We start from the raw sequence: 47,692 nt of genomic DNA, 5'->3' as shown, positions 1-47,692 counted from the left end.
GCAATAAAATCAACCATTATAAAAACCAGTGGAACTTACCCTGACACGGATTTCCACTGGTTGTTAGAGGTTTTATCAGATTAACTTCCACTTTAACAGACGGTGGAAGTTAGTTTGGGAATTTAGCTATTTAGCTTTATTTTATTGGTGGTTTTCTGAAAATAGCAGAGCATTTTCTTGACAATGGTTCTCATGCGAACTATAATAGTTTCTGTGAGAATTATATTTTATAAGAAAGGAGTACGAAAAAGCACGTCTGAACTTAATAGATAGTCAGGCATGGAAGTGATATTATGGGACATTTTATTTCTGATATTCGTAATGTACTTAACCAACTGGAGCAGGTTTGTGAAGATATTGCGAAGGAAAAAGGTATCGAACATTTAGCTGGTCCACAAGGATGGGCTCTGATTTATTTGCATCGTTGCAGCGATCAAGAAATATTTGTTAAAGATATTGAAAAAGAATTGAAAATCTCAAAATCTGTGGCCAGTAATTTAGTGAAAAGGATGGAAAAAAATGGATTTATTGAGATTATTCCCTCTAAAATAGATAAACGCTATAAACAAGTTGTCTTGACTGTACTTGGTAGAGATAAGGTTGGGCATTTAGGAGAATTTCATCAGGAATTGCACAACTCTTTATTTCAAAATATTGAAAGAGAAGATTTTAAAACAGTTTTGCAATGGGCTGAGCAATTAAAAGTTAATATTGAGAATTATAAAAACCAAAGGTAAAACAATCTATGGGGAGATGATTGCTTAATTAAAATTGAAAATAGGAGAGATTAGGAGAGATTAAATGATAAAAGAAGCACTTTTACGTTATAAATGGTATGCGTTGGGGTCGATTTTATTGGTAACGACTGTGGTGGTAACGACTTTGTTACAGCCGAGCTACCTCAAAGAAGTTTTGACGGCTGTCTTGATGAATGATCAGGCTGAGATTTTCCGTGTTGGGAAATGGCTCTTAGTGATTGCAGGAGTGGGGCTTTTAGCGGGAATGTGTAATACGATTGTTGCTGCTAAAATCGCACAAGGGGTTTCAGCTGATGTTCGTGAACAAACTTTCCGAAAAATACAGAGCTTTTCTTATGCCAATATTGAAGAGTTTAATGCGGGGAACTTGGTTGTTCGTATGACCAATGATGTCACTCAAATTCAAAACTTGATCATGATGAGTTTTACAGTCCTTTTGCGTGTGCCTTTACTTTTCATTGGTGCCTTTTTTATGGCAGTTAGAACGCTCCCTGAATTATGGTGGATGATTATTGTTATGGTTGTCGTGATTGCTAGTATTATGGCTATTGTGATGAAACATATGGGACCACGTTTTGGGAAATTCCAAGTTTTTATGGATAAAATGAATGGGATTGCCAAGGAAAATCTTCGGGGCATCCGTGTGGTAAAATCGTTTGTTCAAGAACGTGAGCAATATGCTAAATTTAAAGAGACGTCAAATGATTTGTTAGACCTTAACCTGTTTATTGGTTATGGTTTCTCAATCCTTCAACCGGTTATGATGTTTGTCTCATTCATGGCTATTTTTACGTCACTTTACTTGGTGTCTGGTATGGTGGAAGATAATCTTGAGGTTGTTGGAGGCTTCACTTCTTTCATGAGTTACTTGATGCAAATCATGTTTTCAATTATTATGACAAGTTTCATGGGAATGAATGCAGCTCGTGCGGCAATCTCTATTAAGCGTATCAATGAGATTTTGGAAACAGAGCCTGCCATGACCTTTGTGGATACCCCTGATGAGGACTTGGCTGGTAACATTGTGTTTGATAATGTTAGTTTTACCTATCCGCATGATACTGAGCCAACGCTCAAGAATATTTCATTTGAAATTGAATCCGGTCAGATGGTTGGTGTCGTCGGTGCAACAGGTGCTGGTAAGTCAACCTTAGCACAACTGATTCCGCGTTTGTTTGACCCTCAAGAAGGGACGGTTTCAATTGGCGGACGTGATTTGAAAGCAGTGAATCAAAAAACACTTCGTCAGACCGTGTCCATTGCACGTGGTGTCATTGGTAATCCGAAGGTCTTAGTATTGGACGATTCCACATCAGCCCTTGATGCTAAGTCTGAGAAATTGGTACAAGAAGCCTTGAACCATGACCTTAAAGGAACAACAACTGTCATCATTGCTCAAAAAATTTCATCTGTGGTGAAAGCAGATAAGATTTTGGTCTTGGATGAAGGTCGTCTGATTGGTGAGGGTACTCATGCTGAGTTAGTGGCAAACAATGCTGTTTACCGTGAGATTTATGAGACACAAAAAGGAAAGGAAGAGGACTAAAATGAAAACGGCACGATTTTTCTGGTTTTATTTTAAACGGTACAAATTATCCTTTGTCATCATTTTTGCAGCCATTATTGCAGCAACCTATTTACAAGTAAAAACCCCAGTCTTATTAGGAGATGCGATTGCTGAGCTAGGAAAAATTGGACAAGAATATCTCATCGCTAAGCAGATGGGACAAACAGGAGCGAACCCTGATGTTGCTGACTTTAATGGTGTGATGTCAAAACTTTTCATGGCCTATGTCGCAACGGTTGTAGCAAATTTGATTTATAGCTTACTGTTAACACGTATTGTGGCGCATTCGACAAACCGTATGCGTAAAGGGCTTTTTGGAAAATTAGAACGCTTGACCATTGCCTTTTTTGACCGCCACAAGGATGGTGACATCCTATCTCGTTTTACCAGTGACTTGGACAATATTCAAAACGCTTTTAACCAATCTATGGTGCAGATTTTGTCAAATGGGGCGCTCTACATTGGGATGGTGTGGATGATGTTCCGTCAAGATACACGTCTTGCCTGGGTGACGATTGCTTCAACACCAGTGGCTTTGTTGGCTCTAGTGATTATCATCCGTATGGCTCGTAAATACACTAACCTACAACAAGCAGCAGTTTCGAAACTCAATGCTTATATGGACGAGAAGATTTCGGGTCAAAAAGCGATTATCGTTCAAGGTGTCCAAGAAGAAACCATTGATGGCTTTGTAGAATTGAATGAAGAAGTGCGCCGCACTACCTTTAAAGGTCGTCTCTTTGGTGGAATCATGTTCCCATTTATGAACGGAATGAGCTTGGTAAATACAGCTATTGTCATTTTTGCGGGATCTAATATTGTTTTAAACGATAGCTCAATGGATACAGCGGTAGCACTTGGTCTTGTCGTAACCTTTGTTCAATATTCACAACAATATTACCAACCAATGATGCAGATTGCGTCAAGCTGGGCAGAGTTGCAGCTTGCCTTCACAGGTGCTCATCGTGTGCAAGAAATGTTTGATGAGCCTGAAGAAATCCGTCCACAAAATGCCCCTAAGTTTACTGAACTTAAAGAAGGTGTGGAAATCAAGAACATTGACTTTGGTTACCTACCTGGTCAAAAAGTCTTGGACAATGTGACTATCTCAGCACCAAAAGGTAAAATGATTGCGGTTGTTGGTCCAACAGGTTCTGGTAAAACCACCATCATGAACTTGATTAACCGTTTCTACGATGTCAACGCAGGTTCAATTACCTTTGATGGTCGTGATATTCGTGAGTATGATTTGGATAGCCTTCGTGAAAAAGTTGGGATTGTGTTGCAGGAGTCAGTTCTCTTCTCAGGTACTATTGCGGATAATATCCGTTTTGGTAATGAGGCGATTTCTCAAGAAATGGTGGAAACAGCTGCGCGTGCGACTCACATTCATGATTTTATCATGAGTTTGCCAGAAGGCTATGACACTTATGTTACAGATGATGAAAATGTCTTCTCGACAGGTCAGAAACAATTGATTTCGATTGCTCGTACCTTGTTGACTGATCCACAGGTCTTGATTTTGGATGAAGCAACGTCAAATGTGGATACGGTAACAGAAGCGAAAATTCAAAATGCCATGGAAGCCATTATTGCAGGGCGTACAAGCTTTGTCATTGCTCACCGTTTGAAAACTATCTTGAATGCGGATGAAATTATTGTCTTGAAAGATGGTAAGGTGCTTGAACAAGGAAACCACCACGAACTCCTCAAACAAAAAGGATTCTACTCTGAACTTTATCACAATCAATTTGTATTTGAATAAGAAAGTGTGTTGATATGTCTTACACTCTAAAAGAATTACTTTTTTTCAAAAAGAAATATCTCTTGGTTGAAGGTCTTGTTATTCTCATGATTTTCATGGTCATGTTTTTATCAGGTTTGACCAATGGTCTCCGTCGTTTTGTTAGTGCGGGTATTGAAAACATGCCAGCAACTCACTTTATCTTGACAGAGGAAGCAGAAGGGATTATTCCTTTCTCGCATCTCTCAGCCGATCAAATCACGGCTATTAAGGACAAGTCTTTTGATGATACGGAAGAATTGGCTATTCAACGTAGTCAAGTAACAACTGATAGTGATGAAAAGGTTGACGTGACCTACTTTGTCTTGGAAGATGGCAGTGAATTTGCTCCTGAAATCATTGAGGGGAAAGCCCTTGCCAAGGAGAATGAGATTGTCTTAGATCAGCGTTTTCAAGCTGATGATGTCAAAATTGGTGATGTTGTTCTTGATAAGAATGGGAAAACTAAGCTGACAGTTGTTGGATTTACTAAGGGAGCTATGTATGGTCATACAGGAATTGGTTACATTAGTCAAAAAACTTACGACAATTTGATAACTGTTGATAATCCTAAATTTGCTTGGGCTCCTCAGGCTTTTGTGACAAGTGATGAAGCAGCAGCTGATTTAGACTTGGACAAGGTTGATGTCTGGTCAAAAGAAGAGTTAATTGAAAAAATTCCAGGTTATGCAGCAGAGCAAGGAACGCTTAGCATGATTACTTGGGTCTTGGTAGTTGCCTCAGCTGCTATTCTAGCGGTTTTCTTCTATATCATCAGTCTTGATAAGCGCCAGCAATTTGGTGTATTAAAAGCACTTGGTATGGGTATGGGAAACTTGGCTGGTCAACAGTTATTCCAAGTTTTTATTCTAGCTTTGGTAGGTGTCCTTGTTGGAGATGCGCTAACCCTTGGTCTGGCTAGTGTTTTACCAGTAAAAATGCCATTTTATCTCAATGTATTAGATATGGGAATCTTGTCAGTTACCTTCATTGCTGTCACAGTAGTAGCAAGTCTCTTATCTGTCAGTCGTATTGCTAAGATTGACCCGATTGATATTATCAATGGAGGTGAAGCCTAATGACGAAACCACTTGTTTTAAAAAATATTACTAAAGCTTACCAAGATGGTAAGGAAAAACGTGTTATCTTAGACGGTGTTAATTTGGAGCTAGAAAAGGGAGAAATCATTGCGATTCTAGGTCCTTCTGGTTCTGGAAAAAGTACCTTGCTTTCTATTATCGGTTGCCTCTTGTCAGCTGATGGCGGTGAGCTCCACTTAGGAGGTGACTTAGTGACAGCTAAGAATGCTAAAGAGTGGACTAAACGCCGTCGGGATTACCTTGGTTTTATTTTCCAAAATCATCACCTTCTGCCTTACCTATCCATCATGGATCAGCTAAAAATGGTCGCTAAGATGACTAAATCGTCTGCCAGTGAATCTGATTTACTAGCCTTGCTGACAGAATTGGGCATTGCAGATTGTGCCAATAGCTATCCAAAAGATATGTCTGGTGGTCAGAAACAACGCGCAGCGATTGCCAGAGCTTTCGTGGGAAATCCCTCCCTTATCCTAGCTGATGAGCCAACAGCCAGTCTTGATGAAGAGCGTGGCCGTCAAATTGCTGAGCTTCTTAGAAAAGAAGTCAAAGTCAAACAAACCGCAGCTATCCTAGTCACCCATGACGAACGTATTTTGGATGTGGTGGATAACATTTACCGTCTGAAAAATGGTAAATTGGTGCTAGAAGAGTAATTTGAAAAAACGTCACGAAAGTGGCGTTTTTGCTTTTCAAAGACGAATATTTTATAATAGAAAGGCATTAATGATAGAAAAGAGAAAATATGAAGATTCGTGGATTTGAATTGATTTCAACAGAAACTAACCAAGATTTGTTGCCAAAACGTGAGACGGCTCATGCGGCTGGCTATGATTTGAAAGCGTCCGTGAGAACGGAGATTGCACCAGGTGAGATTGTCCTCGTACCAACAGGTGTCAAGGCCTACATGCAGCCGACAGAGGTGCTTTACCTCTATGACCGTTCGTCTAATCCTCGTAAAAAAGGGCTTGTACTGATTAACTCAGTAGGGGTCATTGATGGGGATTATTATGGCAATGAGGCTAATGAGGGGCATATTTTTGCTCAGATGAAAAACATTACTGATGAGACGGTGGTTGTTGAAGTGGGTGAACGCATTGTCCAAGGGGTCTTTGCTCCGTTTTTATTAGTAGATGGTGATGAAGCTACTGGTCAGCGTACCGGTGGTTTTGGTAGCACAGGGAAATAAGTATGGCTAAGAAAAAATCAAATTTTATCTGTCAGGAGTGTGGCTACCATTCTCCTAAATATTTAGGGCGCTGCCCGAATTGTTCCGCTTGGACCTCCTTTGTTGAAGAAGTGGAAGTGGCTGAGGTTAAAAATGCCCGCGTCAGCTTGACGGGTGAGAAAACCAAACCGACAAAACTCAAAGATGTTAGCTCTATCAACTACGCTCGTACCAAGACTGATATGGATGAGTTCAACCGTGTCCTTGGGGGCGGTGTCGTTCCTGGAAGTCTTGTCCTTATTGGTGGTGACCCTGGTATCGGGAAATCAACGCTTCTTCTCCAAGTTTCAACTCAGTTAGCCAATAAAGGGACGGTTTTATACGTTTCTGGGGAAGAATCGGCAGAGCAGATTAAGCTGCGAAGTGAACGTCTAGGGGATATCGACAATGAATTTTACCTCTATGCGGAGACCAATATGCAGAGCATCCGCGCGGAAATTGAAAAAATTCAGCCAGATTTTCTGATTATTGACTCCATTCAAACGATTATGAGTCCAGAGGTATCTAGCGTGCAAGGATCTGTGTCTCAGGTTCGAGAAGTAACTGCTGAACTCATGCAGTTGGCTAAAACCAATAATATTGCGACCTTTATCGTGGGTCATGTGACAAAGGAAGGTACTTTAGCTGGACCTCGTATGTTGGAACACATGGTGGATACGGTTCTTTATTTTGAAGGGGAGCGTCACCATACCTTCCGTATCTTGCGAGCGGTCAAAAATCGTTTTGGCTCAACCAATGAAATCGGTATTTTTGAAATGCAGTCAGGTGGGCTAGTTGAAGTCCTTAATCCTAGTCAGGTCTTCTTGGAAGAACGTTTAGATGGTGCGACAGGCTCTGCGATTGTCGTGACGATGGAGGGAACGCGTCCTATCTTGGCAGAGGTGCAAGCCCTCGTAACACCAACTGTTTTTGGAAATGCCAAGCGGACGACTACAGGTCTTGATTTTAATCGTGTTAGCCTAATTATGGCAGTTTTAGAAAAAAGAGCAGGGCTTCTTTTGCAAAATCAGGACGCTTACCTCAAGTCTGCTGGTGGGGTTAAATTGGATGAACCAGCCATCGACCTTGCAGTAGCGGTAGCCATTGCCTCTAGTTACAAAGAAAAACCAACCAATCCCCAAGATGCCTTTATCGGTGAGATTGGATTAACTGGGGAAATCCGCCGTGTCACGCGCATTGAGCAACGAATTAACGAGGCGGCAAAACTAGGGTTTACCAAGGTTTATGCTCCTAAAAATTCTTTGCAAGGCATTGAAGTACCAAACGGTATTGAGGTCATCGGTGTCATGACCGTCGGAGAAGTCTTGAAAAAAGTGTTTGGATAACCGTATGTCAGCCTCAGTTAAGGCTGATTTTTTGTTTTTCTTTGACAGTGATTTAAAAATATAATATAATTGTTCTAAACAAACGATACAAATAAATAGCTCTGCTATTTGCAAAAGGAAGAGGTTTGATATGGATAATCGGATGAAATTTACAATTGATAGCAATATGCAGTTTCCTTTAGTTGAAATTGCCTTGGAAGCTGGTGAATCTGCCTATATTCAACAAGGAAGCATGGTTTACCATACACCTAGTGTGTCATTGAACACTCGCTTAAATGGGCGTGGTTCAGGTCTGGGTAAATTGGTCGGAGCACTTGGACGATCAATGGTATCTGGTGAGTCAATGTTTATCACTCAGGCGGTATCTAATGGTGCTAACGGGAAATTGGCCCTTGCGCCATCAACTCCAGGTCAAGTGATTGCTTTGGAACTTGGTGCGAAACAATATCGTCTTAATGATGGTGCCTTTCTTGCTCTTGATGGCTCTGCCCATTATAAAATGGAACGCCAATCTGTTGGCCGTGCCTTATTTGGAGGTCAAGGTGGACTCTTTGTTATGACGACTGAAGGTGAAGGAACCCTCCTTGCTAATAGTTTTGGTTCTATTAAAAAGCTTGTTTTAAATGGAGAAAGTATCACGATTGACAATGCCCATGTCGTGGCTTGGAGCCGTGATCTTGATTATGATATTCACCTTGAAAATGGTTTTATGCAGTCTATCGGTACAGGTGAGGGTGTGGTTAATACCTTTTCTGGCTATGGTGAAATTTATATTCAAAGCCTCAATTTACAACAATTTGCTGAACAGTTGAAAAGTTATATTATCACAGGAAATAATTCATAATAATCTAGAAAGAGGTTGTATAGGATGACAAATTATCAGGATGCTATAGAGTTGTTGTACAATGCTCTTTTGGACAAAGAAGTTGCCAAGGATAAGGAACTCTATCAAGTGTGTTTAGATGCAAAAGCTGATTTAGATAAAAATGAACCGGAAAATTTTATTTTTAGTAAATTAGGTCAAAGTTTGTCGTGGTATCTAATGGCACATAAATATGATGCCCCTAAAACGATTACGGATTTAGCAAATGCCAGTCAAAAAATATTACAAAAATATAGAGGAACAATTGCTACAACACAAATACTAGGTGGTTTGTTTGGTGGTCAATCTTAATAAACATAGAAGGACTCAAGGAAACTTGGGTTCTTTTTTGAACCACTTAATGCTTAAAACGAACTACTTACTGAAAAGCTCTTGTTTTTCAACGTCAGCTTGTTATAATGAGACTATCAAAAGGGGAGGAGTAGGAGATGAAAATCACGATTGAATTGGATGACAGTTTGACCGATGCGGAAGTGATTATCCGTACGCCTAAGTTATCAGCTGAGATTGAGCAAATGCAGCAACTGCTCAGCCAGTTGACAAGGCCTCCGCTAATCTTTTATAAAGGCAACAGTGAGTATTTTATTGATGTAGGAGACATTCTCTTCTTTGAGACTGATGGTGGTAAGATTTACGGGCATACCAAAGATAATGCCTATGAAGTCAAGCTAAAATTGTACGAGCTGGAAGACTATCTGCCTAACTATTTTTGTCGCATTGCAAAGGCCAGTATTGCCAATACACGCAAGATTTATTCTCTTGATAAATCCTTTTCAGGGAGCATGATACGGTTTTACGATAGTCATAAGCAAGTCTATGTCTCACGGCATTACTATCACTTATTAAAAGAAAAATTACAAGAAATGAGGTAAGGAAAAATGAGAGTAAAACATCATATTTTTTGGGGCTTGGTACTATTAGCACTAGCAGGTGGCGTACTGTTTCACAATGCCTTACCTCAATTGGGGTTGCCGCTATGGAAATTGATTATCGTGATGTTGTTTGCTATTGATGGCATAGATGATTTGTGGCAAAAAAAATTAATAGGAAGTTACATTGATTTTTCTCTTGTCTTTATCGTCTTAAATAGTGAATATCAATGGCTAGATGCTGGTTTTTGGACCATGTGCTTTGCTTGGTTACTTTCTTATTTAGGAATTCGACTATTATTTAAACCTTTTCGCAAGCAAGTTTTTTATAATAGTGAGGGAAAGCGCCAAAGACTAGTGGGAAAAAGTTTGGGCTCTTCTGTCCGTTATATTAAGGATGAGTATTTTGACAATGGCAGTGCGGACGTGGCTTTTGGTGATGCAACAATTTATTTTAACGATGCAAAAATAGTGGGAGAAAGGGCTACTTTTACAGTTGATGCAGCTTTTTCAGCGATTACCCTCTATGTCCCGCAAACATGGGCAGTAGATGTCAAGGGTGACTCAGTCTTTAGTACAGTGGACTATCAACCTCAAAATGTTGTGACAGATAAAACACTAGTTGTTAAAGCAGACATGGCATTTAGTAGTCTCAAGATTAATTTTATTTAGCGCCATTATGATGGCTTGGTCCTTTCCAAGCCTTTTTCTTTGTGGTAAAATAATCAGAACTACAGAGAAATGAGGAGAGCGGATGAAAGGACAGGACTTACGGTTGGGAGTGCGTGCTGCCATCCCTACCATGTTGGGCTACCTATCCATAGGGATAGCCTTTGGTATCGTAGCGAGCGAAACGGGATTAAGTCCCTTGGAGACCTTATTAACCAGTGTTTTCATTTATTCGGGATCTGGGCAGTTTGTGCTTTGTGCGCTTTTGTTGGCAAAGGCAGAGCTGTCTAGCATTGCCCTAACGGTGTTTCTCACTAATCTTCGTCACTTTTTGATGAATTTACACACGGCAACCTTGTTTCCTAAAGCAAGCTTATGGCAACAGCTACTGATTGGTTCCTTTATGACAGATGAAAGTTACGGTGTCCTGCTTGGGGCAGAGCTGAAAAATGGGTTAACCACAGTCAGTCCGACCTGGATGTACGGCAATAATTTTGCCAGTTATTTTGTTTGGTGCCTGTCAACCGTTTTAGGAGCTGTTCTTGGGAATCTCCTCCCTAATCCAGCAGCATTAGGCATTGATTTTGCTCTGATAGCCATGTTTGTAGCGATTTTTACAGGTCAGCTGACTAGTCTAGCTAAGCGATTACCGCTTAAGAAAATCGGTGTGCTTCTGGCTGTGGTGACAGTGACTTATTTGGCGTCGTCAATGGTGATAACAGGTTCTCTAGCGGTGCTGTTAGCAACGGTGACGGCTTGTACAGTGGGGGTGATGATTGATGACTAATACCTATCTTTTATTAGCGATTGGCTTAGCAACTCTGGTGACTTGGGTTCCGAGGGTTCTCCCCTATGCTTTAGTGCGTGTGGTGACTTTACCAGAAAAGCTGATTAAATTTTTTAATTACCTACCAGTTTCAATCATTTTTGCTCTGCTATTGTCCAGTGTCTTCACGGTGGAAGTAGGGAGTTTACCACAGGTCAAATGGGCAGAGCTGATAGCTGTCCTACCGACTTTTGCCATTATGTTACGCACTAAAAATGTTATGGTCACCGTAGTGGTCGGCTGTATCTGCATGGCAGTGCTGCGACTAGTGTTTTAGGAAAAAGGAGAAACGATGTTACATTTTGAAAATGACTACAACGAAGGTGCGCACCCTGAGTTATTAAAAGCCTTGATTGAAACGAATGACGAAAATTTGGCAGGTTATGGCATGGATAGCTACACCCAGCGTGCAGCTGACAAGATTCGTGAAACCTGCGGCTGTCCTCAGGCACAGATCCAGTTTGTGACAGGTGGGACGCAGACCAATCAATTGGTGATCAATAGCTTGCTCAAGTCTTACGAAGGGGTCATTGCGGCTGAGACAGGGCATGTTGCCACCCATGAAGCAGGTGCTATTGAGTTTTCTGGGCACAAAGTATTGACCCTGCCACACGATGCTGGTAAGTTGAAAGCAGATGATGTGGCACAGTACCTGGCGGATTTTTACGCTGATGGCAATCACGAACACATGGTCTTTCCAGGCATGGTTTATATTTCTCATCCGACTGAGTATGGCACCCTCTATAACCATGAGGAGCTGGCTGCCTTGGTGAAGGTTTGCCGTTCTTATGATATTCCCTTATTTATGGACGGTGCACGCCTAGGTTATGCTTTGGGAAGTTCTTCGTCTGATTTGTCTTTGGAAACAATAGCAGAGCTCTGCGATGTTTTTTACATCGGTGGAACAAAACTTGGGGCCCTAGCTGGTGAAGCCATCGTTTTCACGAAAAATAATATGCCCAAACACTTCACAGCTATTGTGAAACAACACGGTGCTCTGGTGGCTAAAGGTCGTATTTTCGGTGTCCAATTTGACCGTTTCTTTACAGATAATCTCTATGAGAAAATTGGGCGAGAGGCAGTTGGCTATGCCGAACAACTCAAAACCATACTCAAAGAAAAAGGTTATCGTTTCTATCTTGAAAGCCCGACCAATCAGCAGTTCTTAATCGTCGCAAATGACAAGCTAACAGAACTAGGTCAGTCAGTGGTTTACAGTTTCTGGGAAAAATATGATGAAAACCATACGGTCATTCGTCTAGCGACCAGCTGGTCGACGACCCAAGCTGACATAGATGCTATTGCCCAAGTTTTATAAGAAAAGGAATGACATGTTAAAAAAGATTAGTTTATTAGGTTTGTCCTTCATGCTTGTGACCCCATTTGCCGTATCATCAGCTCTGCCAGCTATGTTGAAACATTATCAAGCACAGGGCTATACTGCTTCACAAGTGGAACAGCTTTTTTCCCTATCGTCAATGATGATTCTGGTTGTCTTACTGCTGAATCCAATTTTACGTCGGATTCCTGAGCGCGTGGCGATTATACTAGGGTTGTTGTTGATTAGTTTTGGTGGTACCCTACCTGTTTTTAATCAAGCCTATGTGGTCTTGTTTGTCTCACGCTTGGTGTTGGGGGCTGGGGTTGGTCTCATCAATGCGCATGCCATTAACATCATTAGCCACCATTACCAAGGTGATGAAAAAACCAAGGTATTGGGGTTACGTGGGTCATCAGAGGTTTTGGGTTCTGCTAGTATGACTCTTCTAGCAGGTCAACTTCTGGCTTTTGGTTGGTCGAAAGCCTATCTCATTTATGTCTTTGGGTTAATCATGCTGGCGCTATATCTGATGTTTGTTCCGAAAACACCAGAAGTTGCTGAAACGCATCAACAAGAGACAAAAGAAAAGCTGACTGGTAAGCAATTAGCTTATCTTGTTAGTTTAGCTGCCTATGCAGGTTTTATTATCTTAGTTAATACCGCTAATATGCTACGCATTCCCCTAGTTGTTGAACAATTAGACATGGGAACAGCTACCCAGTCTAGTTTTATCCTCACCTTAATGATGCTGATGGGTATTCTTTCAGGTTTAGTCTTTAGTCAGATTCTCCATGTTGTTAATAAATGGTTTTCACCGCTAGTTCCCCTTATCTTTGGTCTGGGAATGTTCCTGCTTTGGCAAGCCCAATCCCTATGGTTATTAGGAGTAGGTGCAGTTCTGACTGGCTTTGTTTATAGCCTAGGTGTTACCTTTGTCTTTCATAAGGTCTCCGAAAACTTCCCTATCAACCAGCTCAGCACAGCCACAACAATTGTCTTACTCGGCTGTAATCTTGGAGGTGGTGGCGCAGCCTTTGCCCTTCAAGCGGCATCAATCATTAATTCAGAAGTAAATTTTGCCTTCTTCTTATTTGGTGTTTTAACTATTCTTCTAGGAGTAGGATTGCTCGTTCCAGCGCTTGTTAAAAAATAACATAATAGTAGATAGACGCAATATTAACATTTTGAGGACCGAACGGGTTCTCTTTTTTGTATTTTGTCAGTATAATGTTTGATGTTGGAAGCTTTTGTAGTTATAACCTTTATTAGATAATCCGAATGTTATATCGTAAGTTAACTAATCATATGGCTAAAAAATGTGCATTTTTCGAACGAATTGTTTTCAATAAGTGTTTGTCATATGGTATAATTGGAATGAAATAATTTAAGGCTGTGGGAGGCTATTTATGAAAAAAGAAAAAAATTCAATGAATTGGTATCGACTGAGACAGCGCTTTTCTTTGCGTAAATACCATTTTGGTGTAGCATCTGTGGTGTTGGGAGCTAGCATTATCTTAGGAACTAGTGTAACAGTTCAAGCGAATACTCAAACCGCACCGGTTGCAGAGGCGCGTGCAGAGGCAGGAAATGTCGTAACGGTTGATAATTCAAGTGATTTTGTACGAGAATGGAATCAGGCAGGCGATAAGACAATTGATTTGAATGCTACGGGGTATAAAAATGCTGTAACAGAAGGAATGGTTCAAAATTCTACCTTGAATAATACTGCTATAACAACAGTACAGGGGAATAATCAAGATCTTACCTTAAGAGGGGTAAGTATTGATAACCAAAAAGATTTAACGATAAAAAACACAAAAATTAATATAGTAGCAGACACAGGATTAGCGAATCCTTCTATTACCTCATCAGGAAATCTTACTTTAGACGGTGTAACGACCTCGGGAACAGTAAAACCTGACCTAAAAGTCACTAGCGGAACAGCAACAGTTACAAACGGAACAAGTGAAACAAAATTTAATCATGTGACAGTTTCTGACGGTGCAACCTTAACTTTGGAAGGTAAGCAAATTGATGCTAAATTAGTCAAAGCTACTGATAATGCGAAAGTTATTTCGGATTCTACAGGAGTAGATGAGTATCAAGGTGGAGATTTGACACTAAAAAATCTTGTAGGTGAAGTGAAAACTACAGAGGTTAAAAAGTTATCCTTGGCTGGCAATAGTAATGTCACTTTACAGGCTGGTTCTACGATTACTGATAAATTAGAAGTACCTGCAGGAACTATCTTGAACATAGGAGATAATCAATTAACAGTTAAGGAATTGTTAGGAACCGGTAAGATTATCATGAGCCCAGCAGGAACTTTAAACATTGGAACGTTGAAAGAGGCTATCAATGTAGAAATTAAGAACAACACTGCTAATTGGGCACCTAATGATAAGAAAGCATATGTAGTTGTGACAACTCCAGAGGCAACACCTGTGGTAACAGGAAGTCCCACACCAGCAGGTGAAATAATTGTACAAGATGGCAATTCTTGGAAGCTTGAAGAAGAAAAAGGTATAGATATAACCGAATTAGAAAATCTTGTGAATGAGGCGTATGATTCAATAGCAATTTCAGAAAAATTAAAAACTGCATCACCTGAATTAGTTGATAGATACAATGAAGTATTTGAAAAAGCAGATGAAGTGTTAAATACTGCGACTTCTCAATCTGAAATCAATGCCGCATTAGAAGCATTAAAACAAACAATCATAGAGCTTGGTGTTTATAAGGAAGAACCTATTGTAACGATAAAAGAAATTCCTTTTAATATCATCTATAAGGCAGATGCAACATCGGCGAATCCTGCTGGAACTAAGTCTGTAGAGACAGTTGGTCAACTAGGTGAGGAAGAAATTACAACTGTTGATGGTAAGGAAATCAGCCGCCGTACGATTACTCCGAAAGTTAATGAAGTTGTTTTGGTTAGTGTTAAGCCAACAGAGGTTCGTTCGACTATTAATTTTAATCGTATCTATGAAAAAGATGATAATCTCGAAGCAGGACGTCTAGTAACGGTTACCTCAGGTATCAAAGGCGTAAAACGCACTATTACTAAATACAGTGTCGATGAAAAAACGGGAGATTTGATTGCTCTAGCGCCTGAGGAAGTGATTACTCCTGCTAGAACAGAACGTATCAAAGTTGGCACAAAACCAACGGAAGAACGTAAAGAAGTAGCGTATGAGACTATCGAAATCACAGATCCAGAACTTCCAAAAGGTGAACGTCGAGTTGATGTTACAGGTCAAGTGGGTGTAGAACTTACTGTGACAACCTATGACATTAATCCACAGACAGGTGAATTAATTGAAAATCCAGCGACAACAAAACTTGAAAAGGCACCTCTCCCTGAAAAAGTACGTATTGGTTCAAAAGAAGTTGTAGCAGAACCAACAGTAGAGGTATCGAAGGGCTCCGGTTTGACTCAAGACGCGAAACCATATCTAGAAGTTCCAGTCATAACAAGTAAGGGCCGAGGTCTAGTTCAAGACGAGAAACCCGAATTAGAAGTTCCTGAAATTACAAGTAAAGGTCCTGGTCTGACGCAAGATGCGAAGCCAGAGTTAGAAGTTCCAGGAATTACAAGTAAAGGTCCTGGTCTGACGCAAGATGCGAAACCAGAACTAGAAGTTCCAGGAATTACAAGTAAAGGTCCTGGACTGACGCAAGATGCGAAACCAGAATTGGAAGTTCCAGCAATTACAAGCAAAGGTTCAGGTCTGACACAAGACGTCAAACCAGAGTTAGAAGTTCCAGCAATTACAAGCAAAGGTTCAAGTCTGACGCAAGATGCAAAACCAGAACTAGAAGTTCCAGCAATTACAAGCAAAGGTTCAGGTCTGACGCAAGATGTGAAACCAGAATTGGAAATTCCGGCAATTACAAGTAAAGGATCAAAGCTAACGCAAGCACCTAAAGCAGAGGCTCCCCTCTCAGAAAGCACAGAGACTTCTAATGTTACGACAATGGCATTAGCTACTCAATCTAAAGCTATTTCGACTTCTCAGAAGGTGGCGCAAAAGCAAACAAAAGCAGTGCTACCAAAAACAGGGGAAGAGGAACAAAACTATTTCATGTTATTGGGTGGATTGTTTACGACTCTTGCAATGGCAGGGATTTGGATTTCTGATAAACGTCAAAACATGAATGATTAAGCCAGTTGAGATTCTTACGTTTACTTGAAGTTTAGATGAAAAGTTATGTGAGAGAATGTCAGTTTGAAAATCGTCAAAAAAGTCATCAATTGATGGCTTTTTTTGTATGCAAAAAGCTCTATAATCACCAGAGTGGATCTACCCACTACAGAAATTATAGAGCCCAACTTTAACAATTAGGGATGTCTCTTATTCGACCTCAGTTCGTAGTGTCAGTCCATCTGGCAAGTTGAAAATCTCTGTTTTGAGAAACTTAGGATAGAAATAAAGGTCTTTTAAGGTGTGAAAATCTAGCCATTCAAAGGTATGGGTGCGACTTCCTTCGGTTGATTGAAAGGTTTGTCCGAGTTCTGTTAGGTGACTCGTTGCGACATCTACTAGAAAATAAAGACAGACTTCGTGAAACCTAACCTGCTCCACATCTTCTGTAAAGAAACCTTGGTTAAGCCACAAAGAGCGAACAATCTCAGCTGTTATTCCTAATTCTTCGTAGACTTCTCTTATAAGGGCACCTTCAGCACGTTCACCCATCTGAATTCGCCCACCTGGTAAAAAGTAGTAAGGTGATTTGTCATCTTTCATAGCTAAGAGTTTGTTATCGTTGATAATAACCGCGCAGGCACGGAAATTAAATTTTCCTTCTGAAGTCATAAAGCTAATGTCCATAGGTTTCTCCTCAAGATTTATTTGTGTTCATTATAACATTTTTGAGAGGTTTATAATTAGTGAAGTAAATGATGACATCAGAAGAAAAGAGTAGTTGCTTTTCGGATAGCACTAATTACATTGGTTATTCACGAATTATAGATGGCTTTTTATCTCGGTTAGTTTGTTTCTAGGTTTTTAGCATATTTTTTGGTAAAATAGAAGTATCAAACCCTATAAGGAGTTCATTTGCAAGGAAGAATTATCAAGTCCTTGGCAGGTTTTTACTATGTCGAGGCAGACGGACAAGTTTATCAGACCCGAGCGCGGGGAAATTTTCGTAAAAAAGGGCAGACCCCTTACGTAGGAGATTTTGTCGAATTTTCAGCAGAGGAGCAGTCAGAAGGCTACATCCTAGCTATCGATGAGCGTAAAAACAGCTTGGTGCGCCCTCCGATTGTCAACATTGATCAGGCAGTGGTCATCATGAGTGCCAAGGAGCCAGATTTTAACAGCAACCTTTTGGATCGATTTCTAGTGCTTCTAGAGCATAAAAACATTCGTCCTATCGTTTATATTTCCAAGTTGGATTTGTTACATAGCAGAGCAGAGATGGATACCATTCGAGCTCACTATGAAGCGATTGGTTATGAATTTTGTTACTCTCAGGAAGAATTGTTGCCGCATTTAGCCAATAAGGTGACGGTCTTTATGGGACAAACAGGTGTCGGCAAGTCCACCCTGCTTAATAAAATCGCTCCAGAATTAGCTCTTGAAACGGGTGAGATTTCTGATAGCCTGGGACGCGGTCGTCACACCACACGCGCTGTCAGCCTGTACAATGTTTATGGTGGTAAAATTGCTGATACCCCAGGTTTTTCATCACTAGACTACGAAGTCTCAACAGCTGAAGAATTGAACGCAGCCTTTCCAGAATTAAAAGATATCAGCCAAGGCTGCAAATTTCGCACCTGCACGCATACCCATGAGCCATCTTGCGCTGTGAAAGAAGCGCTTGAATCAGGTCAGCTTTGGCAAGTGCGCTATGATAACTATCTTCAATTTCTAAGTGAAATTGAAAACCGCCGTGAAGTTTATAAAAAAGTCATCAAAAGAAAGTAGGATTGTCATGTCAACTTATAAAATTGCCCCATCTATTCTTGCTGCAGACTATGCTAATTTTGCCAGTGAATTGCGCCGTATCGAAGAAACCAGTGCCGAATACGTTCACATCGACATCATGGACGGTCAATTTGTGCCAAATATCAGCTTCGGAGCAGATGTGGTCGCTAGTATGCGCAAGCACAGCAAATTGGTTTTTGATGTGCATTTGATGGTGGTTAACCCTGAACGTTATGTTGACGCCTATGCTCAGGCAGGTGCAGATATCATGACTATTCATACCGAATCTACTATCCATATTCATGGTGCCCTTCAAAAGATTAAAGCAGCAGGAATGAAGGCGGGTGTGGTTATCAACCCTGGGACGCCAGTTGAAGCCTTGGTGCCAGTTATTGACTTAGTTGACCAAGTTCTTATCATGACGGTCAACCCAGGCTTTGGCGGACAAGCCTTTATCCCAGAGTGCTTGGATAAAGTTGCTGCTGTTGCTAAACTTCGTGACGAAAAAGGCTTAAGCTTTGACATTGAAGTGGATGGCGGTGTGGATAATCAGACCATCAAAGCCTGTGCAGACGCTGGTGCTAATGTCTTTGTGGCGGGTTCTTACCTCTTTAGAGCTAGCGACCTACCAGCCCAAGTGCAAACCTTGAGGGACGCCTTAGATGCCTAGAATTGCCCTATTTGCAGGAGGAGACTTGTCCAACCTCCCTTCTCTGTCTCACTTTGACCTTTACGTTGGCGTTGACAGGGGGTGTCTCTTTCTTTTGGAACAAAGGCTGCCGCTAGATTGGGCAGTTGGGGATTTTGACTCAGTAACGATTTCTGAGCGTGAGAAGATTTCAGCTGTCGCAGGGCAAATGTATCAGTCTCCTTCTGAAAAAGATGACACAGATACAGAATTAGCCTTAAAACGCCTTTTTGCAACCTATCCAGAAGCAGAAGTGACCGTGTTTGGAGCTTTTGGAGGACGAATTGACCACCTACTGTCTAACCTCTTTTTACCAAGTGACCCTGAGTTGAGTCCTTTTATGACGCAAATCAATCTAGTAGACGCACAAAATCATGTCACCTACCAACCAGCTGGTCAGCACCGCATTTTTCTTCAAGAAGGAAAAACCTATGTGTCGTTTCTAGTCGAGGGTGAGGGGGACTTGCAGATTTTAGGTGCCAAATATGATTTAACCCCAGCCAATTTTTTTACCAAAAAAATTTATTCTAGCAATGAGTTTCTCTCAGGTCCGATTGAAATTAGCCTGAGTGACGGTTATGTGGTCGTGATGCAGACCAAAGATAGGAGGGCGAGATGACCGTAATGATACTGATAATAGCTCTCCTTAGTCTGGGAATCACAGCCCTGCTCTGGTTCAAAATTATTGATTTACAGGAACAATTGTCCAGAAAATTGGATGATAATGCTGATAATCTCTCTGACCAGATTGGCTATCAGTTAGAAACCTCTCGTAAGGAGCAGGAATTGGCGCTTGCCAAGCAAATCAATCTCTTACAAGAGCAACTCTACCAGCAATTTTCGACCAACCGTGACCGCTCAGATCAGATGCTTGAGAAAATCAATCAAAATCTGAGCCGGTCAGTGAAAGACATGCAGACTTCCAATGAAAAACGCCTTGATCAGATGCGTCAGACAGTGGAAGAAAAGTTAGAGCAAACCCTTCAAACTCGTCTACAAGCCTCTTTCGAGACCGTTTCAAAACAATTGGAGTCAGTTAACCAAGGCTTGGGAGAAATGAAATCCGTTGCTCAAGATGTCGGTAGCTTGAGTAAGGTCTTATCAAATACCAAAACGCGTGGTATTCTAGGTGAAATCCAACTAGGACAAATTATTGAAGACATTATGACGACCAGCCAGTATGAGCGAGAATTTGCCACTGTCTCAGGATCGACAGAGCGTGTTGAGTATGCGATTAAGCTACCGGGAACCAATCAAGGGGACTATGTCTACCTTCCGATTGATTCCAAGTTTCCTCTGGAAGATTACTACCGTTTGGAAGAGGCCTATGAAACAGGAGACAAGGAAGAAATTGAGCGCTACCGCAAATCCTTGTTGGCAAGTATCAAACGTTTTGCCAAAGATATCCAAAGCAAATACCTTAATCCACCAGAAACAACTAATTTTGGGATTATGTTTTTACCAACAGAGGGGCTTTATTCCGAAGTGGTTCGCCACGCAGCCTTCTTTGATTCCCTGCGCCGTGAAGAGCATATCGTGATTGCAGGTCCATCAACCATTTCAGCTCTGCTTAACTCCTTATCAGTTGGCTTTAAAACCCTTAATATCCAAAAAAATGCTGACGATATCAGCAAGATTTTGGGAAATGTCAAAGGAGAATTCGGCAAATTTGGTGGCATGTTACAAAAGGCTCAAAAACAATTGAGCACAGCAAGTAAGACGGTTGATAGTTTGTTGACCACACGCACCAATGCCATTATCAAGGCACTGAATACAGTAGAAACTTACCAAGATAGTGCCACTCAAAGTCTGTTAAACCTCCCTATTTCAGAAGAAGATGAGTAAGACAGACATCGGTAACGAGACCTTCATCCAAGGCGTAGGAGAAATCACCCGACTCACATAGAAAGATAGATTTATGATGAAAATTAACCAAATGAAACAGGACCAGCTATTTGAAGGGTTCTACTTAATCAAATCTGCCGAGGTCCGCAAGACCCGTGCAGGGAAAGATTACATCGCCTTTACTTTCCAAGATGACAGTGGCGAAATTTCAGGAAACCTCTGGGATGCCCAACCTTACAACGTGGAAGAGTTTACAGCAGGAAAGGTTGTCTTTATGAAAGGACGACGGGAAGTTTATAATGGAACACCCCAGGTGAATCAAATTAGCCTACGCAATCCTAGAGAGGGAGAGCCTTCAGACCCATCTGAGTTCAAGGAAAAACCACCGGTGAAAGCAAGTGATGTCAAGGATTATTTAGAACAGGTCATGTTCCGCATTGAAAATGCCACCTGGCAGAGGATTGTTAGAAATCTCTACCGCAAATACGATAAAGAGTTCTACCTCTACCCAGCAGCCAAAACCAACCACCATGCTTTTGAGACAGGGCTTGCGTATCATACAGCGACCATGGTTCGTCTAGCGGATGCCATTGGTGATGTCTATCCAGATCTTAATAAGAGCCTGCTCTTTGCTGGCATTATGCTTCACGATTTGGCAAAAGTCATTGAGCTGTCAGGTCCTGATAATACGGAATACACCGTGAGAGGTAACTTAATCGGTCATATCGCCTTGATTAATGAAGAAATTACAAAGGCAATAGCAGAGCTAAACATTGATGATAGCAAAGAAGAAGTTACCGTGCTTCGCCACGTAATTTTAAGCCACCACGGACAATTGGAATACGGAAGCCCTGTGCGTCCACGTATCATGGAAGCTGAAATCCTTCATATGATTGATAACATCGATGCTGAAATGATGATGATGACCACTGCCCTAAGCCGTGTGTCAGAAGGTGAAATGACCAGCAAAATTTTTGCAATGGACAATCGTTCTTTCTACAAGCTAAAATATTGAGTGAATGAGACAGATAATCTCTAAAATAGATAAAAAGCGAGCATTACAACATTAAAATGTTCGCTTTTTATACGGTTTATGGTATAATATTTTTATTATATTATTAAATGAGAGAAGAGTAACCATTATGAAATTACGTAGAAGTGAGCGTATGGTAGTGATTTCTAACTACCTTATCAATAACCCTTATATTCTAACCAGTTTAAATACCTTTGCAGAAAAATACGAAGCTGCAAAATCATCTATTTCTGAGGATATTTCGATTATCAAAAAAGCTTTTGAAGAGGCAGGAATTGGACACATTGATACGGTGACAGGAGCTAGTGGTGGAGTTATCTTCACACCCGGTATCGCAGAAGCAGAAGCGCGTGCTATTGTTGAGGAGCTTTGCAGCAGCCTCTCTGAAAGTGACCGTATTCTTCCAGGTGGCTATATCTATCTAACAGACCTTCTAAGCACACCTTCTATCTTGCAAAATGTCGGTCGTATCATTGCAAATGCCTTTTGTGGAGAGAAGATTGATGCCGTTATGACTGTTGCGACCAAAGGGGTTCCTTTGGCAAATGCTGTTGCAAACGTCTTGAATGTTCCTTTTGTCATTGTTCGTCGTGACCTTAAAATCACAGAAGGGTCTACAGTCTCTGTCAACTATGTGTCAGGATCAAGTGACCGTATTGAAAAAATGTTCCTATCTAAGCGCAGCTTGAAACCAAACAGCCGCGTCCTCATCGTCGATGACTTCCTCAAAGGCGGAGGAACTATTACAGGGATGACAAGTCTCTTGAATGAATTTGACTCAACCCTTGTTGGTGTTGCAGTCTTTGCAGACAACACGCAAGAAACTCGCGAAAGCTTTGCATATAAATCACTTCTCAGTGTTTCAGAAATTGATGTTAAAAATAACAAGGTCACTGTGGAAGTCGGAAATATTTTTGATGCATAATGTTAAAAATAGGCTCAAAGTACTTGCTTTGAGTCTCATTTTTTGGTAAGATATTAGACGGTATTGTTTACCCCATTTGAAAGGCCCCGGAACCTTCCAAATACCTTTGGTGGGACGGAACACCCACCGCACTTGTAAACAAATAATCGAACTATATATAGGAGAAATCATGAACAAAACAACTTTTATGGCTAAACCAGGCCAAGTTGAACGTAAATGGTACGTAGTAGACGCTACTGATGTGCCACTTGGACGTCTTTCTGCAGTAGTTGCTAGCGTACTTCGCGGAAAAAACAAACCAACTTTCACACCACACACTGATACAGGTGACTTCGTAATCGTTATTAACGCTGAAAAAGTTAAATTAACTGGTAAAAAAGCAACTGATAAAGTTTACTACACTCACTCACTTCACCCAGGTGGTTTGAAATCAATCACAGCTGGTGAATTGCGTTCTAAAAACGCTGTTCGCTTGATTGAAAAATCAGTTAAAGGCATGCTTCCACACAACACTCTTGGACGTGCACAAGGTATGAAATTGAAAGTCTTCGTTGGCGGTGAGCACACTCACGCAGCACAACAACCAGAAGTACTTGATATCTCAGGACTTATCTAAGAGGAAAGGAGCATCTAAATAATGGCACAAGCACAATATGCAGGTACTGGCCGTCGTAAAAACGCTGTTGCACGCGTTCGTTTGGTTCCAGGTACTGGTAAAATCACTGTAAACAAAAAAGATGTAGAAGAGTACATCCCACACGCAGACTTACGTCTTGTTATCAACCAACCATTCGCAGTTACTTCAACTGAAGGTTCATACGACGTTTTCGTTAACGTTGTAGGAGGTGGTTACGCAGGTCAATCAGGAGCTATCCGTCACGGTATCGCTCGCGCATTGCTTCAAGTAGACCCAGACTTCCGCGACTCATTGAAACGCGCTGGTCTTCTTACACGTGACGCACGTATGGTTGAACGTAAAAAACCAGGTCTTAAGAAAGCTCGTAAAGCTTCACAATTCTCAAAACGTTAATATCAGCGATATATCAACGTTTCAAGGCACTCAAGAGTTTACCTCATGGGTGCTTTTTTTGTGCACTTTTTTGAAAAATTTACCTCATTTTTACCTTATTTTTTTTAAATGGCTTTTAGAGCCACTTCGCCGACAGACATCGGTATAAGATTAGATAGGGAATGATTTGTTAGAAATAAATCATGTGAATTTCTTAAATATCTGATTACTTTTGGAAAGGTTGACCAGTAAGCTAGTGATCACAATACGCTATATTTTGAGGTGAAATGTCGGTAGCAAAGGCGATTGAACTGATAAGATAATTTACAGTATCAGAATTTTTCGTATAATATTTGAAATACATTGCGATATTATTGAATAGTTGATATACTTTAGATGTAATAAACAATATGAAAATGGTAAAAGGTGGGATTTTTATGGAAACTAAGCAATTCATGGAACGTTTAGAAGGTGTTTTACCAAACTGGCAAGTGCCAGCGATTGAGGGAGATATTAAGCTAGGTGATATGCCAGGAGATCAGATTGCAATTGTGCCACAACATATTGAAAAGGCAGCATTAATTTTTCCGCGTTTGGTGAGTGAAATTATTCAGCATGTGAAAGAAACAAAGTCAGCTAAAGTCGTTGTAGCGGTTAGCGGTGGATCTGGCGTCGGCAAGACAGGTGTTGCAGCCTTGTTTACTTATTTTTTAGAGAAAGTAGGAATAGGCAGTTATACACTCTCAGGAGATAATTATCCTAAGCGTATTCCTGTTTATAATGATGCAGAGCGTTTGAAAATTTTCCGTGAAGAAGGCATTTTACAAATGCTAGCGGATGGTGTGTATAACGAAGAGAATGCTCAGCAATTGCGCACCTTCCAAGATAAAGAAATCGAAGCAGATTGGTCAGTGGTTGAACAATATCCATGGATGTCATCTTATATTAAAGGTGGGATTAAAGGATTAACAGGTTACTTAGGGACAGAAAATGAGATCAATTTTGCACAATTATCACATGTTATTGCGCAATTTAAAGCTGGACAAGGTAAGATTTGGTTGAAACGCATGGGTCGTACAGAAACCTCTTTATATTTTGATGAATTAGACTTTAGTGAGATCAATGTGTTAATCATTGAATGGACACATGGAAATAATGAAGCCTTAGAAGGTGTGGATATTCCAATCTTTTTAAATAGTACACCGACTGAAACGTTACAAAATCGTTTGGCACGTAACCGAGATGGCAAAGCTGATAGTCCGTTTGTGGCACGCGTTTTGGAAATTGAGCAAGAAAAATTAATTAAACAAGCAGCAAAATCAAAAATTATCGTGTCAAATCAGTGTGAATTTATTGACTATCAAGATGTTTTGGAGGCGGAGTAATGACAACTGAATTTAATCTTGGTCCAATGTTAAATGCTTATCCAGACAGTATTGGTGGCAATCTGTCGTCATTGGTTAAACTGTTAAAACAATCAGACTTGCAAGATACTTTTTCATCTTTTTATATTTTGCCAAGTGTGTTTAATAGCGATTTGGACCGTGGTTTTTCAATATTAGATTATCGTTTGAATGATTTAACAGCTACAGCTGAAGATTTAGAAGCGCTGAAATCATTAGGTTTGGACCTGAAATTAGATTTTGTGTTAAACCATCTTTCCGTATTATCTGAACAATTTCAAGATATTATTAACAAGGGTGAAGATTCAAAATATAAAGATTTCTTCATTAACTGGAACAAGTTTTGGGAAGGTTATGGGACGTTAACCCCACAAGGTTATATTCAACCAGATGATCAATATTTGGAAAAAATGTTCTTTAGAAAACCAGGATTGCCTATTTTAATGGTACGTTTTCCAGATGGGAAAGATTATCCATACTGGAATACCTTTTACAACGAGATTCGCTATCCGAAGCTTGAAGCCAATGACCTGATTAAATGGACCAGTTTAAAATATTGGGCAGCAGATGTGTTGAGTCAACGTGTTAATGATACATTAACATCTGGTGGAAAAATCGAAGACATTGATTTTACTGGATTTGAATCTGTAAAAGATACCATTATTGATTATTTACAAGCAAACCGTACCTATATGGGGCAAATGGATTTAAACTTAAATTCACCCTTAGTTTGGGAGTTTTATGAAGATACCTTGTCTAAATTAGCGAGCTATGGTGCGAAAATTATTCGTCTAGATGCCTTTGCCTATGCGCCAAAAGCACCGGGATCAAAAAATTTCATGAATGAGCCTGATACATGGGATTTGCTTGAAAAGATTAAACAGATGGCAGCTAAGCATGGATTAACCGTTCTGCCTGAAATCCATACCAGTTACAGTGAAAAAACGCATGAAGTGATTTCAGATAAAGAATTTATGACCTATGACTTCTTTTTACCGGGCTTGATTATTGATGCGTTGGAGAGTGGTGAAGCGACGCATTTAGCGAAGTGGGCTAATGACATCATTGAAAAGAACATGCGTGTTGTGAATATGTTAGGGTGCCATGACGGGATTCCCTTGCTTGATTTGAAGGGAATTTTGTCAGATTCACGTATTGAAGAATTGATTAACGTGATTGTTGGACGTGGTGGCTACGTTAAAAATTTACATGGTAAGAAAAATATGTATTATCAAGTGAATGCAACCTATTATAGTGCATTAGGTGAAAATGATGCGAAAATGTTGCTAGCGCGTGCCTTGCAATTATTCATGCCAGGAAAACCACAAATCTGGTATTTAGATCTATTTCTAGGTAAAAATGATCATGAAGCTGTTTTACAAGCAGGTGAGGGTGGTCATAAAGAAATCAATCGTACCAACTTATCATTAGAACAAATTGAAGCACAATTAAAAAATGAAGCTGTTCAAGAACAATTGAAGCTATTACATTTCCGTCAAACAAATCCAGCATTTTCAAGTGAAGCAACGGTTTCAGTGAGTCATCAAGATTCAACTATTAAGATAACATGGGAATATAATCACTACACGGCTACCTTAGAAGCAGACTTAACATCATTGGCGTATCGTATCACATCATCACAACCTGATGGAAGGATTACAAACGAAATGAAAAGCTTATAAAGCCTAAACATTGAGACACTTGCCTGACACAAGTGTCTGTTTAAGAAGATTTAATCTAGAAAATAAAATATAAGTATATTTGAAAAATAGGCTACTTGTATATTTTAGGAACATTTTCCTTGCTTGCAAAAATCTAGAAATATGCTATAATTATTTATGGAGCAACAGCTGTGCGTGAAGCGGGTCAGGGGAGGAATCCAGCAGCCCTAAGCGAAGTCAGTTGTGTGCTCTTTTTTTGCGGAATCTAAAAGCCCTTTGAAATCAAGCTTTCAGAGGGGGATAGGCCGCTGCTATCTGCGAACGGATAGGTCTATAGACTTTTTGAATCATAAAACAATAAAAAATCCTTTGAAATGGTGTTTTCAGAGGATTTTTGTTTATATTATAATGATTATCTTTCAACACTAAGTGCATTAGCGACATTGTATTTCTTTTGGAGGAAATAACGAGCACCAAAGGCAAGGGCCCCGATGATAGCAAGTGCTAGTGCTGGGAGTACAGGGTTGATGCTTGCTGGAATAAAGACGCTTGCTACTGTAAAAATGATTAACCATAGTGATGTGACAGCAAAGAGGATTCCCATGCTTTTCGCCCAATGAGGACGATTGCCGTTGTTGATATGGCGGTAAACAAAGTAGTAGATGGCGTACATTGCAGCGCCACCAGTCATTGTGAGGATAAGGAGGGTTAAAATGCCGTAGCTAGTCGCTTCTTTATTGAAAGATTGTATGATGGCATTTAGTAATGAAAATGCTCCGAGGAATAGAAGTGTTGTGTCTAACCACATGAGCCATGGATTGGTATTTTTTTCAACCTTTGCTGCACTTGTTTGCCCAGCTTTTGGGGTGAATGAACCAGCCCAAACGGTTGGAGCTCCTAAGAAGGTACGTGCAGGAATACCTTTTTTCTGATTTTCTTCAATTTGAGGTAAGACCTCTTCTAAAATACTTTTAATCTCTGCGTCAGATTTCCCGTCTTGGATTAATTGATGGGTAGCGATTTTGACAAATTCTTGATTTTTTTTTGTTAAATTTTGAAGTTCCATTTTTTTTTCTTTCTAAATAAATGATTATCCTTAAAACTCTTCTTAGAACCATTTTTTTCTAAAGAAGTAAATAACAACACACGATGACCCTAAGGCAGCTATCATAACGATTAACCAAAACGCATTAGGTAAGCCGTTAAAAGGCATGGTATTATCCTTAAAGTTCATACCGTAAGCTGAGAAGATAACCGTTGGAATATCTAAGGCCATAGTCATTAACGCCAAGGTTTTCATGATAGTGTTCTGATTGTTACCAATAATAGAAGCAGAAGTTTCAGTCATGACATTTAAGACATTTTCATAAATGCTAGCCATCTCAATCGCCTGTTGGGTTTCAATCAGAGTATCTTCCAGTAGGTCTTCATCCTCAGCGTATTTTTTTAAACTTGAGGCATTTCCAGTCAATTTTTTGACAATACGTTCGTTGATTTTCAGAGAAGCCTTTAGGTAAATGATAGACTTCTCCAACTCCATCATATCGATCAGTTCTTCGTTTTTAGTAGCTTTTTCAAGTTCTGCTTCGATTTTATCAGACTGTCTGTCGATGGAACGAAGGGCTGTTAGGAAAAGCTCTGCATTTCGATAGAGAAGCTGAAAAACAAAACGGGTTTTCATGAAGGTGTAGAAATTTCTAACACGACCATTTTTAAAATAATCAAATAGTGGGACATCTTCTAAGCAAGTCGTGATGACAGCATTTTGTGCGACGATAATACCAAGAGGAATGGTCACATAGTAACTTTTGCTGTTGCGTTCTTCTTGCATGGGAACGTCGACGATAATGAGGGTATAATTATCTTCCACGGAGATACGAGAACTTTCTTCCGCATCAAGCGGTGCCCGCAAGTCGGTAATATCAATATTAAATTGCTCTGCTATACGAACAGAGTCCTCCTGGGAAGGGTTTACCAAATTAATCCAAGCCCCTGGCTCGAACGTTTCAATTTCGTTGAATTCTTTAGCAGTTGATAAAAATATTTGTTTCATCAAGCCCCTCCTTCGGATAAAATTTGCCTTATAGGCATACATTTCATTATACTACAAAACGAGTCTTTTGTGGGAACTCTTTTGGGATTTTTGTTATAATGAGTGTTGTCATATTGAGTACTATGCTCAATAAATGAAAGGAAAATGATTAAATGACCTTTTACGATTTTCCACACATGATGTTTATTTGTGGTGGAAAGATGTCGGTTGGTCAGGTTGGTTTTTTATATGCAAGATAAATTAGTAATCCATGGGGCGAGAGCCCATAATTTGAAAAATATTGATGTTGAAATTCCGCGTGATAAATTGGTTGTCGTGACTGGTTTGTCAGGTTCAGGGAAATCATCGCTGGCTTTTGATACGATTTATGCTGAGGGGCAACGTCGTTATGTTGAGAGTTTATCAGCCTATGCCCGTCAGTTTTTGGGAAATATGGAAAAACCGGATGTGGATTCGATTGATGGTCTTAGCCCTGCTATTTCCATTGACCAAAAAACAACCAGTAAAAATCCTCGCTCGACGGTAGGAACAGCGACCGAAATCAATGATTATCTTCGTTTGCTTTATGCGCGTGTGGGAGTTCCTTACTGTGTGAATGGGCACGGGGCAATTGCGGCATCATCTGTGGAGCAAATTGTGGATGAAGTGTTGGAGCTACCAGAGCGTACGCGTATGCAGATTTTAGCGCCGATTGTGAGACGCAAAAAAGGGCAACATAAGACCATTTTTGAGAAAATTCAAAAGGATGGTTATGTTCGTGTCCGTGTTGATGGTGAGATTTACGATGTGACGGAAGTTCCTGAACTGTCCAAGAGTCAAATGCATAATATCGAGGTTGTGGTGGACCGCTTGGTCAACAAGGACGGCATTCGCTCACGTCTCTTTGACTCTGTGGAAGCAGCCCTTCGTCTCGCAGATGGTTATCTTATCATTGACACGATGGATGGTAATGAGTTACTTTATTCTGAGCACTATTCTTGTCCAGTCTGTGGATTTACAGTGCCAGAGCTTGAGCCTCGCCTCTTTTCATTTAATGCGCCTTTTGGTTCTTGTCCTACCTGTGATGGTCTTGGGATGAAGCTAGAAGTTGACCTTGATTTGGTGATACCTTATCCTGAAAAAACGCTTCGCGAAGGTGTTATTGAACCATGGAATCCTATTTCATCGAATTACTATCCAGCAATGCTAGAGCAGGCCATGACTCAATTTGGTGTGGACATTGATACGCCATGGGAAAAGTTATCAGAGGGTGATAGGAATCTTGTCCTTTACGGTTCAGGTGAACGTGAGTTTCATTTCCATTATGAAAATGACTTTGGTGGTGTCAGAGATATTGATATTGTTTTTGAGGGAGTTGTCCCAAATATCAATCGTCGCTACCACGAGACCAATAGTGATTATACACGTAATGTCATGCGTGCCTACATGAATGAGCTTAAGTGTCAGACTTGCCACGGCTATCGCCTCAATGAAGCGGCGCTTTCAGTCCGTGTTGGGGGAGAGACTGGCTTGAACATCGCTGAAATTTCAGATTTGTCTATTGAAGATCATTTGGCACTGGTTAAACAATTAGAATTAGCTGGTAACGACAAGCAAATCGCAGCGCCTATCTTAAAAGAAGTGACAGATCGTTTGACCTTCCTCAATAATGTTGGGTTGAATTATTTGACCCTATCTCGTACAGCAGGTACCTTATCTGGTGGTGAGAGTCAACGGATTCGCTTGGCAACACAGATTGGGTCAAATCTTAGTGGCGTTCTTTATGTCTTAGATGAACCATCTATTGGACTTCATCAAAGAGATAATGACCGCCTCATTTCAAGCCTCAAAAAAATGCGTGATTTAGGCAATACCTTGATTGTTGTTGAGCATGACGAAGACACGATGATGCAGGCTGACTGGTTGATTGATATTGGGCCAGGAGCAGGTCAATTTGGTGGTGAAGTCATTGCTTCTGGTACGCCAGAACAAGTGGCTAAAAATAAAAAATCCATCACAGGTCAGTACCTATCTGGAGCTAAAGAAATTCCAGTACCGTTAGAACGCCGTTCTGGAAATGGACGATTTATTCAGCTCAAAGGTGCTTCTGAGAACAACTTAAAAAATGTTGATGTCAAGTTCCCACTTGGTAAATTCGTCGCTGTTACGGGTGTTTCTGGTTCAGGAAAATCAACCCTAGTCAACGGTATTTTGAAAAAAGTGATTGCTCAGAAAATCAATCGTAATTCTGAAAAACCTGGTAAATATAAGTCTGTTGAAGGAATTGAGCATATCGAGCGCTTGATTGATATTGACCAAAGCCCAATCGGACGGACACCACGTTCAAATCCTGCGACTTATACGGGTGTCTTTGATGATATTCGTGACCTTTTTGCTCAAACTAATGAAGCCAAAATTCGTGGTTATAAAAAAGGGCGTTTTTCTTTCAATGTCAAAGGCGGACGCTGTGAAGCTTGTTCAGGTGACGGAATTATCAAGATAGAGATGCACTTTTTGCCTGATGTTTACGTCCCTTGTGAGGTTTGCCATGGCACACGTTACAATTCAGAAACCTTAGAAGTACGTTACAAAGATAAAAATATTGCGGAAATCCTTGATATGACTGTTGATGATGCGGTAGAATTCTTTGCGGCCATTCCTAAAATTGCTCGTAAGGTTCAAACCATTAAGGATGTTGGACTAGGTTACGTTACTTTGGGACAACCAGCTACTACTCTTTCAGGAGGAGAAGCGCAGCGCATGAAATTGGCTAGTGAGCTCCACAAGCGTTCAACAGGGAAATCCTTCTACATTTTGGATGAACCAACGACAGGACTTCATACGGATGACATTGCTCGTCTCATTAAGGTATTGGAACGTTTTGTTGATGAGGGAAATACCGTTCTTGTCATTGAACATAACCTTGATGTGATTAAGACGGCAGACCATATCATTGACCTTGGTCCAGAAGGCGGTGTCGGAGGTGGAACAATCGTTGCCACAGGAACACCAGAAGAAGTCGCACAAGTCAATGAAAGCTATACAGGACAATATTTGAAACCCAAATTGCATTTGAACTAATACTCATATAAAATCAAAATTTGATAACTTGTATTCATAATTTTTTGGACAGTTAGCCTTATGTGGTAGGGACGCAAGCGACCTCCTAACGGAGTTCCATTGCTTATTTTCAAGCCTAAGGTCTTGAAAATACCCTCGACGATTGACAGAATATAGTCAATCGTCTTTTTACCACGGTGGCAACTGTCTGTTTTGAGCGATTTTGTGGTCGCATTTTAAGCTGGCGCTAAAATTTTTAACTTGTGAATATTGTTTCTGAACAGGATTTTAGTTTCAATATAAATTATAAATCTGGTTAAATTTCTATAGTGTAAAGTTCACAATTTCAGATTTCTGAAATAAATTAAGTATAATATAGTAAAAGACTTACTGTTTAGCATAAAAACTCCTAGACTACTCGTTTTAAGTAACAAGATTCTAGGAGTTTTTTGTGTGTCATATTATAAGATTTTAATCAGATGAGTATCATCGTAAAAAATATAGCCATGCTTGGGGTAAAAGGAATAAGAGGCTCTCCAGTCTTCTTTAGGTTGTCCAAGGTGGACATGAATAGCTGTTTTACCTTCTGCAATTAAGTGTTTTTCTGCGAAGCGAAGTAATTGACTCCCTAAACCTTGATTTTTCAAACGAGGTTTAACAAATAGGCGGTGTAGAAAAACTTCTGAGGAATTTGGAAGAGATGAATAAGCGATGGATCCGATGACCCTATTTTTCTCATCAATTCCCAACCAGAAGTGATCGCTCTTATCTTGGTAAGAGGTTTTAATGGATAATAAATCAGGGTTGATACTTGGAATTCTTCCTAGAGCATCTTTGGCTTCTAGTATCATAAAGATAAGGTCGTCTCGATAAGAGTCTTGGTATTCAATGATTTTCATGTTAATATCTCCCTTAGAATACGAAAAAAAGCCTTACACTATAGTGGGTTTTTTACTTTATTTACCCCCTACAAGAACAAATCTAGAACAAAATACCACTAGACAAAGAAAAAAGCCTTATAAATCAAGGCTTTAGACTGTTGAATCATATACCCCCTACAGGGCTCGAACCTGTGACCCATAGATTAAGAGTCTACTGCTCTACCAACTGAGCTAAGGAGGCAAGAAAGCTGTATTGGCACCGGTGATTCACGTTTTGTATTGAACCCGCGCAATAAAGCAGGTGGGCAACTCGCTCCTCCTTAGTTGTTTCCGCGTGAAACGGCCTACATACTGGAGGAAGACTTTTGTTTCCCTAAAAATACAAAAAATAGTCGGTCAACACATTGATGTGAATTCGTATGCCACAGCAATATTTCTGTACCATTATGATACCACTTTTTAGAAAAATTTCAAGGGCATTTTTAAAATTTTTGAAAACGCTTGTTATAAGTCAAAATCAGACTTGATTTTCTCAAGACATTGCGCCATGAAAGCTTTATTGAGCCTATAGCGGGCTTCGTCTTTATCAATAGCAAAGCTGAGCAATCCAGCATTGAGCAGTTTTTGGATGTGGAAAGATACGTTAGCGGGAGTGATGCCTAGCTGTGCAGCTATTTCTTTATTTTTCATTGTTGAGTGAGAGACGATATTTAAAATATCATAACGAACGGGATCAGCTAGAGACTTGATGGCCAAATCCAAAGTGTCTTTGCTGAGATTGTGTTGTTGTCGTCCTTTGAGAATGATTTCTGCTCTGGCGTAAGTATAGACGTAGATAGGTTTTTCTAAGTCTAACTCATCTGTAGTAATGATGTGACTGAGATGTAGTGGTGAAGTGACAAAAACTTTTAGGGCAGATTTTTGACTTTTTGAGAGGTATTTTTTGATATCAAAAATAGAGTCGCTAAAAAGTTCCATAATGTCAAGCTGATTGATTGTCTCTAGCACCTCTTTTTCGTATTTTTCATAAAACGGTTGATAGAGAGGGATAAGCTCTTTGTAGAGGTCAACCATGCCTTCGACGGTTTCTTTAGGGTGATGATATGACCAAAAGACGCGCCATTTGGTACTCTCTTTTATCATGTCATCCTCTAAGAGGTTAAGAAGATCTTCCTCGGTTTCGATGACTTGGCCTTCAGGTGCGATAAGATTTAGTAAAAGGGAGCGGATTTTTTCTTCTGAAACCGCTAAAACAAGTGGATAAAGTTCTTCCATTGTTTTAGGGTCGTGGCCTTCTTCTAATAGATAGCGGTAAATACTATCTATAATATGGCCATGGTTTGCTCCGCGGTAAAATTTGTGAAGACGTGGTGTATAGGGCTCTAATATTTTTTTGATGGTTTCAAAATCATTAAACACCTCTTGAAAAGTTTGACGTTCTTCAAATGTTAGATCAATTTGACTAGGATCGAAGTAGCTGATGCTTGGTAGCCAAAGAAAATCCATGATTTTACTTTGATGTTTACTGATAAAAATATCCATTATATTACTTTCTTTCTGATAAAGTCATTAATAGTATAACCTAAAAGTCCTAGACTGAGCAAGAAAAGAAGAAGCGTCAGCCATTTTACCGAAAGAAATAACATCAGTCCTGACATCAGTAATCGTGTGATTACAATCCCCGTAGTAAACCAGGTATAAATGCCAGCAGACACAGTAGCAATTTTATTCTCAGAGATTCTAGTGTAAATTAGGGTGTTTAGTTTAGGATTGATAGCACCCGAAATGATTCCTATAGGAATAAGGAAAATGAGAATGAGCCAGATATTCTGAAGATAATAAGCAAAAATAAGAGCAGAAAACAGCGCGGAAGCCACTTGTAGGGTGTGAGAAATAGAAAGATTTTTTAGGAGATTCATACTTAAAATTCCCCCTAGAATCATGCCGATAATATTAGTGGTTTGAAAAATTGCTAAGGTTGTAGCTGCATTAAAGATTATAAACTCTTTATTATGACTCATAATAAGGGTCAACAATGTGATTAGAACAGCACCTAGCCCATTTAGGACAGGGACAATAATCATACAGGCTTTTAAGTCAGGAATAGCAGCCATTTCTGACAGAGTTAGCTTCAAGCTTTGCCACATATCTTTGAAAATATTACCAGACCTTTTGTTTTCAGAGGTTTCTAGAGGTTTTTGGACAAAAAGCTGAGCAATACGAGGTTTAATGATTGTGTACATGAGAAGAGATACTGCAAATGTCGCAGCATTGACAAAGGCTAACTGGGAAAAACTCATCATCGTAATAAATAAGGCACCAGCAGATTGAAATAAGAGATTGGTTGTTAATCCTAAACTTTGGCTAAATCCCATGTATTCTGCTCTGGCTTCGTTAGGAATAATTCTTAAACTAATAGGGATGTAAAGACCATTCTCATATTGTCCCGCGACATCAGAGAAAAAATTAAAGATAGCCGCCACGATGACAATCCATAAAGCTGGTTCAAAGGTCATGATAAAGCCTAGAATCGTGTAAATAGTAATACGAAAAACTAATGTTAATTGAATAGCCTTTAATTTATCTTTGGTTTTATCAGACCAAAAACCTGTTATGAGACGACTAAAGGTAGGAAGGGTTTCTGATAAGGTAATAATAGATAAAGCAAAATTAGGATTTGGAAGAAATAAGACATAGTTCATCAGAGCCATGTAATAAAGAGTATCTCCAAAATTTGACAGAAGATCAGAGGCAATAACCGCTAAATAAGTTTTGTTGGCAAAAATCTTTTTCATAAAAACACCTCAAGTAATAATTAAAGTTTTAAATAAAGTAATTACTTGAATAAATTATAAAACTAATGCATTATAAAGTCAATATTTAATTCAAAAATAAAGCATATATCTAATTCTATCCTTTTCTTAACGAAAACTTAAACGAAGATTAGTCATGAACAGATTTTTTGACTTTGAAAGTTTTGATATGATAAGATGACTTTAATCTAAGATTGGAGTATTAATATGACTTTGAAAAAATTGAGTTTATTTGGTTTAGCAGCTTTAACTACTTTGACTTTAGTTGCTTGTGATTTTGATGATGATAAAGATGAGGTAGCTGTACAGCAGAGTACCACTCAACAGACTTCACAAAGTGCTTCAGAAACAAGCACACAAACGACTGGACAAGCTGGTGCCTATAGCCCTGCTATTTCTCAAGAAGATGCTGTGAAAAGAGCTCTTGAAGCAGCCGGCCTAAAGCAAGAGGAAGTTATCAATTTGACAGTTGAGCAAGATTTTGATGACATGCCACATAGCTATGATATTGAGTTTGTCAAAGATACTACAGAATACAGCTATTCTATTGATGCTGATTCAGGTAATGTTTTGGAACAAAGTCAAGAAAACGTTAATGACTAATATGACAGAAAACCGTGCGTTGGCACGGTTTTTAGTGTATAATGTTGACTATGAAAAGAGATTTTAAAACCGTAAAAAGACTTGTTATTAAGATTGGAACAAGTTCTTTAGTCTTACCAACAGGAAAGATTAACCTTGAAAAAATTGATCAGTTGGCTTTTGTTATTGCTAGTTTGATGAATAAGGGAATGGAAGTTGTTCTCGTTTCATCTGGTGCGATGGGATTTGGCTTAGATGTTTTAGGACTTGCTAAGCGTCCTAGCGAAATGGCAGAGCAACAAGCAGTATCTAGTGTGGGGCAGGTGGCGATGATGAGCCTTTATTCTCAGATTTTTGCCCACTACCAGACCAATGTGTCTCAAATTTTATTGACACGTGATGTGGTAGAATTTCCTGAGAGTTTAGCCAATGTTACCAATGCTTTTGAAAGTCTATTTAGCATGGGAATAGTCCCTATTGTCAATGAAAACGATGCGGTCAGCATTGATGAAATGGACCATCAGACTAAGTTTGGAGACAATGACCGTTTATCAGCTATTGTGGCTAGCATCACGAAGGCAGACTTATTGATTATGCTGTCAGATATTGATGGGTTGTTCGATAAAAATCCGACGATTTATGACGATGCTAAGTTGCGTAACCATGTTCCTGAAATCACAGAAGAGATTTTAGCTTCTGCTGGTGGCGCCGGTTCTAAGTTTGGAACAGGCGGTATGCTTTCTAAAATCCAATCAGCACAAATTGTCTTTGAAAATGATGGGCAGATGGTATTGATGAATGGTGCCAATCCGCGTGATATTTTGCGTGTTCTAGATGGCGAACACCTAGGAACATTGTTTAGTCAGAAGTGAGGAAAGAGTATGACCTATATTGAAACTTTAGGAAAACAAGCTAAAAAGGCAGCGCGTGACTTGCTCAGCCTTTCCACCAGTGAAAAAAATGCTCTCCTAACCTTGGTAACCAAGCGTTTAGTCAGTGAAACAGCGCTACTTTTGACGGAAAATGCTAAGGATTTGGCACAAGCTAAAGAAAATGGGATTTCCGAGATTATGACAGATCGCCTTCGTTTGACACCTGAACGAATTGAAGGAATTGCAGAAGGGGTTCGTCAGGTAGCCGATTTGGAAGACCCGATTGGTCAGGTGGTACGTGGCTATACGAATTTGGATGGTTTAAAGATTGTTCAGAAACGAGTGCCTTTAGGGGTGATTGCCATGATTTTCGAAAGTCGTCCCAATGTCTCTGTAGATGCTTTCTCGCTCGCCTTCAAGACCAACAATGCTATTATCTTACGTGGTGGACGTGATGCTATTAACTCAAATAAAGCCCTAGTATCGGTCATTCGTCAGGCGCTAGCAGATGGCGGTGTCAATCCTGATGTGGTTCAGTTGGTTGAAGATACTTCGCACGCTGTTGCAGAAAACTTGATGCAGGCAGTTGATTATGTTGACCTGTTGATTCCACGTGGTGGTGCCAAATTGATTCAAACGGTTAAAGAAAAATCAAAAGTGCCAGTGATTGAGACTGGCGTTGGGAATTGTCACATTTACGTGGATGAGTTTGCTGATTTAGAAATGGCGACGAAGATTGTCCTTAATGCCAAAATCCAGCGTCCAAGTGTGTGTAACGCGGCAGAATCTTTAGTGGTCCATGAAAAAATAGCAGAGCAGTTTTTGCCAATGTTGGAAGAGGCGGCTAATCAGGTACAGCCAATTGAATTTCGTGCGGATGAGAAGGCATACGCCCTCTTAAAAACAGCCGTTCCAGTAACAGAAGAAGACTATGCCACAGAGTTTTTAGACTATATCATGTCTGTCAAGGTGGTTTCGAACTTGGAAGAAGCGATTGCTTGGGTTAATACCTATACGTCATCGCACTCAGAAGCCATCGTGACTCGTGACCTTGTGGCAGCCGAGAAATTCCAAGACCAAGTGGATGCGGCAGCGGTTTATGTCAATGCCTCAACTCGTTTTACCGATGGCTTTGTCTTTGGCCTTGGCGCTGAAATCGGTATTTCAACGCAAAAAATGCATGCGCGTGGACCAATGGGGTTAGAGGCTTTGACATCTACAAAATTCTATATCAATGGTCAAGGACAGATTAGAGAATAACAAATGAAGCATGACAAATTTAGAAAGTGAGCTTGGATGAACTGGCAAGATTATTTTCCTAATGCCCAGAAAAGTCAGCAAAAGTCAGACGATACTGGAATTCAAAATCTTCCATTGGAAAAAGAATGGTTACAAATTCCTAAAGAAGATTTGACTGATAGAGAGCGATTTTTAATCACCTTATTCTCAACAACGGCTGAGGATAGGCCGGTATTAACCAATCCTTGGTTAGAATTTTTAATGGGAAGAAGCTCTCAGTTGCCAGCCTCTTATCCAAATTACCAATTTCTCTATCTTGAGCATTCCCAACCGTTTACGGAGGAGTTGCTAGAATTGTTGGACCAACTTCTTTTGGGACGTGTGGCAACCATTTCACTTGGATCATATCGGACAGCTCTGCTATTGACTCAAGAACAAGGAAGTGACATCACTGAGCTTTTGAAGGAGCTTTTGGTGACCATTGAAAGCGACTTTGGGCTATCGCTTAGTCTTTTTCTCGGGAATAGCTGGGCGCGGATAGATGATGAGCATCTGAGACAGCTTTTTCAGGCGGAAACGACTCTTTTTACTGCCTACCTAGCGGGTCATTCTTCTGAAAAAATGCAGAGCTTTGCAAAAATGTTGCTCTGGGCATTGAGCAATGGGCAAGAAGTGGGAGTGTTCAAGGAAGCACTTAACTATTATTTGACCCTGCAAAATGAGGTTCCAGATATGGTAGCAGCCCTGTGGGAAAGCCACGGCAATCAGGTACAAGCGGCGCAAAAACTTTTTTTGCACCGCAACAGCCTCCAATATAAACTGGATAAATTTCAAAGCCTGTCAGGGCTGAATTTGAAAAAGTTAGATGATTTAGCGCTGTGCTATTGGTTATTATTGGAAAATTGAGGGCGTAGGCTCTCTTTTTTTAGCTCCTACATGAAAACGTTTTTATTTTTGTGCAACTTGCCCAAAAATCTAGTTAAGGTGTCCATAGCAGTGTGAAAGCGCTTTTGATATACTTATTTCAACAATAAAAACAAGGAAGTAAGATGTATGACAACTCTTAAACTTAACAATATTTACAAAAAATACCCAAAAAGCACTCACTACTCTGTTGAAAACTTCAACCTTGATATTAAAGACAAAGAATTCATCGTTTTCGTAGGTCCTTCAGGTTGTGGTAAATCAACAACCCTTCGTATGATTGCAGGTCTCGAAGATATCACAGAAGGTGAATTTTACATTGATGACAAACTCATGAATGACGAAGCACCTAAAGACCGTGACATTGCCATGGTTTTCCAAAACTATGCCCTTTATCCGCATATGACTGTTTACGATAATATGGCTTTTGGTCTTAAATTGCGTAAATATAGTAAAGATGATATTGATAAACGTGTGCGTGAAGCGGCTGAAATTCTTGGATTGACTGAATTCTTGACACGTAAACCAGCGGATCTTTCTGGTGGTCAACGTCAACGTGTTGCCATGGGACGTGCTATTGTCCGCGATGCCAAAGTGTTCTTGATGGACGAACCATTGTCAAACTTGGATGCCAAACTCCGTGTCTCAATGCGTGCTGAAATTGCCAAAATTCACCGTCGTATTGGTGCAACTACCATCTATGTTACCCACGACCAAACAGAAGCGATGACGCTTGCTGACCGTATCGTTATCATGAGTTCAACGAAAAACCCAGAAGGTTCAGGAACCATTGGTCGCGTTGAACAAATCGGTACACCACAAGAACTTTACAACGAACCAGCTAACAAGTTTGTAGCAGGATTTATCGGAAGCCCAGCGATGAACTTCTTTACCGTAACGTTTGACAATGGTGTGCTTCGCAGTGAAGATGGTATCGAACTTGCTCTTCCAGAAGGACAAGCTAAGAAGCTTGAAGCAGCTGGCTACAAAGGTAAAAAAGTTATCTTTGGTATCCGTCCAGAAGATATTTCTGGAAACCCAATCGTTCAAGATACTTATCCAAACGCGACAGTTAAAGCGGAAGTGATGGTATCAGAGCTTCTCGGAAGTGAAACCATGCTTTACGTTAAAGTTGGATCAACTGAATTTGCCTCACGTGTTGATGCGCGTGACTTCCACAATCCCGGCGAGAAAGTAGACTTGACATTCAATGTTGCTAAAGGTCATTTTTTTGACGTTGAGACTGAAAAACGTATTAAATAAGCTACTCCTAAATCCAACCCGCAGAGTCTGCGGGTTTTTGTGCTTTTCAAATTTTAGACAGATGCTTCTGCTTTATGCTATAATAAAAGTTATGACTAAAGAATTTCATCATGTGACCGTACTTTTACACGAAACCGTTGATATGCTTGACGTTAAATCGGATGGTATTTATGTTGACGCGACACTTGGGGGAGCGGGACATTCTTCTTGTCTCCTTTCTAAATTAAGTGATAAGGGGCATCTTTATTGCTTTGATCAAGACCAAAAGGCTATTGACAATGCTCAAATCAAGTTAAAAGACTATATCGATCGCGGTATGGTTACCTTTATTAAGGATAATTTTAGAAATCTAAAAATGAACCTAGCCCAGCATGGAGTCTATTCTATAGATGGGATTCTTTATGACTTAGGGGTTTCTAGTCCTCAGCTTGATGAGCGTGAACGTGGTTTTTCTTATAAAAAAGATGCTCCGCTTGATATGAGAATGAATCAAGAAGCTAGTTTGACGGCTTATGAGGTGGTTAATAGCTATCCTTACCAAGATTTAGTGCGTATCTTTTTCAAATACGGTGAAGATAAATTTTCAAAACAGATTGCTCGTAAGATTGAGCAAGCTAGGGAAATTAAACCGATTGAAACAACGACTGAATTGGCTGAACTCATTAAGTCAGCTAAGCCAGCGAAGGAACTTAAGAAAAAAGGACATCCCGCAAAACAAATTTTCCAAGCCATTCGTATTGAAGTTAATGATGAGCTTGGTGCCGCAGATGAATCCATTCAACAAGCGATGGAGTTACTTGCAGTAGATGGGCATATCTCTGTTATTACGTTCCATTCTTTGGAAGATCGTTTGACCAAACAATTGTTCAAAGAAGCGTCTACAGTGGATGTTCCGAAAGGCTTGCCATTTATTCCAGATGACCTTAAACCAAAGTTTGAATTGGTGTCTCGTAAGCCGATTTTACCAAGTGATGAGGAATTGGCAGTTAATAACCGCGCTCATTCCGCAAAACTTCGAGTTGCTCGAAAAATACATAATTAAGGACAATATTATGCCAGAAGACAAGAGACAAGAAGCGCTTAGTCAGGTTGTTCAAAGACGTATTCGCCAATTTACAAGACTGGAGAAGGCGTTTTATGGGACAATTATTTTGACAGCTATTGTAATGGCGATTAGTCTCATCTATATACAAAGTCGTAATCTCCAGCTCCAACAAACGATTTCAGAGTTGAATGGGGAGTTGAATCTGAAACAGACGGAGTATAATAACGCCAAACAAGAAGTCAATGAATTGTTACAACGTGAGCGCATTATAAAAGTAGCAGAAGAAGCTGGTTTAGTACCCAGATCAGAAAACATTCAAAAGGTTGAGTAAGTTATGAAAAAGTTAATACAATTCTTTTTGAATTATGTTGTTAAAGATAGAAAAACTCCTGCGAGCAATCGAAAACGAGTAGGTCAGAATCTCATGATTTTGAGCATATTCGTCTTTTTCGTGTTTCTGATTAACTTTGCTGTTATCATCGGTACTGATAGTAAATTTGGAACGGATTTGTCAGAAGGGGCGGAGCAGGTTTATCAATTACAAGTTAGGCAGCAGGCTAAGCGGGGCACCATTTATGACCGTCATGGAAATGTTATCGCAGAAGACTCGACAACTTACTCAGTCTATGCGGTAATGGATACTTCTTATGTTGACGTTTATGGGAATAAACTTTATGTCAAGAAGTCTCAATTTAAAAAGGTAGCAGATATCTTTCATGAGCATTTAGGCATGAAAAAAGATTATGTTATCAAACAATTAGAGCAAGATAATCTATCTCAGACTGCCTTTGGCGTACAAGGGAATAATTTAAATTACAGTACTATGTCTGCTGTAGCAGAAGCAGTTGATAAAGCTGGTATTAAAGGAATTGATTTTTATACCAATCCAGGACGTATGTATCCTAATGGGACCTTTGCATCGCATTTTATAGGACTAGCTCAGTTGATGGAAGACGAAAAAACAGGAAGCAAATCATTCACAGGTACAACAGGAATGGAATATGCTCTTAATGAAGCTTTATCTGGAACTGATGGAATTATTAGTTATCAAAAAGATAAAAATGGTAATGTTCTGTTAGGGTCTTCAACTCCAGTGAAAGCAGCGATCAATGGTAAGGATATCTATACAACCTTGTCACAACCCTTGCAGGTTGCCTTAGAGACGCAGTTGGATCTTTTGGCAGAAAAAACGGTTGCAAAATTCATTAGTGCTACTTTGGTAAATGCTAAAACAGGAGAGATTTTAGCGACAAGCCAACGTCCGACTTACAACGCAGATACCCTTGAAGGCTTAGATGGGGAAAAAATAGGAACCTGGAATAGTTTGCTTTATCAAGGGAATTATGAGCCGGGTTCTACAATGAAGGTTTTCACATTGGCTTCTTCAATTGATAATGGAACATTTAACCCAAATCAAACTTACTATAGTGATAAGTATGAGCTTGCAGACGCTGTTATCAGGGACTGGGATGTCAATATGGGCTTATCTAGTGGAAACTATTTAACGTTGTCTCAAGGTTTTGCTTATTCAAGTAACGTTGGTATCCTGCATTTACAACAAGGGATTGGAACAGATAAGTGGATGAATTACTTATCAAAATTCCGTTTCGGTACGCGTACGCGTTTTGGAATGAGTGATGAAGAGGTCGGTAATCTTCCAGAAGATAACCTTGTAACCATTGCTCAGTCTGCATTTGGTCAGGGGATTAATGTGACCCAAATTCAAATGTTGCGCGCTTTCACATCAATTAGTAATAATGGTGTTATGCTAGAACCTCATTTTATTGGGCAAATTTATGATCCGAACACGGAATCTAGTCGTACGGTTGGACCAGAAATTATTGGGAATCCTATTTCATCGGAGGCTGCTACTGAAACGCGTCAGTACATGGTGACGGTTGGTACGGATCCAATATGGGGGACACTCTACTCAAAAACACTGGGGAGTCCAGTTATCCAGGTTGGTAATGAGAGTATTGCTGTAAAATCAGGTACAGCTCAGATTGCAGCCTCAGCAGAAGAAGGTGGTGGCTATCTTCAAGGGTCAAATGACACAATCAACTCTGTCATTGCAATGATTCCATCAGATGATCCGACCTTTATGATGTATGTTACTATTCAGCAACCAAAAGTTTGGACAGGATTAGAATACCGTGATATTTTTAATCCTATCTTGGAAGAAGCTCTGTTGATGGAAAAAGAATTAACCCAGCCAATCACACCGATTAGTGAAAAGACAACAGCTTATAAAATGCTTGATGTTATTGGGAAACCATCAGGAGATACAGCTGATATTCTCAGACGAAATATTGTTCAACCTGTTATTGTTGGAAATGGTGAAACGATAACCAAAGCGTCTGTTGATAAAGGACAGAAATTAGCTTCAAATGCCCAAGTTCTTCTATTGACAGATTCTCTAAAAACGGTACCTGATATGTATGGTTGGACCAAGAAAAACATGGATATTTTTGCTGAATGGCAAGGGATAGATGTCACTTATAAAGGCTCAGGAAGAACGGTTGTTAAGCAGAGTATTGACACCGGAAAAGACATTTCTAAGATAGATAAAATTACGATTACATTGGGAGATTAAGATGTTATTAAGTATTATAGCGGGTCTGGTAGCCTTTGGGGTAACCATCATAGCCATGCCACATTTTATTCGATTTTTTCAAATCAAAAAAATTGGTGGACAACAAATGCACGAAGATGTGAAACAACATCTTGCCAAAGCAGGGACTCCGACCATGGGGGGGACTGTATTTCTTGTTGTAGCGATTGTAGTCAGTTCGGTCTTTTTTATGATTGCTAGTATGGTAAAGGCTGATTCGATGTCATGGACAGCTGTTGCAGGTATTTTAGCTGTTTTAGCCATTTATGGTACCATTGGATTTCTTGATGATTTCTTGAAAATTTTCAAACAGATTAATGAAGGACTGACTTCAAAGCAGAAAATGGCGGCGCAAATCATCGGTGGTATCTTGTTTTATTTTCTTCATGTCCATTCAAGTGGTCATGATAGCTTAAATGTTTTTGGCTACCAACTTCATTTAGGAGTTTTCTATTTGGCCTTTGTTCTATTTTGGATTGTAGGTTTTTCAAACGCTGTCAACTTAACAGATGGTATTGATGGCCTAGCTTCCATTTCAGTGGTGATTAGCCTGTTTGCTTATGCGGTTATCGCTTACGCACAAGGGCAATTAGATATTTTCTTAGTTATTGTTACCATGATTGGTGCCTTACTTGGCTTTTTTGTCTTTAATAAAAAACCAGCTAAAGTGTTCATGGGTGACGTGGGGTCACTTGCTCTTGGAGCTATGCTTGCCACACTCTCAATTACCCTTCACCAAGAATGGACCTTGCTCTTTATTGGAATTGTCTATGTTTTTGAGACAAGTTCCGTGATGCTTCAGGTCACTTACTTCAAATACACTAAGAAAAAATATGGTGAAGGACGTCGCATTTTCCGTATGACACCTTTCCACCATCATTTGGAGTTAGGTGGGCTTTCTGGAAAAGCAGAGCAATGGAGTGAATGGAAGGTTGATGCTTTCCTATGGGCGGTAGGAACAATTGCTAGTCTGATCACGCTAGCGCTTCTTTACCTCTGATTGTAAAATTCAGCCAGCGAAAGCTGGTTTTTTGTTTGAACTTGATTGACTGAGTAAATGAGAATAATAATCATCATCCGAATGTCGTGAACGAAGAAACTAACCAGAGCTTTTTTGAGTATTTTTTGGTATAATAGTAAAGCTATCATAGAGAAAGGGATGTTCAGTTGATTTTGTTTAGAACTGAACAGGGGCAAAATTTTTACAGGAAATCTGGCAGCACCAATTGAGAAGGTGTTAGAAAGTTCATTGCTGAGAGGTTAGAGCGATTTTTTAACATCAAGTTATGCTGTTTAGGGTTTTAGTGAAATGAGACTATTGCTTCAATATCTTACACATGTCATTTAAAGATTTTAATTTTAAAAACTATATTCAAGATGCTTTGGAGGAGATTAAGTTTATTAATCCCACTCCGGTACAGCAGAAATTAATTCCGGTGGTACGCTCTGGTCGCGACCTTGTCGGAGAATCTAAAACAGGATCAGGTAAAACACATACATTCTTGTTACCGATTTTTGAAAAAATTGATGAAAATGGAAAAGATGTTCAGGTGGTTATCACAGCACCATCGCGTGAGCTTGCTACTCAGATTTATCAAGCGACAAAGCAGATTGCGGATCATTCTGAGACAGAGATTCGAGTGGTTAATTATGTTGGTGGGACAGATAAGCTTCGTCAGATTGAGAAGTTGAAGGTTGCACAACCGCATATTGTTATCGGTACGCCAGGGCGCATTTATGATTTGGTTAAGTCAGGTGATTTGGCGATTCATAAGGCGCATACATTTGTTGTTGATGAAGCAGACATGACGATGGATATGGGCTTTTTGGATACTGTTGATAAGATTGCAAGTGCGCTACCTAAACAAGTGCAAATCTTAGTCTTTTCTGCAACTATTCCTCAGAAGCTTCAGCCGTTTTTGAAAAAATATCTGACGAATCCTGTCATGGAGAAAATCAAAACATCGACAGTTATTGCAGATACAATTGATAACTGGTTGATCTCTACAAAAGGTCGTGATAAGAATGCTCAGATTTTAGAATTTGCTAAAGTTTTGAATCCATATTTGGCGATGATTTTCGTTAACACTAAGGAACGTGCGGATGACTTGCATAGTTATCTGGTCTCCAATGGTTTGAAAGTTGCTAAAATTCATGGAGGTGTGCCGCCTCGTGAGCGTAAGCGTATCATGAATCAGGTTAAAAACTTGGATTATGAGTATATTGTAGCAACTGACTTAGCGGCACGTGGTATTGATATTGAGGGTGTTAGCCATGTTATCAATGATGCCATTCCTCAAGATTTATCATTCTTTGTGCACCGTGTTGGACGTACAGGTCGAAATGGTCTATCAGGCACAGCGATTACACTCTATCAGCCAAGTGATGATTCTGATATTAAAGAACTTGAGAAATTGGGCATTGCCTTTGTCCCAAAAGTTTTAAAAGATGGAGAATTCCAAGATACTTACGATCGTGACCGTCGTGCCAATCGTGAAAAAGTCTATAAAAAACTTGACACTGAGATGATTGGTCTAGTGAAGAAGAAAAAGAAAAAAGTAAAACCAGGTTACAAGAAGAAAATTCAGTGGAAAGTTGACGAAAAACGTAAGAAAGAACGCCGTGCAGAGGCTAGAGCTAAAGGACGTGCTGAACGTAAGGCAAAAAAACAAACATTTTAAGAAAGGGAGAGTGGGACCTAAAATGTCTCATCCTCTCTTTTTTTGTAACCTGATATAAATTCTTTATAGCGGTGATAGATAAGAGGTATTAGGCAAGCTATCTTTTCTGTGTTATTGTAAATATACCGTCTAAATGAATTATTTTTGAAGTGTCCTTGCTTGAAGGGCATGATAAGGTGACAAGGTTATTCTGATTTAGGAGAAGCAGAATTCTCCGAATTACTGATTTTGATAGGATTTTAGAGTGGTTAAGAGATGATGAAAAGAGGTTGTATTGTGAAAAAATTATTTTGGTCCCTTGCTCTAGTTAGCATTACGGTAGGTATTATCGCAGGATGTGCTCAGACTTCAAAAGAGTCGTCTGAAAAGTCTAAAGTGACCTTAACGGTAGCTACGGATTCTGACACAGCGCCCTTCACTTATAAGGAGAATGATGACTTTAAAGGTTATGACATTGATGTTGTCAAAGCAATCTTTAAAGATTCCAAGGAGTACGATGTCACATTTGTGACAACAGCCTTTGATTCGATTCTAGCTGGTATTGATGCTGACCGTTATCAGATTGCTGCAAATGATTTTAATTACAATGAGCAGCGAGCTGAAAAGTATCTTTTCTCTGATCCGATTTCAAAATCAAACTATGCAATTGTTTCAGCCAACGGAACGGAATATGACAGTTTAGATGATCTCTCTGGCAAAACAACAGAGGTTCTCCCTGGCTCAAACTATGCGCAGGTTCCACGACAAACGCATGAAATCTTCTATTTCCATTTTGCAAGTGTTGAAAGTTTTTTGCCCTAAAGCAATTGTTTTAAATACTTGTCAAAGGACAGACTTAGGGCATATTTCTTACGACGCAGACTCAT

At 39.9% G+C, this 47,692-nt stretch carries 43 protein-coding genes, 1 tRNA gene, 2 other RNA genes and 1 pseudogene; 39 read left to right on the top strand and 8 right to left on the bottom strand.

Annotated features, from left to right (window positions below):
- Positions 1-293 precede the first annotated feature (293 nt).
- The 16 genes from EAF07_RS07910 to EAF07_RS07835 all read left to right on the top strand — a co-directional run bounded on the left by EAF07_RS07910 (position 294) and on the right by EAF07_RS07835 (position 16,492).
- Positions 294-737: a MarR family winged helix-turn-helix transcriptional regulator gene (locus tag EAF07_RS07910; protein WP_121836038.1), complete on the top strand. Its 444-nt coding sequence runs from the start codon at positions 294-296 to the stop codon at positions 735-737.
- A 64-nt stretch (positions 738-801) separates the two neighbouring features.
- Positions 802-2,304, top strand: a complete 1,503-nt coding sequence (locus tag EAF07_RS07905; RefSeq protein WP_121836037.1) for an ABC transporter ATP-binding protein — start codon at positions 802-804, stop codon at positions 2,302-2,304.
- Between the two features lies 1 nt (position 2,305).
- Positions 2,306-4,090, top strand: a complete 1,785-nt coding sequence (locus EAF07_RS07900; protein WP_121836036.1) for an ABC transporter ATP-binding protein — start codon at positions 2,306-2,308, stop codon at positions 4,088-4,090.
- Positions 4,091-4,104: 14 nt separating this feature from the next.
- On the top strand, positions 4,105-5,187 hold the full coding sequence (locus EAF07_RS07895) for an ABC transporter permease (RefSeq protein ID WP_121836035.1): 1,083 nt from the start codon (positions 4,105-4,107) through the stop codon (positions 5,185-5,187).
- Entirely contained in the window at positions 5,187-5,861 is a 675-nt protein-coding gene (locus tag EAF07_RS07890; protein WP_121836034.1) for an ABC transporter ATP-binding protein, read from the top strand. Before EAF07_RS07895 ends, EAF07_RS07890 begins: the two co-directional genes overlap by 1 nt.
- 89 nt (positions 5,862-5,950) lie before the next feature.
- Positions 5,951-6,394 carry a dUTP diphosphatase gene (locus EAF07_RS07885; protein WP_121836033.1) on the top strand — a complete coding sequence of 148 codons (444 nt, stop codon included), beginning with the start codon at positions 5,951-5,953 and terminating at the stop codon, positions 6,392-6,394.
- 2 nt (positions 6,395-6,396) lie between these two features.
- A complete protein-coding gene (gene radA, locus EAF07_RS07880; RefSeq protein WP_121836032.1) occupies positions 6,397-7,758 on the top strand; it encodes a DNA repair protein RadA in 1,362 nt (453 codons plus the stop codon).
- Positions 7,759-7,888: 130 nt separating this feature from the next.
- Positions 7,889-8,602 (top strand): TIGR00266 family protein, encoded by a 714-nt coding sequence (locus tag EAF07_RS07875; RefSeq protein ID WP_121836031.1) that lies wholly within the window; start codon positions 7,889-7,891, stop codon positions 8,600-8,602.
- Positions 8,603-8,626: 24 nt separating this feature from the next.
- Positions 8,627-8,932, top strand: coding sequence for a bacteriocin immunity protein (locus tag EAF07_RS07870; RefSeq protein WP_121836030.1), 306 nt, complete (start codon positions 8,627-8,629; stop codon positions 8,930-8,932).
- A 137-nt stretch (positions 8,933-9,069) separates the two neighbouring features.
- The gene (locus EAF07_RS07865) at positions 9,070-9,513 is read left to right on the top strand and encodes a LytTR family DNA-binding domain-containing protein (protein WP_121836029.1); all 444 of its coding nucleotides are present in this window, start codon (positions 9,070-9,072) and stop codon (positions 9,511-9,513) included.
- A 6-nt stretch (positions 9,514-9,519) separates the two neighbouring features.
- The gene (locus EAF07_RS07860; protein WP_121836028.1) at positions 9,520-10,182 is read left to right on the top strand and encodes a LiaF transmembrane domain-containing protein; all 663 of its coding nucleotides are present in this window, start codon (positions 9,520-9,522) and stop codon (positions 10,180-10,182) included.
- An 82-nt stretch (positions 10,183-10,264) separates the two neighbouring features.
- Complete coding sequence (locus EAF07_RS07855; protein WP_121836027.1) at positions 10,265-10,966, top strand: AzlC family ABC transporter permease; 702 nt, start codon at positions 10,265-10,267, stop codon at positions 10,964-10,966.
- A complete protein-coding gene (locus EAF07_RS07850; RefSeq protein WP_121836026.1) occupies positions 10,959-11,282 on the top strand; it encodes an AzlD domain-containing protein in 324 nt (107 codons plus the stop codon). The genes EAF07_RS07855 and EAF07_RS07850 overlap by 8 nt, the downstream gene beginning before the upstream one ends.
- Positions 11,283-11,297: 15 nt before the next feature.
- A complete protein-coding gene (locus tag EAF07_RS07845) occupies positions 11,298-12,323 on the top strand; it encodes a threonine aldolase family protein (RefSeq protein ID WP_121836025.1) in 1,026 nt (341 codons plus the stop codon).
- Between the two features lie 13 nt (positions 12,324-12,336).
- Positions 12,337-13,479 (top strand): MFS transporter, encoded by a 1,143-nt coding sequence (locus tag EAF07_RS07840; protein ID WP_121836024.1) that lies wholly within the window; start codon positions 12,337-12,339, stop codon positions 13,477-13,479.
- Between the two features lie 253 nt (positions 13,480-13,732).
- Positions 13,733-16,492, top strand: coding sequence for a G5 domain-containing protein (locus EAF07_RS07835; protein WP_121836023.1), 2,760 nt, complete (start codon positions 13,733-13,735; stop codon positions 16,490-16,492).
- A 189-nt stretch (positions 16,493-16,681) separates the two neighbouring features.
- Here the strand turns inward: EAF07_RS07835 and EAF07_RS07830 are convergent, their stop codons facing one another.
- Positions 16,682-17,158, bottom strand: coding sequence for an NUDIX hydrolase (locus EAF07_RS07830; protein WP_121836022.1), 477 nt, complete (start codon positions 17,156-17,158; stop codon positions 16,682-16,684).
- Positions 17,159-17,386: 228 nt separating this feature from the next.
- Between EAF07_RS07830 and rsgA the strand changes: the two genes are divergently transcribed.
- The 11 genes from rsgA (at position 17,387) to ffs (ending at position 27,083) form a co-directional block, all read left to right on the top strand.
- The gene (gene rsgA / locus EAF07_RS07825; RefSeq protein WP_121836021.1) at positions 17,387-18,259 is read left to right on the top strand and encodes a ribosome small subunit-dependent GTPase A; all 873 of its coding nucleotides are present in this window, start codon (positions 17,387-17,389) and stop codon (positions 18,257-18,259) included.
- Positions 18,260-18,266: 7 nt separating this feature from the next.
- Entirely contained in the window at positions 18,267-18,929 is a 663-nt protein-coding gene (gene rpe / locus EAF07_RS07820) for a ribulose-phosphate 3-epimerase (protein WP_121836020.1), read from the top strand.
- The gene (locus EAF07_RS07815) at positions 18,922-19,566 is read left to right on the top strand and encodes a thiamine diphosphokinase (protein WP_121836019.1); all 645 of its coding nucleotides are present in this window, start codon (positions 18,922-18,924) and stop codon (positions 19,564-19,566) included. Before rpe ends, EAF07_RS07815 begins: the two co-directional genes overlap by 8 nt.
- Complete coding sequence (locus EAF07_RS07810; protein WP_121836018.1) at positions 19,563-20,792, top strand: DNA recombination protein RmuC; 1,230 nt, start codon at positions 19,563-19,565, stop codon at positions 20,790-20,792. The genes EAF07_RS07815 and EAF07_RS07810 overlap by 4 nt, the downstream gene beginning before the upstream one ends.
- Positions 20,793-20,868: 76 nt before the next feature.
- On the top strand, positions 20,869-21,807 hold the full coding sequence (locus tag EAF07_RS07805; protein WP_121836040.1) for a 3'-5' exoribonuclease YhaM family protein: 939 nt from the start codon (positions 20,869-20,871) through the stop codon (positions 21,805-21,807).
- A gap of 127 nt (positions 21,808-21,934) precedes the next feature.
- Positions 21,935-22,750: a pur operon repressor gene (gene purR, locus EAF07_RS07800; RefSeq protein ID WP_121836017.1), complete on the top strand. Its 816-nt coding sequence runs from the start codon at positions 21,935-21,937 to the stop codon at positions 22,748-22,750.
- Between the two features lie 169 nt (positions 22,751-22,919).
- On the top strand, positions 22,920-23,366 hold the full coding sequence (rplM, locus tag EAF07_RS07795; RefSeq protein WP_024381069.1) for a 50S ribosomal protein L13: 447 nt from the start codon (positions 22,920-22,922) through the stop codon (positions 23,364-23,366).
- Between the two features lie 21 nt (positions 23,367-23,387).
- Positions 23,388-23,780 carry a 30S ribosomal protein S9 gene (gene rpsI, locus EAF07_RS07790; protein WP_012516324.1) on the top strand — a complete coding sequence of 131 codons (393 nt, stop codon included), beginning with the start codon at positions 23,388-23,390 and terminating at the stop codon, positions 23,778-23,780.
- Positions 23,781-24,196: 416 nt separating this feature from the next.
- Positions 24,197-25,144 (top strand): hypothetical protein, encoded by a 948-nt coding sequence (locus EAF07_RS07785; RefSeq protein WP_220702232.1) that lies wholly within the window; start codon positions 24,197-24,199, stop codon positions 25,142-25,144.
- Positions 25,144-26,844: an alpha-amylase family protein gene (locus tag EAF07_RS07780; protein ID WP_121836016.1), complete on the top strand. Its 1,701-nt coding sequence runs from the start codon at positions 25,144-25,146 to the stop codon at positions 26,842-26,844. The genes EAF07_RS07785 and EAF07_RS07780 overlap by 1 nt, the downstream gene beginning before the upstream one ends.
- A gap of 153 nt (positions 26,845-26,997) precedes the next feature.
- An RNA gene (ffs, locus tag EAF07_RS07775) (signal recognition particle sRNA small type) lies at positions 26,998-27,083 on the top strand.
- A gap of 152 nt (positions 27,084-27,235) precedes the next feature.
- Here ffs and EAF07_RS07770 read toward each other — a convergent pair.
- Both EAF07_RS07770 and EAF07_RS07765 read right to left on the bottom strand, forming a co-directional pair.
- On the bottom strand, positions 27,236-27,889 hold the full coding sequence (locus EAF07_RS07770) for a DUF1129 domain-containing protein (RefSeq protein WP_121836015.1): 654 nt from the start codon (positions 27,887-27,889) through the stop codon (positions 27,236-27,238).
- Between the two features lie 42 nt (positions 27,890-27,931).
- On the bottom strand, positions 27,932-28,876 hold the full coding sequence (locus EAF07_RS07765) for a magnesium transporter CorA family protein (RefSeq protein ID WP_121836014.1): 945 nt from the start codon (positions 28,874-28,876) through the stop codon (positions 27,932-27,934).
- Positions 28,877-29,104: 228 nt separating this feature from the next.
- Between EAF07_RS07765 and uvrA the strand changes: the two genes are divergently transcribed.
- Positions 29,105-31,936, top strand: a complete 2,832-nt coding sequence (uvrA, locus tag EAF07_RS07760; protein ID WP_121836013.1) for an excinuclease ABC subunit UvrA — start codon at positions 29,105-29,107, stop codon at positions 31,934-31,936.
- Between the two features lie 440 nt (positions 31,937-32,376).
- On the opposite strand, the gene EAF07_RS07755 is transcribed toward uvrA, so the two are convergent.
- The 5 genes from EAF07_RS07755 to EAF07_RS07735 form a co-directional block, all read right to left on the bottom strand.
- Complete coding sequence (locus EAF07_RS07755; RefSeq protein WP_121836012.1) at positions 32,377-32,814, bottom strand: GNAT family N-acetyltransferase; 438 nt, start codon at positions 32,812-32,814, stop codon at positions 32,377-32,379.
- Positions 32,815-32,964: 150 nt separating this feature from the next.
- Positions 32,965-33,037, bottom strand: a tRNA-Lys gene (locus EAF07_RS07750).
- Positions 33,038-33,230, bottom strand: a non-coding RNA gene (gene ssrS / locus EAF07_RS07745) — 6S RNA.
- A 70-nt stretch (positions 33,231-33,300) separates the two neighbouring features.
- Positions 33,301-34,338, bottom strand: a complete 1,038-nt coding sequence (locus tag EAF07_RS07740; protein ID WP_121836011.1) for an ArsR/SmtB family transcription factor — start codon at positions 34,336-34,338, stop codon at positions 33,301-33,303.
- Positions 34,338-35,591, bottom strand: coding sequence for an MFS transporter (locus EAF07_RS07735; RefSeq protein WP_121836010.1), 1,254 nt, complete (start codon positions 35,589-35,591; stop codon positions 34,338-34,340). The genes EAF07_RS07740 and EAF07_RS07735 overlap by 1 nt, the downstream gene beginning before the upstream one ends.
- A gap of 225 nt (positions 35,592-35,816) precedes the next feature.
- Between EAF07_RS07735 and EAF07_RS07730 the strand changes: the two genes are divergently transcribed.
- From EAF07_RS07730 to EAF07_RS07680, 11 genes and pseudogenes are all read left to right on the top strand, one after another.
- Entirely contained in the window at positions 35,817-36,212 is a 396-nt protein-coding gene (locus EAF07_RS07730) for a PepSY domain-containing protein (protein WP_121836009.1), read from the top strand.
- Positions 36,213-36,253: 41 nt separating this feature from the next.
- Positions 36,254-37,063 (top strand): glutamate 5-kinase, encoded by an 810-nt coding sequence (gene proB, locus EAF07_RS07725; RefSeq protein ID WP_121836008.1) that lies wholly within the window; start codon positions 36,254-36,256, stop codon positions 37,061-37,063.
- Between the two features lie 9 nt (positions 37,064-37,072).
- On the top strand, positions 37,073-38,323 hold the full coding sequence (locus EAF07_RS07720) for a glutamate-5-semialdehyde dehydrogenase (protein ID WP_121836007.1): 1,251 nt from the start codon (positions 37,073-37,075) through the stop codon (positions 38,321-38,323).
- Between the two features lie 36 nt (positions 38,324-38,359).
- On the top strand, positions 38,360-39,208 hold the full coding sequence (locus tag EAF07_RS07715; protein ID WP_121836006.1) for a helix-turn-helix domain-containing protein: 849 nt from the start codon (positions 38,360-38,362) through the stop codon (positions 39,206-39,208).
- A 147-nt stretch (positions 39,209-39,355) separates the two neighbouring features.
- Positions 39,356-40,489 (top strand): ABC transporter ATP-binding protein, encoded by a 1,134-nt coding sequence (locus EAF07_RS07710; RefSeq protein WP_121836005.1) that lies wholly within the window; start codon positions 39,356-39,358, stop codon positions 40,487-40,489.
- A gap of 91 nt (positions 40,490-40,580) precedes the next feature.
- Positions 40,581-41,531, top strand: coding sequence for a 16S rRNA (cytosine(1402)-N(4))-methyltransferase RsmH (rsmH, locus tag EAF07_RS07705; RefSeq protein ID WP_121836004.1), 951 nt, complete (start codon positions 40,581-40,583; stop codon positions 41,529-41,531).
- A 10-nt stretch (positions 41,532-41,541) separates the two neighbouring features.
- Positions 41,542-41,865, top strand: a complete 324-nt coding sequence (ftsL, locus tag EAF07_RS07700) for a cell division protein FtsL (RefSeq protein ID WP_121836003.1) — start codon at positions 41,542-41,544, stop codon at positions 41,863-41,865.
- Positions 41,866-41,868: 3 nt separating this feature from the next.
- A complete protein-coding gene (pbp2x, locus tag EAF07_RS07695) occupies positions 41,869-44,127 on the top strand; it encodes a penicillin-binding protein PBP2X (RefSeq protein WP_121836002.1) in 2,259 nt (752 codons plus the stop codon).
- Position 44,128: 1 nt separating this feature from the next.
- On the top strand, positions 44,129-45,145 hold the full coding sequence (gene mraY / locus EAF07_RS07690) for a phospho-N-acetylmuramoyl-pentapeptide-transferase (protein WP_121836001.1): 1,017 nt from the start codon (positions 44,129-44,131) through the stop codon (positions 45,143-45,145).
- A gap of 337 nt (positions 45,146-45,482) precedes the next feature.
- The gene (locus EAF07_RS07685; RefSeq protein WP_121836000.1) at positions 45,483-46,826 is read left to right on the top strand and encodes a DEAD/DEAH box helicase; all 1,344 of its coding nucleotides are present in this window, start codon (positions 45,483-45,485) and stop codon (positions 46,824-46,826) included.
- Positions 46,827-47,084: 258 nt separating this feature from the next.
- Positions 47,085-47,564, top strand: a pseudogene (locus EAF07_RS07680) (transporter substrate-binding domain-containing protein); the annotation flags it as partial.
- Positions 47,565-47,692: the final 128 nt, after the last annotated feature.

It is taken from the genome of Streptococcus hillyeri (assembly GCF_003686955.1).
GTDB classification, from domain to species: domain Bacteria; phylum Bacillota; class Bacilli; order Lactobacillales; family Streptococcaceae; genus Streptococcus; species Streptococcus hillyeri.
The sequence above is the reverse complement of the archived record's forward strand: the minus strand, read 5'-3'. Positions and strand labels throughout refer to the sequence as shown.

Coding starts and splice junctions, on each gene's coding strand:
- EAF07_RS07870 (WP_121836030.1), top strand. CDS start 8,627: ATGACAAATTATCAGGATGCTATAGAGTTGTTGTACAATGCTCTTTTG.
- ftsL (WP_121836003.1), top strand. CDS start 41,542: ATGCCAGAAGACAAGAGACAAGAAGCGCTTAGTCAGGTTGTTCAAAGA.
- uvrA (WP_121836013.1), top strand. CDS start 29,105: ATGCAAGATAAATTAGTAATCCATGGGGCGAGAGCCCATAATTTGAAA.
- rpsI (WP_012516324.1), top strand. CDS start 23,388: ATGGCACAAGCACAATATGCAGGTACTGGCCGTCGTAAAAACGCTGTT.
- EAF07_RS07895 (WP_121836035.1), top strand. CDS start 4,105: ATGTCTTACACTCTAAAAGAATTACTTTTTTTCAAAAAGAAATATCTC.
- EAF07_RS07860 (WP_121836028.1), top strand. CDS start 9,520: ATGAGAGTAAAACATCATATTTTTTGGGGCTTGGTACTATTAGCACTA.
- EAF07_RS07765 (WP_121836014.1), bottom strand. CDS start 28,876: ATGAAACAAATATTTTTATCAACTGCTAAAGAATTCAACGAAATTGAA.
- EAF07_RS07840 (WP_121836024.1), top strand. CDS start 12,337: ATGTTAAAAAAGATTAGTTTATTAGGTTTGTCCTTCATGCTTGTGACC.
- rpe (WP_121836020.1), top strand. CDS start 18,267: ATGTCAACTTATAAAATTGCCCCATCTATTCTTGCTGCAGACTATGCT.
- mraY (WP_121836001.1), top strand. CDS start 44,129: ATGTTATTAAGTATTATAGCGGGTCTGGTAGCCTTTGGGGTAACCATC.
- EAF07_RS07685 (WP_121836000.1), top strand. CDS start 45,483: ATGTCATTTAAAGATTTTAATTTTAAAAACTATATTCAAGATGCTTTG.
- EAF07_RS07830 (WP_121836022.1), bottom strand. CDS start 17,158: ATGGACATTAGCTTTATGACTTCAGAAGGAAAATTTAATTTCCGTGCC.
- EAF07_RS07710 (WP_121836005.1), top strand. CDS start 39,356: ATGACAACTCTTAAACTTAACAATATTTACAAAAAATACCCAAAAAGC.
- EAF07_RS07735 (WP_121836010.1), bottom strand. CDS start 35,591: ATGAAAAAGATTTTTGCCAACAAAACTTATTTAGCGGTTATTGCCTCT.
- EAF07_RS07805 (WP_121836040.1), top strand. CDS start 20,869: ATGAAAATTAACCAAATGAAACAGGACCAGCTATTTGAAGGGTTCTAC.
- purR (WP_121836017.1), top strand. CDS start 21,935: ATGAAATTACGTAGAAGTGAGCGTATGGTAGTGATTTCTAACTACCTT.
- rsmH (WP_121836004.1), top strand. CDS start 40,581: ATGACTAAAGAATTTCATCATGTGACCGTACTTTTACACGAAACCGTT.
- EAF07_RS07730 (WP_121836009.1), top strand. CDS start 35,817: ATGACTTTGAAAAAATTGAGTTTATTTGGTTTAGCAGCTTTAACTACT.
- EAF07_RS07720 (WP_121836007.1), top strand. CDS start 37,073: ATGACCTATATTGAAACTTTAGGAAAACAAGCTAAAAAGGCAGCGCGT.
- radA (WP_121836032.1), top strand. CDS start 6,397: ATGGCTAAGAAAAAATCAAATTTTATCTGTCAGGAGTGTGGCTACCAT.
- rplM (WP_024381069.1), top strand. CDS start 22,920: ATGAACAAAACAACTTTTATGGCTAAACCAGGCCAAGTTGAACGTAAA.
- EAF07_RS07855 (WP_121836027.1), top strand. CDS start 10,265: ATGAAAGGACAGGACTTACGGTTGGGAGTGCGTGCTGCCATCCCTACC.
- EAF07_RS07875 (WP_121836031.1), top strand. CDS start 7,889: ATGGATAATCGGATGAAATTTACAATTGATAGCAATATGCAGTTTCCT.
- EAF07_RS07780 (WP_121836016.1), top strand. CDS start 25,144: ATGACAACTGAATTTAATCTTGGTCCAATGTTAAATGCTTATCCAGAC.
- EAF07_RS07835 (WP_121836023.1), top strand. CDS start 13,733: ATGAAAAAAGAAAAAAATTCAATGAATTGGTATCGACTGAGACAGCGC.
- EAF07_RS07770 (WP_121836015.1), bottom strand. CDS start 27,889: ATGGAACTTCAAAATTTAACAAAAAAAAATCAAGAATTTGTCAAAATC.
- EAF07_RS07845 (WP_121836025.1), top strand. CDS start 11,298: ATGTTACATTTTGAAAATGACTACAACGAAGGTGCGCACCCTGAGTTA.
- EAF07_RS07865 (WP_121836029.1), top strand. CDS start 9,070: ATGAAAATCACGATTGAATTGGATGACAGTTTGACCGATGCGGAAGTG.
- EAF07_RS07850 (WP_121836026.1), top strand. CDS start 10,959: ATGACTAATACCTATCTTTTATTAGCGATTGGCTTAGCAACTCTGGTG.
- EAF07_RS07715 (WP_121836006.1), top strand. CDS start 38,360: ATGAACTGGCAAGATTATTTTCCTAATGCCCAGAAAAGTCAGCAAAAG.
- pbp2x (WP_121836002.1), top strand. CDS start 41,869: ATGAAAAAGTTAATACAATTCTTTTTGAATTATGTTGTTAAAGATAGA.
- EAF07_RS07885 (WP_121836033.1), top strand. CDS start 5,951: ATGAAGATTCGTGGATTTGAATTGATTTCAACAGAAACTAACCAAGAT.
- EAF07_RS07910 (WP_121836038.1), top strand. CDS start 294: ATGGGACATTTTATTTCTGATATTCGTAATGTACTTAACCAACTGGAG.
- EAF07_RS07815 (WP_121836019.1), top strand. CDS start 18,922: ATGCCTAGAATTGCCCTATTTGCAGGAGGAGACTTGTCCAACCTCCCT.
- EAF07_RS07810 (WP_121836018.1), top strand. CDS start 19,563: ATGACCGTAATGATACTGATAATAGCTCTCCTTAGTCTGGGAATCACA.
- EAF07_RS07905 (WP_121836037.1), top strand. CDS start 802: ATGATAAAAGAAGCACTTTTACGTTATAAATGGTATGCGTTGGGGTCG.
- EAF07_RS07900 (WP_121836036.1), top strand. CDS start 2,306: ATGAAAACGGCACGATTTTTCTGGTTTTATTTTAAACGGTACAAATTA.
- proB (WP_121836008.1), top strand. CDS start 36,254: ATGTTGACTATGAAAAGAGATTTTAAAACCGTAAAAAGACTTGTTATT.
- EAF07_RS07785 (WP_220702232.1), top strand. CDS start 24,197: ATGGAAACTAAGCAATTCATGGAACGTTTAGAAGGTGTTTTACCAAAC.
- EAF07_RS07740 (WP_121836011.1), bottom strand. CDS start 34,338: ATGGATATTTTTATCAGTAAACATCAAAGTAAAATCATGGATTTTCTT.
- EAF07_RS07890 (WP_121836034.1), top strand. CDS start 5,187: ATGACGAAACCACTTGTTTTAAAAAATATTACTAAAGCTTACCAAGAT.
- EAF07_RS07755 (WP_121836012.1), bottom strand. CDS start 32,814: ATGAAAATCATTGAATACCAAGACTCTTATCGAGACGACCTTATCTTT.